The organism is Verruconatronum alginivorum, assembly GCF_056590205.1.
The window spans coordinates 3,688,447-3,746,117 of record NZ_JBWPVQ010000001.1; the positions used below are offsets into that span (position 1 = coordinate 3,688,447).

The 57,671-nt window shown below is 60.3% G+C and carries 46 protein-coding genes and 1 tRNA gene (2 of these 47 only partly in view); 27 read left to right on the forward strand and 20 right to left on the reverse strand.

The genetic code is table 11. The features are described from left to right. From ACWUI2_RS13120 to ACWUI2_RS13140, 5 genes are all read left to right on the forward strand, one after another. Positions 1-1,263 carry the 3' portion of a hypothetical protein gene (locus tag ACWUI2_RS13120; protein ID WP_486983305.1) on the forward strand. The gene continues 489 nt to the left of window position 1, outside the view, so the window shows 1,263 of its 1,752 coding nt (coding positions 490-1,752); the start codon falls outside the window, past its left edge; its stop codon occupies positions 1,261-1,263. 695 nt (positions 1,264-1,958) lie between these two features. Then, entirely contained in the window at positions 1,959-2,786 is an 828-nt protein-coding gene (locus ACWUI2_RS13125) for a UbiA prenyltransferase family protein (protein WP_486983306.1), read from the forward strand. A gap of 120 nt (positions 2,787-2,906) precedes the next feature. Continuing rightward, positions 2,907-4,118 carry an efflux RND transporter periplasmic adaptor subunit gene (locus tag ACWUI2_RS13130; protein WP_486983307.1) on the forward strand — a complete coding sequence of 404 codons (1,212 nt, stop codon included), beginning with the start codon at positions 2,907-2,909 and terminating at the stop codon, positions 4,116-4,118. After that, positions 4,115-7,183 (forward strand): efflux RND transporter permease subunit, encoded by a 3,069-nt coding sequence (locus tag ACWUI2_RS13135; RefSeq protein WP_486983308.1) that lies wholly within the window; start codon positions 4,115-4,117, stop codon positions 7,181-7,183. Before ACWUI2_RS13130 ends, ACWUI2_RS13135 begins: the two co-directional genes overlap by 4 nt. A 77-nt stretch (positions 7,184-7,260) precedes the next feature. Continuing rightward, positions 7,261-8,709 (forward strand): TolC family protein, encoded by a 1,449-nt coding sequence (locus ACWUI2_RS13140; protein ID WP_486983309.1) that lies wholly within the window; start codon positions 7,261-7,263, stop codon positions 8,707-8,709. An 86-nt stretch (positions 8,710-8,795) separates the two neighbouring features. Here ACWUI2_RS13140 and ACWUI2_RS13145 read toward each other — a convergent pair whose 3' ends face one another. After that, complete coding sequence (locus ACWUI2_RS13145) at positions 8,796-9,905, reverse strand: AEC family transporter (protein WP_486983310.1); 1,110 nt, start codon at positions 9,903-9,905, stop codon at positions 8,796-8,798. Positions 9,906-10,096: 191 nt separating this feature from the next. Between ACWUI2_RS13145 and ACWUI2_RS13150 the strand changes: the two genes are divergently transcribed. Next, complete coding sequence (locus ACWUI2_RS13150) at positions 10,097-10,864, forward strand: TVP38/TMEM64 family protein (RefSeq protein ID WP_486983311.1); 768 nt, start codon at positions 10,097-10,099, stop codon at positions 10,862-10,864. Here ACWUI2_RS13150 and ACWUI2_RS13155 read toward each other — a convergent pair. Continuing rightward, on the reverse strand, positions 10,861-11,868 hold the full coding sequence (locus ACWUI2_RS13155) for a hypothetical protein (RefSeq protein ID WP_486983312.1): 1,008 nt from the start codon (positions 11,866-11,868) through the stop codon (positions 10,861-10,863). The genes ACWUI2_RS13150 and ACWUI2_RS13155 overlap by 4 nt on opposite strands. Before the next feature lie 356 nt (positions 11,869-12,224). Then, the gene (locus tag ACWUI2_RS13160) at positions 12,225-13,838 is read right to left on the reverse strand and encodes an NAD(P)/FAD-dependent oxidoreductase (protein WP_486983313.1); all 1,614 of its coding nucleotides are present in this window, start codon (positions 13,836-13,838) and stop codon (positions 12,225-12,227) included. A 139-nt stretch (positions 13,839-13,977) separates the two neighbouring features. On the opposite strand from ACWUI2_RS13160, the gene ACWUI2_RS13165 reads away from it, so the two are divergent. Further along, on the forward strand, positions 13,978-14,790 hold the full coding sequence (locus ACWUI2_RS13165; RefSeq protein WP_486983314.1) for a PRC-barrel domain-containing protein: 813 nt from the start codon (positions 13,978-13,980) through the stop codon (positions 14,788-14,790). 97 nt (positions 14,791-14,887) lie between these two features. Beyond that, positions 14,888-15,799 carry an aldo/keto reductase gene (locus ACWUI2_RS13170; RefSeq protein ID WP_486983315.1) on the forward strand — a complete coding sequence of 304 codons (912 nt, stop codon included), beginning with the start codon at positions 14,888-14,890 and terminating at the stop codon, positions 15,797-15,799. Here ACWUI2_RS13170 and folK read toward each other — a convergent pair. After that, the gene (folK, locus tag ACWUI2_RS13175; RefSeq protein WP_486983316.1) at positions 15,777-16,286 is read right to left on the reverse strand and encodes a 2-amino-4-hydroxy-6-hydroxymethyldihydropteridine diphosphokinase; all 510 of its coding nucleotides are present in this window, start codon (positions 16,284-16,286) and stop codon (positions 15,777-15,779) included. The genes ACWUI2_RS13170 and folK overlap by 23 nt on opposite strands. Continuing rightward, positions 16,283-16,657 carry a dihydroneopterin aldolase gene (folB, locus tag ACWUI2_RS13180; RefSeq protein ID WP_486983317.1) on the reverse strand — a complete coding sequence of 125 codons (375 nt, stop codon included), beginning with the start codon at positions 16,655-16,657 and terminating at the stop codon, positions 16,283-16,285. The genes folK and folB overlap by 4 nt, the downstream gene beginning before the upstream one ends. On the opposite strand from folB, the gene ACWUI2_RS13185 reads away from it, so the two are divergent. Next, complete coding sequence (locus ACWUI2_RS13185; RefSeq protein ID WP_486983318.1) at positions 16,643-16,897, forward strand: hypothetical protein; 255 nt, start codon at positions 16,643-16,645, stop codon at positions 16,895-16,897. The two genes, folB and ACWUI2_RS13185, sit on opposite strands and share 15 nt — an antisense overlap. 360 nt (positions 16,898-17,257) lie before the next feature. Here ACWUI2_RS13185 and ACWUI2_RS13190 read toward each other — a convergent pair whose 3' ends face one another. From ACWUI2_RS13190 to ACWUI2_RS13200, 3 genes are all read right to left on the reverse strand, one after another. Next, positions 17,258-20,443, reverse strand: a complete 3,186-nt coding sequence (locus tag ACWUI2_RS13190) for a hypothetical protein (RefSeq protein ID WP_486983319.1) — start codon at positions 20,441-20,443, stop codon at positions 17,258-17,260. A 134-nt stretch (positions 20,444-20,577) separates the two neighbouring features. After that, positions 20,578-21,501, reverse strand: a complete 924-nt coding sequence (locus tag ACWUI2_RS13195; RefSeq protein ID WP_486983320.1) for a dihydropteroate synthase — start codon at positions 21,499-21,501, stop codon at positions 20,578-20,580. 116 nt (positions 21,502-21,617) lie between these two features. Then, positions 21,618-22,856, reverse strand: a complete 1,239-nt coding sequence (locus ACWUI2_RS13200; protein WP_486983321.1) for a M20 family metallopeptidase — start codon at positions 22,854-22,856, stop codon at positions 21,618-21,620. Between the two features lie 110 nt (positions 22,857-22,966). On the opposite strand from ACWUI2_RS13200, the gene ACWUI2_RS13205 reads away from it, so the two are divergent. Beyond that, positions 22,967-23,815: a bifunctional nuclease family protein gene (locus tag ACWUI2_RS13205; protein WP_486983322.1), complete on the forward strand. Its 849-nt coding sequence runs from the start codon at positions 22,967-22,969 to the stop codon at positions 23,813-23,815. A 130-nt stretch (positions 23,816-23,945) separates the two neighbouring features. Here the strand turns inward: ACWUI2_RS13205 and dnaE are convergent, their stop codons facing one another. Continuing rightward, entirely contained in the window at positions 23,946-27,548 is a 3,603-nt protein-coding gene (gene dnaE / locus ACWUI2_RS13210; protein ID WP_486983323.1) for a DNA polymerase III subunit alpha, read from the reverse strand. Positions 27,549-27,674: 126 nt separating this feature from the next. On the opposite strand from dnaE, the gene rpsU reads away from it, so the two are divergent. The 4 genes from rpsU (at position 27,675) to ACWUI2_RS13230 (ending at position 30,845) form a co-directional block, all read left to right on the forward strand. Next, positions 27,675-27,872, forward strand: a complete 198-nt coding sequence (gene rpsU / locus ACWUI2_RS13215; RefSeq protein ID WP_486983324.1) for a 30S ribosomal protein S21 — start codon at positions 27,675-27,677, stop codon at positions 27,870-27,872. Positions 27,873-27,969: 97 nt separating this feature from the next. Next, complete coding sequence (locus ACWUI2_RS13220; RefSeq protein WP_486983325.1) at positions 27,970-28,959, forward strand: sugar phosphate isomerase/epimerase family protein; 990 nt, start codon at positions 27,970-27,972, stop codon at positions 28,957-28,959. Beyond that, positions 28,956-29,690 (forward strand): uracil-DNA glycosylase family protein, encoded by a 735-nt coding sequence (locus ACWUI2_RS13225; RefSeq protein WP_486983326.1) that lies wholly within the window; start codon positions 28,956-28,958, stop codon positions 29,688-29,690. The genes ACWUI2_RS13220 and ACWUI2_RS13225 overlap by 4 nt, the downstream gene beginning before the upstream one ends. Positions 29,691-30,047: 357 nt before the next feature. Continuing rightward, positions 30,048-30,845, forward strand: a complete 798-nt coding sequence (locus ACWUI2_RS13230; RefSeq protein WP_486983327.1) for an FRG domain-containing protein — start codon at positions 30,048-30,050, stop codon at positions 30,843-30,845. On the opposite strand, the gene ACWUI2_RS13235 is transcribed toward ACWUI2_RS13230, so the two are convergent. Then, complete coding sequence (locus tag ACWUI2_RS13235) at positions 30,814-31,911, reverse strand: A/G-specific adenine glycosylase (protein WP_486983328.1); 1,098 nt, start codon at positions 31,909-31,911, stop codon at positions 30,814-30,816. The genes ACWUI2_RS13230 and ACWUI2_RS13235 overlap by 32 nt on opposite strands. A 458-nt stretch (positions 31,912-32,369) precedes the next feature. Between ACWUI2_RS13235 and ACWUI2_RS13240 the strand changes: the two genes are divergently transcribed. Beyond that, positions 32,370-33,881: a sialate O-acetylesterase gene (locus ACWUI2_RS13240; RefSeq protein ID WP_486983329.1), complete on the forward strand. Its 1,512-nt coding sequence runs from the start codon at positions 32,370-32,372 to the stop codon at positions 33,879-33,881. Between the two features lie 31 nt (positions 33,882-33,912). On the opposite strand, the gene ACWUI2_RS13245 is transcribed toward ACWUI2_RS13240, so the two are convergent. Both ACWUI2_RS13245 and ACWUI2_RS13250 read right to left on the reverse strand, forming a co-directional pair. Further along, positions 33,913-35,550: an ATP-dependent DNA ligase gene (locus ACWUI2_RS13245; RefSeq protein ID WP_486983330.1), complete on the reverse strand. Its 1,638-nt coding sequence runs from the start codon at positions 35,548-35,550 to the stop codon at positions 33,913-33,915. After that, positions 35,547-36,581, reverse strand: a complete 1,035-nt coding sequence (locus tag ACWUI2_RS13250; RefSeq protein ID WP_486983331.1) for a ligase-associated DNA damage response exonuclease — start codon at positions 36,579-36,581, stop codon at positions 35,547-35,549. The genes ACWUI2_RS13245 and ACWUI2_RS13250 overlap by 4 nt, the downstream gene beginning before the upstream one ends. 449 nt (positions 36,582-37,030) lie before the next feature. Here ACWUI2_RS13250 and ACWUI2_RS13255 point away from each other — a divergent pair, with 449 nt between their 5' ends. Both ACWUI2_RS13255 and ACWUI2_RS13260 read left to right on the forward strand, forming a co-directional pair. After that, complete coding sequence (locus ACWUI2_RS13255; RefSeq protein WP_486983332.1) at positions 37,031-39,076, forward strand: beta-galactosidase; 2,046 nt, start codon at positions 37,031-37,033, stop codon at positions 39,074-39,076. Between the two features lie 33 nt (positions 39,077-39,109). After that, on the forward strand, positions 39,110-40,078 hold the full coding sequence (locus ACWUI2_RS13260) for a formylglycine-generating enzyme family protein (protein ID WP_486983333.1): 969 nt from the start codon (positions 39,110-39,112) through the stop codon (positions 40,076-40,078). A 257-nt stretch (positions 40,079-40,335) separates the two neighbouring features. Here ACWUI2_RS13260 and ACWUI2_RS13265 read toward each other — a convergent pair whose 3' ends face one another. The 4 genes from ACWUI2_RS13265 to rplU form a co-directional block, all read right to left on the reverse strand. Beyond that, complete coding sequence (locus tag ACWUI2_RS13265; protein WP_486983334.1) at positions 40,336-41,058, reverse strand: SDR family NAD(P)-dependent oxidoreductase; 723 nt, start codon at positions 41,056-41,058, stop codon at positions 40,336-40,338. Positions 41,059-41,132: 74 nt separating this feature from the next. Further along, positions 41,133-43,679, reverse strand: a complete 2,547-nt coding sequence (leuS, locus tag ACWUI2_RS13270) for a leucine--tRNA ligase (RefSeq protein WP_486983335.1) — start codon at positions 43,677-43,679, stop codon at positions 41,133-41,135. Between the two features lie 123 nt (positions 43,680-43,802). Then, positions 43,803-44,054, reverse strand: a complete 252-nt coding sequence (rpmA, locus tag ACWUI2_RS13275) for a 50S ribosomal protein L27 (RefSeq protein WP_486983336.1) — start codon at positions 44,052-44,054, stop codon at positions 43,803-43,805. A gap of 6 nt (positions 44,055-44,060) precedes the next feature. Then, positions 44,061-44,375 carry a 50S ribosomal protein L21 gene (gene rplU / locus ACWUI2_RS13280; RefSeq protein ID WP_486983337.1) on the reverse strand — a complete coding sequence of 105 codons (315 nt, stop codon included), beginning with the start codon at positions 44,373-44,375 and terminating at the stop codon, positions 44,061-44,063. Between the two features lie 62 nt (positions 44,376-44,437). Between rplU and ACWUI2_RS13285 the strand changes: the two genes are divergently transcribed. The 6 genes from ACWUI2_RS13285 (at position 44,438) to ACWUI2_RS13310 (ending at position 49,130) form a co-directional block, all read left to right on the forward strand. Next, the gene (locus tag ACWUI2_RS13285) at positions 44,438-45,223 is read left to right on the forward strand and encodes a class I SAM-dependent methyltransferase (RefSeq protein WP_486983338.1); all 786 of its coding nucleotides are present in this window, start codon (positions 44,438-44,440) and stop codon (positions 45,221-45,223) included. Between the two features lie 15 nt (positions 45,224-45,238). Further along, positions 45,239-45,649 (forward strand): hypothetical protein, encoded by a 411-nt coding sequence (locus ACWUI2_RS13290; protein WP_486983339.1) that lies wholly within the window; start codon positions 45,239-45,241, stop codon positions 45,647-45,649. 121 nt (positions 45,650-45,770) lie between these two features. Continuing rightward, on the forward strand, positions 45,771-46,715 hold the full coding sequence (gene hflK, locus ACWUI2_RS13295) for an FtsH protease activity modulator HflK (protein ID WP_486983340.1): 945 nt from the start codon (positions 45,771-45,773) through the stop codon (positions 46,713-46,715). Positions 46,716-46,717: 2 nt separating this feature from the next. Further along, on the forward strand, positions 46,718-47,818 hold the full coding sequence (hflC, locus tag ACWUI2_RS13300; protein WP_486983341.1) for a protease modulator HflC: 1,101 nt from the start codon (positions 46,718-46,720) through the stop codon (positions 47,816-47,818). Positions 47,819-47,909: 91 nt separating this feature from the next. Continuing rightward, complete coding sequence (locus ACWUI2_RS13305; protein WP_486983342.1) at positions 47,910-48,071, forward strand: hypothetical protein; 162 nt, start codon at positions 47,910-47,912, stop codon at positions 48,069-48,071. 303 nt (positions 48,072-48,374) lie between these two features. Then, positions 48,375-49,130, forward strand: a complete 756-nt coding sequence (locus ACWUI2_RS13310) for a HEAT repeat domain-containing protein (RefSeq protein WP_486983343.1) — start codon at positions 48,375-48,377, stop codon at positions 49,128-49,130. 157 nt (positions 49,131-49,287) lie between these two features. Here the strand turns inward: ACWUI2_RS13310 and ACWUI2_RS13315 are convergent. The 3 genes from ACWUI2_RS13315 to ACWUI2_RS13325 form a co-directional block, all read right to left on the reverse strand. Continuing rightward, a tRNA-Thr gene (locus ACWUI2_RS13315) sits at positions 49,288-49,363 on the reverse strand. 170 nt (positions 49,364-49,533) lie between these two features. Next, on the reverse strand, positions 49,534-50,214 hold the full coding sequence (locus tag ACWUI2_RS13320; RefSeq protein WP_486983344.1) for an LON peptidase substrate-binding domain-containing protein: 681 nt from the start codon (positions 50,212-50,214) through the stop codon (positions 49,534-49,536). A 76-nt stretch (positions 50,215-50,290) separates the two neighbouring features. After that, on the reverse strand, positions 50,291-50,572 hold the full coding sequence (locus ACWUI2_RS13325) for a helix-hairpin-helix domain-containing protein (protein ID WP_486983345.1): 282 nt from the start codon (positions 50,570-50,572) through the stop codon (positions 50,291-50,293). Between the two features lie 270 nt (positions 50,573-50,842). Here ACWUI2_RS13325 and dnaK point away from each other — a divergent pair, with 270 nt between their 5' ends. From dnaK to groL, 3 genes are all read left to right on the forward strand, one after another. Continuing rightward, positions 50,843-52,795: a molecular chaperone DnaK gene (dnaK, locus tag ACWUI2_RS13330; protein ID WP_486983346.1), complete on the forward strand. Its 1,953-nt coding sequence runs from the start codon at positions 50,843-50,845 to the stop codon at positions 52,793-52,795. 95 nt (positions 52,796-52,890) lie between these two features. Next, entirely contained in the window at positions 52,891-53,202 is a 312-nt protein-coding gene (groES, locus tag ACWUI2_RS13335) for a co-chaperone GroES (RefSeq protein WP_486983347.1), read from the forward strand. Between the two features lie 32 nt (positions 53,203-53,234). Then, a complete protein-coding gene (gene groL / locus ACWUI2_RS13340) occupies positions 53,235-54,881 on the forward strand; it encodes a chaperonin GroEL (RefSeq protein WP_486983348.1) in 1,647 nt (548 codons plus the stop codon). A 482-nt stretch (positions 54,882-55,363) separates the two neighbouring features. Here groL and mnmA read toward each other — a convergent pair whose 3' ends face one another. Further along, positions 55,364-56,611, reverse strand: a complete 1,248-nt coding sequence (gene mnmA, locus ACWUI2_RS13345; protein WP_486985063.1) for a tRNA 2-thiouridine(34) synthase MnmA — start codon at positions 56,609-56,611, stop codon at positions 55,364-55,366. Between mnmA and ACWUI2_RS13350 the strand changes: the two genes are divergently transcribed. After that, positions 56,583-57,671, forward strand: partial view of a PAS domain S-box protein gene (locus ACWUI2_RS13350; RefSeq protein ID WP_486983349.1) — the 5' portion only. Its footprint extends 336 nt past the window's final position; 1,089 of the gene's 1,425 nt are visible here — the first part of the coding sequence; the start codon lies at positions 56,583-56,585; the stop codon falls past the right edge of the window. The genes mnmA and ACWUI2_RS13350 overlap by 29 nt on opposite strands.

The window sequence follows — 57,671 nt, forward strand, 5'->3', positions numbered from 1 at the left end:
GGACTCAAATTCCGGGGCGACCGGGAGCGCGGAAGTCAATTTTTCCAATCGGTTCCGGATGGCGTGCCGTTTCTGTCGGAGGAAGCGGCGATCGACCATGTCTACCGGAATCACCTCGATCGGTTTTTCACCGTGGAGGAAGTCGAAGTGGAGGCGCCGAAAGGGAATTTCCAGTTTGTCGCCCGTTGCAATCTGACCGGCGACGTGTTGGGGCCCCCGAATTACCATCGTTACCAGGCGATCCTTTTGGAATACCACCAGGAACGATTCTCCGACATGCCGTTTGACCGGTTCCGGTCCCACATTGAAACCGTGAAGGATGAAGAAGCGGTGCAGAAGTGGTTGGAGAGCATGACCAAACAAACCCGTTACAAGATTGTCGGCGGGGGTGAAGGCGAGGAGAAGGTTTTAGAAACGCCGGAGGAAGCGCGTTCCTACCTGATTCGGCAGGTCAAAGACAAGGTGGTGCATCCCGTCAAGACGGTCCGGTTCCCCGGGGGATTGGTGGAAAAGTTGCCGAGTGATGTCCGTCCGTATGCGGTCGCCTACGTCGAACTGCAAAAACGCTTCCCCCTCGACACGGCCAATACCTTGCGCGGTCGTCTCCGTCGCCAACATTTCTTTATCTACAAGAAGGGATCGAAAGGAGTTTCGCTGGTTTGTGCGGTGAAACGGAAATTCCGGCAGCCGAATCAGGTTTTTTCGGATTCGGTGCAGCGCCTGATCGAGTTTTTGGAGAAAAACGATCAAATTCATGCGAGTGAGTTGTCGGAGAAACTGTTAGGCATTCCGACCCCGCAGGAAGGGGAAAGCGCTCCCGCTCCCGATGCGGAATCCCAGGAAAAGGTGAAGCGCCTCGGGCTCGACCTCCGGTGGTTGCTTTCGGAAGGCTACGTGACTGAGTATTCGGACGGCCGTTTGTCGATGCATCCGATCGCCGAACCGGGTCGCGAGGAACCGGCTCCCAAGCCGGAAGCCGGGGCGGACAAGAAACCGGAGGAGAAGGCGGAAGAGCCGGTGGCGGACACCGAACAATCCGAAGCCAAAGCCGAGGAACCGGTCGATGGCGTGGAGGCCCCGGCGTCGCCGGAGGTCGCATCGGAGAGTCCTTCGGCCGCCGAGCCAATTGCGGAAGAAACGCCGGAGGCTGCCGCGAGCCCGGCCGCTCCACCTCAGGAGGATCAATCCGCGGAGGCGACATCGGAAGAAGCACAGCCGCCGAAGGCGTCCGCCGAGGAGTCGTCCGAGCAAAAACCTTCCTGAACTAACGGAATCGGGGACGGAGCGCCGGACGAGACTCGGCTAGCTTGGGCCCATCCGAAAAGGGGTGTGACTGCGGGAATTCGCATAGTCAGCGGCGCGGACGAGCCCGTAAGAGGTTTCAGGTGTCGGGTTTCAGGTTTCAGGACCGAGATTTCTTTTATCCTGACACCCGAAAATCTGACACATGAAACCCAAAGAAGCGACCATACGGCCCGTGACCGAACGGGCTTCGGCAAACGAACCCCTTTTCGGACAGGGCCTAGCTTGAGATGCGGCCCTTTTGAGACACTCGACCTCAAGGTCTACCGCTGTCGGTTCTTTGGGGCGCGGCGCAGGGCGATTTCATCGGCCTGATTGGTTGGAGTCCCGCCTTCAGGCGGTCTTTCGGCAATGTAACGGCCGCATGAATGCGGAACTCCAACCTAAGCCGGGACTTGTACAACAGGGGCGGCCGGATTGACAGTGGCTCGTGGATCGTGGCAGGATTTTGAGATGCGCGAAGGATACCATCAGTTTATCTGCCACGGCGTCGTTGTTCACGTCGCGGGGAAGGAGCGGACCGGAGCGTTCCGGGGCGCTGGTCGGATGAACCGGCAGTGAGATCGGTGCGGGCATGGGCGGCGGTTGTTCGACCGTCGTTTTTTCTTTCGGTCCCGGGGGATCCGTTGGCGGGGTTTCTTTTGGCCGGCGGTTCCATGGTTTTGGGGCTGCGCCCGTTGGCGGCGATCGGGGTCGTTGTGGTGCTGCATCTGGCGGGACGTCTCTTGGGGGTGTTTCGCGGGGCTGTTTCCGGGCGGGTCGACCACCCGGGCCGTTTGATTGGGGGCGGGCGGATGGTCGGGATGATGGTGGTGCTGGTGACGGTATTTTTGGCGGCTGCGGGGCTCGGGGTTTCGTTTCGACTCGGGTGGGAGACGGGTTGGGTGGCGGTTGGCTTGGGGCTGGCGGTGGTGAATTACCGATTGGTGACGCGAAATGTGGGCGGAGTCGGTGCGTTGAACGCGGGGATTTGCCGCGGATTGGCCGTTCTCCTGGGCGCGATGGCGGCGACCGGAGGGGAAGTTCCGCCGCTGGCCTGGTGGGGGAGCGGGATGGTTTTCGGGTATGCTGTCGCCGTGATGCATTTGAAGGATCGGAGCGATATCGGACGATTGTTTTGGGTGGAGCGAGCGTTGCCGGCGTTGGTGGTGATGGTCGCTTTTTTCGTTTACCTTCCGTGGTCGCCGTTGATCGATTGGCCAGCTCAAGTGGCGGTGGCGGTATTGTTGGTTTTCGTGACGGTGGTGGCTCTGCGGGTGATTCCGCGGTTGCCCGACCGACGGGGACGGACGCCGGAGGGCGGTGATTTACCGCCGGTGGTTGTGTCGCAGTCGATCTTGCGGTTGAGTGGATTGCTGTTTCCGCTGCAGGCGGCGATGATCGTTGGATCGGGCGATGGAGCGGATCGGATGCTGCTCGCGACGGTGATTATCGCTTTTTGGCCGTTGACCCGGGCATTTGAGCGGTTGTCTTATTCGGGATGATTTGGAGGGATCGGGGGAACCCGCAGGTTTTTTCGGGGTTAAAACCGAGATGAGCGATGCTTTTTGGGCCGGGCGGTGTTCACTACTGGTGTTAAGACGATTTACAGCAGAAATTTTGACGTGAAAAAAACGATTGGAAAGGTAGTCGGGGGCGTTTTGTTGATCGCCGTCATCGGATTGGTGTTTTGGCGATTGTCGACTGGAGAGGAAACTCCGGCGCAGGCCGAGCGGGGCGGGGGATCGAGGGGAGGAACCGTGGCGGTGGAAGTGACGCCGGTGGAGCGCCGGGATCTGCAGGAGACCCGTGGATTCACCGGGTCGTTGGAGGCGAGGGCTCGTTTCGATGTGGTGGCCCGGGTGCCGGGACAAATCCTGGAGTTGAAGTTTGACATCGGCGACCGGGTGGAGCGGGGGCAAGTCGTTTCCCGACTCGATACGGATGAGTTCGTCGAACAACTGCGGCAAACAGAAGCGGAGCGCGAAGTGGCGGAAGCCAATGTGGCGGAGGCGGAAAGCGAACTTCGGCTCGCCGACCGGGAACTGGAGCGGATCCGGGTGTTGCGGGGACGCGAGATCGCGGCGGAGGCCGATTTGGAAACGGCGGAGGCCCGTTTGAACGCGGCGGAAGCCAGGTTGCGGGTGGCTCGAGGAACGTTGGCTCAACGGGAGGCGGGGGTGGCGATGGCTCGTTTGCGGCTATCGCAGGCGGAAGTGCGCGCCAACTGGGAGGCGGACGACGAGCATCTGGCGGTGGCCGAGCGCTATGTCAGCGAAGGAGGATTCGTATCCGCCAACGAACGGCTCCTATCCTTGGTGAGTTTGCGGACCTTGCGGGCGGTGATCTTCGTGACTGAGCGCGATTTCGGATTGCTCCGGCGCGGGCAGGAGGCGGAAGTGGTGGTGGATGCGTTCCCCGGAGAACGGTTCACCGGAACGGTGGCCCGGGTGGCCCCGGTGTTTGAGGCCGGGTCCCGGCAAGCTCGGGTGGAAATTGATGTGGAGAATCCCGACGAACGGCTCGCGCCGGGGATGTTTGCCCGGGTCCGGCTCGGACTTCGCGAAGCTCCCGGATCGATGGCGGTGCCGAGGGATTCCATCGTGCGCCGGAACGGTCGCGAAGGAGTGTTCCAAGTCGGCGGGGAAGGCGACGTCGCCCGCTTCATTCCGGTGGATGCCGGTATCCGTGATGGACGATACGTTGAAATTCGGGCGCCCGAGTTGTCCGGAAGGATCGTGACCTTGGGGCAAGGCCAATTGACGGATGGAGCGACGGTGCGGGTGATCGAACGGGAAGGGGTGTCGCCATCGGTCAACGGGAGGATGGATCGATGAGGATTTCCGGATTCACGGTCCGGCGTCCGGTCTTCACGTCGATGGTGACCCTGATCGTGGTCACGCTCGGGGTGGTTTCGGTGGCCCGGTTGCCGATCGATTTGATGCCTGAAGTGACGCTGCCGCGCCTGACGGTTTCAACCACCTATGAGAACGCCAGCCCGAATGAAGTGGAGGAGTTGCTGACCCGTCCGATCGAGCGGGCGATCGCGGCCGTGCCGGGGGTGGAGGAAATGACCTCGACCTCGGCTGAAGGGGTGAGCAGCGTCAGCGTCGGTTTCCGCTGGGGGACGAATCTCGATGTCGCGGCCAATGACGTGCGTGACCGATTGGACCGGGTGATTCCGAGCCTGCCGGACGAAGCCGACCGTCCGCGTATCCGGATGTTTGATGCGACCTCGTTTCCGATTCTTTTTCTGGGGGTGGCGAGTTCGATGGATCCGATCGAGTTGCGGACCTTTATCGACGAACACGTCCAGCACCGCCTTGAACGGGTGGCTGGGGTGGCGGCGGTGGAGACCTGGGGAGGACTGGAGCGGGAAATCCGGATCGAAGTCGATCCGGATCGTTTGAGGGCGTTTGATTTGGCATTGGACGATTTGACCGAGGCGCTGCGGGAAGGAAATATCACTCTCCCGGCCGGTGACATCGACGACGGAATGTATCAAGTCACGCTGCGGGCGCCAGGGCTTTTCACGGATTTGAACCAGGTATCCCGGACGGTGGTGGCGTACCGGGAACGCGCTCCGGTCTATCTGGAGCAAGTGGCGACGGTGATACCAACCCACCGGGAAGTGACCCGGATCATCCGGATCAACGGTGAGCCCGGGGTCCGTCTGGCGGTGCGAAAGCAGTCCGGTACCAATACGGTGGAAGTGGCGCGCGGCGTGCATGAGGAAGTCCGGCGGATCAATGCCGATTTCGCCCAGGCGCAGTTGATCGTCGTGTCGGACACCTCCGAATACATCACCCGATCGATTCGGAATCTGATCGGGTCGATCGCTGCCGGGGGATGTTTGGCGGTGTTGATCCTGCTTTTCTTTTTGCGGAGTTTTCTGAGTTCGCTGGTGATCGCCACCGCCATTCCGATCTCGATCGTCGCGACCTTCGCCCTGATTTATTTCAACGGATTGACGTTGAATTTGATGACCCTTGGCGGATTGGCGTTGGGGGTCGGGATGATGGTCGACAGTTCGATCGTGGTCCTGGAAAACATCTTTCGGCTGCGGCAGAGGGAAAAGAAAGCGGCGATGGAAGCGGCGGTGAATGGGGCGGGCGAAGTGACGGCGGCGATCATTGCCAGCACGTTGACCACATTGGTGATTTTCCTGCCGATGGTATTTTTGGAAGGAACGACGGGCATCATCTTCCGCCAGCTGGCCTTCGTGGTCGCCTTCTCGCTGGTCTGTTCGTTGCTGGTGGCGTTGACGGTGGTGCCGATGCTCGCGGCCCGGTTGCCCGAAGGAACCGGACGGGGAGAGGGAGGAACGGGAGCTGGCGCCCGGATGGCCTATTTGGCGAGGGAAGGATTCCATCGCTTGGAGGAAGGCTACGGACGGGTCCTGGATGCGGCGCTCGGCCATCGGGTGGTGGTCGTGTTGGGGGCGTTCTTGTTACTGGGCGGAAGCCTCCTTTTAATCCCGCACATCGGCCAGGAGTTCATGCCGGAAGCGGACGAAGGGGAAGTTCGGATCAATGCGGAGATGGCGGTGGGTACTCGTCTCGAAGTGATGGATGAAAAGATGCGGGAGATCGAGGCGATCGTCATGCCGTTGGTTCCCGAGATCCAGAATAGTCAGACCAGCGTCGGTTCGTCGGCGTTTCGTCCGGGGGCGGCGGCGAGCGGCGAGTTGCGGTTGTCCTTGGTCCCGTTGTCGCAGCGCACCCGTTCGAGCGCACAAGTGGCCGATGCGGTGCGGCGCGAATTGACCGGCTTACCCGGGGTGACGATCCGGGTCCGGGAAGGACAAGGCCTTTTCGTGATGCGGATACTGGCCGGGGGCGACGAACGGCTCAGCGTGGAAGTGCGCGGCCATGATTTGCCGACGCTCGACGCCTTGGCGGCCCGGGCGCGGGATGTGATGGAAGAGATCCCGGGAATTACCGACGTCCGGGTGAGTCGTGAAGCGGGCGTACCCCAACAAATGATACGAATCGACCGTGATCGGGCGGCGGATTTCGGGATCAGTGTCGCCCGGATCGCCCGGACCCTGCGGACAGCGGTCGGCGGGACCACCGCCGGACAATTCCGCGAAGGCGGGGACGAAATTCGGATGCAAGTCCGCCTGCGCGACGCGGAGCGGATGACTCTGGAAGATGTATTGGATGTGACAATACCGTCGGCCAACGGGGCGGTGGCTCTCCGAAGTTTGGCCACCCTGGAATTCGAAGCCGGACCGATTCAGATCGAGCGCAAGGAACAGCAACGGGTGGCTTATGTGAACGCGAACGTCGCCGGGCGCGACCTTGGTTCGATCGCGCGGGACGTGCGGGCGGCTTTGGAGGAAATTCCGTTGCCGGCCTATCACGGATATTTCCTCGGCGGCGATTACGAAGAGCAGCAGGAAGCGTTTCTTCAATTGGTGATCAGTCTAGTTTTGGCCATTTCGCTGGTCTTTATGGTGATGGCTTGTTTGTACGAAGGTTTCCGGGATCCGGTCATCGTGATGTTTTCCGTCCCTTTGGCGGCGATCGGGGCGTTGTTGATTTTGTTTGTGACCGGGACCACGCTGAACGTGCAGTCGTTTATCGGATTGATCATGCTGGGGGGAATCGTGGTGAACAACGCGATCCTGATCGTCGACCAGGCGACCCGGCTCAGGCGGGAAAACTGGTTGGTGGTCGATGCGGTGAAGGAGGCGGGACGGCGGCGGTTGCGTCCGGTGTTGATGACCTCGCTCACCACGATCTTCGCCCTGACTCCGCTGGCGATCGGGATGGGGGAGGGAGGCGAAGCCCAGGCGCCGTTGGCTCGGACGGTCATCGGAGGGCTCTTCAGTTCCTCGTTGATCACGCTGTTGGTTATCCCGGCGGTTTATACATTTTTTCATCGGGACCGGAAATGATGGTGGATTGGAGCAGTATGAAGTCGGAGTCGAAAGGGCCCATACGGTCGCATCGGACGTTCACCGGGAAGGCGTTTTTGGCCGCGGCTATTCTGTGGACGGGGAGCGTGGGAGCGGTGTCGGCGGAGGAGGCGATTCGGCTTTCGTTGGAGGAAGCGGTGGTGATCGCCCTGGAAAACAATCGGGCGTTGCAGGCGCAACGGCTCGGGCCGTTGATCGCCGGAACGTTCGAAGAACGGGAACGGGCGGTGTTCGATCCGTATGTTTTCGGGGAAATTTCCCATACGAGGGAACGGGCGGAGCAGGTGTCCCGGGCGACCGGCGATACCTTTTCGGTGGAAGGGGAGGACACCCGTGGGCAGATCGGAGGCGGCGTCCGATTGCCAAGTGGAACCGATGTGGAAGTCGGGTTGAATCACTTGCGGACCGAATCGGACCGGACGCCCGAACAACAGGCGGTTCGAATGGGGGTCTCGGTGACTCAGGCCTTGTTGCGGGGGCGGGGGCCGGAGACTAATCTGGTGGGGATTCGTCAGGCGAGAATGGATACGTTGGCCTCGGAATTTGAGTTGCGCGGGTTCACCGAAGCATTCGTGGCGGAAGTGGAGGAGGCGTACTGGGGGTTACTGCTGGCTCAGCGGGAGGAAGAGATTTTCGAGCGATCCCTGGGGTTGGCCCAACGGCAGCGGGAGATCGCGGAAGAGCGGATTGAGATCGGGCAGATACCCGGCACGGAGCGGGCCGTGGTGGAAGCGGAAGTGGCGTTGCGGCGGCAGGCCTTTATCGAGGCGCGCAGCCGACGGCAGCAATTCCGCTTGCGGTTGTTGAGTTTGATGATGCCGGGGCCGGCGATGGCCTCTTGGGAGAGCGAGCTGCTGTTGGCCGATTTGCCGAGTCTGCCGGAGTGGGAGTTGGAGACTCCGGAGACGCATGTGAGCCTCGCCCGGCGGTGGCGACCGGAATTGGAGGAAGCGCGGCTCCGGGTGGAACGGCAGGAATTGGAAGTAGTCCGCACTCGCAACGGTTTGTTGCCACGGCTCGACTTGTTCGTGACTTTGGGAAAATCCGGATACTCCGATTCGTTCGGCGGGGCCTACCGGAATCTCGACGGCCCCGGATACGATGCGACCGCCGGCCTGCGATTCGAGCAGGCATGGGGGAATCGCGAAGGGCGTTCGACCGACCGTCGGGCTCGTTTCGTTCGGCAGCAGGCGGAGGAAAGCTTACGCAATTTGGAGCATTTGGTGGAGCTCGATGTCCGGCAAGCCCTGCTGGAAGTCGAACGGGCGATGCAGCAGGTGGAAGCGAGCGCGGCGACCCGGCGGTTGCAGGCGGAAGTGTTGCGCGGTGAGGAGGAGAAATTTCGGGTCGGGCGTTCGACCGTTTTGCAGGTCGCCCAGGTGCAGCGGGATTTGTTGACCAGCGAAGTGGCCGAAGTGGAAGCCCTGATCGATGTGCGGCGGGCTCTGGTGCGCCTTTATCGGTTGGAAGGCACTTTATTGCAACGGCGCGGAATCGGATCGTGACCGAGCGGGCGGGCGTCGAGGTCTCAAAACACGAATATTTGCTCATATGGGTGCTCATCGGGAATGATGGGCAGTCCATGGGTTTACTACGGCTGGATCAAGGCGAGGCCGAGGCGGAGCCAGAGGGGCATCGTCAAGAGGCCGATGAACGAGGTCCAGAAGACGACTCGAAGCGCGGTGGCGACGTGGCCACCGAAGTGTTTGACCATCATCAAAGGGAACACCCCGACTGGCATGGCGGCTTGGAGGACCATCACCTGTTTCAATTCGTTGGAAATCGGCAGGGTATAAGCCAAGGCGAGGAAGGCGGCGGCGAGGAGACCGAGGCGGAGGACACAGGCACCGAGGACGGTCGCGGCTCCTCGGGTCGGATCGAATTCCCCGAGGTTGTCCGCCATGGTCGCTCCGATGAGGAGCAGTGCCAGAGGGATGGCCGAGGCTCCGAGCATTTGGATGACGGTCAGGAAGAATTGGGGAATGTAGGGGTAAAGACCGGCGTGGTGGACGATCAATCCGGTCAAGACCGCCAGGATCGGAGGGTTACGAAGAATACGGGTGATGCTCCCTGCGCTGCCGCGCAGGACGGTCAAGGCGACCGTCCAAATCGCGATTTCGACGCCGACGTTGTGGAGGAAGAGGACCCCGAGAGTCTCCCGGTCGAAGAAAAGAACCGCCAGGGGAATCGGAATGTAGCCGTAGTTGTAGATGCCGGTGCTGAAGGCGAAAGTCCTGCGCCGGAGCGGCTCGGTGAGGCCGAACAATGGTGCGGCGAGATAAGCGACCGCGAGGCCCCCGCTCAGGGTCAGAAATCCGATCAAGGGGGCCACCGCGATGTTGCGGGTATCATCGAGGGCGGGGTTGCCCAGCAAGGCGTCGAGGATAAGCGCGGGGACCAACAGATTCACCGTGATCCGCATCAAGCTGTGGTCGGCCTCTTCGGTCAGCCAATTGGCCCGGCGGATGACCCCGCCAACGAAAATCACGAGGAATAGCGGTAAAACCGCCGCGAGAACTGTCCAATATTGTGTCACGAAACCGACCGTTATGCGGGAGCAGCGAAGGGTTGGCAAGCGTAGGGGGGCGCTTCGCGAATAGACGATAGCAGGCGAAGACGCATAGACGATAGCTGATAGACGATGGACGATCCCGGGCGGCATAAGTAACCCGGGTGTAATCAGAGGTGGTGGGATTACCATCGTGTCATTGCGAGGAGGCTCCGCCGACGAAGCAATCCACGAAACAGCGATCCGTGCCCCCTTTCCCGGAACGTGGATTGCCGCGTCAGTCGTTCCTCCTTCCTCGCAATGACAGATGGTTGCCTGGTTTCCCACCACTTTCAATCACCTGGCGATTCCGGTGAGGCCAGAAGTTCCTGATTGTGGTGGGGATGGTTTTGGTTAGAATCGGGGGAGTGATGGGTGGATTGAATTGGAAGGAGTTTGGCTTTTTGGTCGGGATCCTGGGGTTAGGAGGGATCGTGTTGGCGGTCTTCACCTTTTCGGAATCGGCCCAGGAAGGGGCGTTGTCGGTTTTGGAGTGGTTCGAGGAGCAAGGGAAATGGGGGATGCTCCTTTATGTCGGTCTCTACGTGGTGACCGTGTTGTTCATGGTGCCCGCGGTGATTTTTACGTTGGGGGCGGGATTCGTCTTCGGCTTTTGGCCGGGATTGCTGGTGGTGTTGTCGGCGATGGCGATCAGTGCTCCGATCGCGTTTCTCATTGCCCGGCATTGTTTGGGGGAGAAGGTCGCCGCTCGTTTGAGGGAACACCCCCGGCTGCGGATCCTGAACAAGGGATTGGAGAAGGAAGGTTGGAAAGTGGTTTTCTTGAGTCGGCTCGTCCCGGGGTTTCCATTCAAACTATCCAACTACTTTTTCGGCCTGACCAAGATTCGGCTGCGTGATTTTTTCGGCGCGAGCATCCTCGGGTTGATCCCATTCACGGTGGTGAACGTTTATGTCGGATCGTTGGTGGGACGACTGTCGCAAATCGTGAACCGTGACCCCGAAGGGTGGGAGTGGGGGCTTTATGGGATCGGGTTGGTGGCCATGATCGGATTGCTGTATTACATCGTCCGGCTTGCGCGAAACGCGATGAGCAAGGCGACGGAATCAGAAGAGCGTGAGCGCAACAGTGAACCGGCCCCGGCCGATTAACCGGGGGTGCCCGGTTCACCCAGCGGCGGCGGTTCGGGGGAGGCCGGGTCGGTGGCGGCGTCTGCCGGGGTCCAACTGGCGGCCTTGCTTTTCAGTTCTCCGAATTTCCGGGAGACGCCGGAGAGCTTGGCGTCCCATTCCGGGTTCGGTTCCTGTCCTTCGGTGACGGTGAAAAAGACCTGCATCAACGCGGTCATGCCGAACGGTTCAATGATCGCCTGTTTCATGCCCCAGGCGAAGACCACCGCGATCATCAAGGTAAGGATCCCGGCGGCGCCCGGGAAAACGGCGACGATCGCGGCTGCCGGGGCGAGGGCGATCAGGAAGACGACGAAAGTCAGCACCCAAATGGCGAGGGTGAGAAAAAGGGCGTTTTTGAGGAATGCTTTGTAGTTTTGGGCGTAAAGAATCAAGGCGTCCTGGCTCGACCTCCATGGATTGGTGGCCTCGGTCCGGAGGTTGTGGGCGAGAATAACTTCGTCGAGGAACGTCAAGGAATTGTTGATGACGGTGTTGGCGAATTTGACCACCCCCTGGCTGCCGGGCAGCGGAATGAACGAGGCGATTGAGAAAAAGACTCGGTTGAATCGTCGCAGGATTCCCTTGATCAGTTGGTCGACGCCGAAAAGGACGGAGGATTGGACAAAGCGTTCGCGGACCCGCTGTTGGGCGTAATCGATCTGGCTCCGGCCTCCGGGGATTTCCTTGCCTTGCATCAACTCCACCAATACGGCGATGTGGCCGGCTTTCACCAGATAGAGAATGTATTCGCGCATGAAATACAGTATGGCGCTGGTGACCCCGAAACCGGCGATGCCGCCCCATACGCTGAAGGCGCCTGGATTGCCGCCGATCCGTCCGATGAAGTAACCGACCCCGGCCCCGGCTCCGGTGGCGAGGACGTAGGCGAGGGTGATGCCGAAATACACGAGAAAACGGAACACGAGGAAGGGGGCGGTGCGGGCGAGCAGGGAAAGGATTTTGCTGATTTCGAAGTCTTTCATGTCACAAGGTTTCCTGATGGGTGGTTGGATCGATCGCGCTGTGCGGGTGTTAATCGAGCCGATGATCTTCATTTGTACCAGCGATGCGGGCGGGTCGCAACCCGGGAGAGATGGGGGAATCACGGAACGGGGTATCGGGCGGAGCCGGGATTAGGATAGGGAAATTTTAACCACGGAAGAGGAAACAGGACAGAGGAAACAGGGGGATTTTAACCACGGAAAACACGGAAGACACGGAAAGGGGACGTGAATCCAAATACACCGTTGTTCAACCCAGGAATGGACACGAACGGGGGGGGCTGAAACTGCTTTTTTCGTTCCGTGTATTCGGTGTATTCCGTTGTGCCCCTTGACTCTTATTGTTTCCTGGTGGCTGCGGCTTCGGCGCAACGGATGCCGTCGAGGGCGGCGCTGACGATGCCGCCGGCGAATCCCGCCCCCTCGCCGCATGGGTAGAGACCGGCGATCTCGGGATGTTCGAGGGTGGTCTCGTTTCGGGGAATGCGGACCGGCGAGCTGGTCCGGCTTTCGAAGCCGAGCAGATTTGCTTCGTGGGTGATGTATCCGCGCATTTGCCGACCGAATAGGTCGAGGCCGCGGCGGAGGCGGTCGACCATCCATTGGGGCAGAATCTCGTCGAGACGGGCCGGGTCGATTCCGGGGAAATAACTGGTTTCCGCCAGATCGCGGGAAGGGCGTCCGCGGAGAAAATCGGGCACTCGCTGAGCGGGAGCGCGTTGGCCGCCGCCGGCCGCCGCCTTCGCCTGTTGTTCGAGCTGTTTCTGGAAGGCGATGCCGGCCAGAACTCCGTGTTCCCGCTGGAACGGGGCGGTGTCTTCGGGTTCGACCGTGACGACCATTCCGCTGTTGGCGAAGGGCGAATCCCGGCGGGCGAGACTCATTCCGTTGACCACCACTTCGTCGTTTTCGGTCGCGGCTGGGACGATGAAACCGCCCGGGCACATGCAGAAGGAGTGAACACCCCGGCCATCGATCTTGGTCGCCAGGCGGTAGCTGGCGGCCGGTAGGAGAAGCGGGCGTTCCTGGCCGCGGGGATAGTGGTATTGCAGGCTGTCGATCAGCGGTTGGGGATGTTCGATCCGGACGCCGAGGGCGAAGGCCTTTTGCTCGAGGCGGATGTTTTGCCGGTGGAGCAACGTGTAAATGTCGCGGGCGGAATGACCGGTGGCGAGGATCACTCCCTCTCCGGCGAACTCGCGACCGTCGGTGGTGCGCACCCCGCGCATCCGGTTGTTTTCGAGGATGAATTCGGAAACTTTCGATTGGAAATGGACCTCGCCGCCGGCGGCCCGGATGGTTTCGCGGATGGCCATCACGACCTTTGGAAGCAGGTTGGAGCCGATGTGCGGATGGGCGTCGACGAGAATCCGCTCGGGAGCGCCGTGGGCGACGAAGGTCTCGTAGATGGAGCGGACCGGTCCCCGTTTGGTGGCGCGGGTGTAAAGTTTGCCGTCGGAGAATGTGCCGGCTCCTCCCTCGCCGAAACAGTAGTTGGAATCTTCGATCACTGTTCCTTTGCGCAGGATCGGAGCGAGATCGAAGCGGCGGGCGGAGGCGTCTTTGCCTCGTTCGAGGACGACCGGCTTTTTTCCCAGTTCGAGACAGCGCAGCGCGGCGAACATTCCGGCAGGACCACAGCCGACGATGATGACGCGGGGGGCGTCCGGGGCAACGGATGGATAGCGGGCGACCGGCTTCGGGTCATCCGGAAGCGGGGCGTCGATTCCGACGTCGAGGCGGAGTTGGACTTTGATTTGGCGTTGCCGGGCGTCGATTGAATGTTTGCGCAGGCGGGTTTCGACGATCCGGCCGGCGGAGAGGCCGAGGGAGGCCGCGGCGGCTTGCCGGCGCGCTTCCGGATCTTCGGACGATTCGAGCGGAAGAACGACGTCGACCGACTCGACCCGCGGAAGGTTCGGTTCATTCTCGGACTGGGAGGAGGAATCCATGTTCAAGCGAAAGGAAAGGGACTTCCGCGCGAGGTCAATCTGGAATCCGGACCGGGCGGTTTCAATTCCCCGCTTCGTGGATAAAGTAGAGTTTGAATAATCGAGAGGAACCGAACGAAAGGAGGGAAGGATGGAACGTTTGAAGAAGATATTGGCAGCCGGTGGCTTGTGTTGGGGAATCGGGATTGGCGCCCCGGCCATTTTCGCCCAGGATGATGCCGTCGACGGAACACCTCCGCGGGAACATCCGCTCTATGGAGAAGCGGAGCCAGGGCCGTTGCCGGGGGATGCGGGGGTTCCGGCTGCGTTGGATATGGCGGAGCCGGCGAGGGAGTCGATGCAAATGGTCGGAGAGCTGACCGGCATGGAAGTTTTTCCCGAGGATGGGATGGCCTTGGGAACGGTGGAAGATATCGTGATCAACCTTGAGGAAGGGCGGATCGAGTTGATTTGGGTGCGTCCCCAGACTGATCTGGCCGCGCCTCCGGGGTATCAATACGCCATCCATCCCGAGGTGGTCACCTTGGCGGAGGAAGGGTTACGACTTGCGCTTTCGGAACAGGAAATCCTGGAGGCGCGCGTAATTCCGGAGGATGAATTCGGGGGGCGGATGGAGGCATTGTTGAATGAGGCGCCCGTTTACCGTGTTGGAAGTCTGGATACGGACGCCGTGGCTCCCTATGTCGAGCAGGAGCAAACACCGATCGATCAGTTCATGCCGCGCCCACCGCTTTATGCCGAACCGGGACCCGTTCCCGACCTCGGGCCGAGTTATCCGCCCGAATACCGCGGCGGTTACCCGCCGGAATACCGGGAGGGCCGTCCGCCGGAGCAGCGTGAGGATCCGCGGGACGGGGAGGTGTCGCCGGTGTTCGGTGGTCGGGAGGAAGGCGCGGAAGAGGCGCCGGTTTATGGCGAGGAGTTTCGCGGGAACCATCCGGTGGAACCTTGACCTTGCCCCATTCGGCCCGCAGGCTGACCGGATGCAATACCGGCACCTTGGAGCAAGCGACGTAACCGTATCGGAGATCTCCCTTGGTTGTTGGACCATGGGTGGTCTCAATTGGGTCGACGGGATTCCGAACGGATGGGCCAACGTGGACGAGGATGAAGTCGTCCGGGCGGTCAAGTTGGCGGTCGATTCGGGGGTTAATCATTTTGATAACGCCGATGTCTATGGCAACGGCCGGGCTGAGCGGATGCTGGCCCGGGTGTTCGAGCGAATTGGTTTGAAATCGACTGATTTCGTGATCGCGACAAAGGTCGGGCATTTTCGCGGCACCGCCGCCCATGCTTTTGAACCGGCTCATATCCGGCATCAGTGCGAGCAATCGTTGATCAATCTGCGGAGGGATTACCTTGACCTTTATTACTTCCACCATGGGGATTTTGGGCCGGGGAATTGTTATTTGGAAGAGGCGGCGGCCACGATGGAGGCATTGGTGAAGGAAGGGAAGGTCCGTTTGAAAGGGCAATCGGCTTACAGCGCGGCTGATTTCGAGAAGACGATTCCGGTGGTTCGCCCTGCGGTCTTGCAGAGTTGGGCGCATGCTCTGGACGACCAGTTTGTTCGGCCGGGATCGCCGGTGTCCCGCTTGATGGAGGAATACGAACTCTCGTTTGTCGCCTTCAGTCCGTTGGCCCAGGCGCGGTTGCTCGACAAATATGATCCGGCGCATCCCCCCTCCTTCGAACCGGGGGATCATCGCCGGGATAAAGCGGCGTTTTCCGGGGAAGCTTTGGGTGAGCTCAAAGAAAAGTTGGCCAAGTTGAAAAAGCGATTCGGCGATCGGACCGAAGATCTGGCGGGAGTCGCCTTGCGTTACGTGCTCAATCAGCCGCGAGTCGCGTGTGTCATTCCTGGGTTTCGCAACGAAAACCAAGTCCGGTGTAATTTGGCCGGGGTTGCGCGGGACTTGAACGAGGCTGATCTGGCGTTTATTCGGGAGACGCTGGCGTAGCCAGTTTTTGCCGGATATCCGTCCAGGCGGGGCGGTTGGCGAACGGGGGGAGTGCCAGCAATTCTCTTAAGGGAATGGTGACGAAGCTTCGTTCCGCCCAGCGGGGGTGCGGCAGGGTCAAATCGGGCGAGTCGCGGGTCTCGTTTTCGAAGAAAATCAGGTCGAGATCGATGATCCGCGGTCCCCAGCGGGTGGTGCGGATCCGGCCCATCCGTTGTTCAGTGTCGAGGAGAAGGCGCATAAGCTCCTCCGGGGAAAGGTCGGTTTCGACGCCGGCGACCATGTTGAGGAAGGGAGGTTGGTCGACGATGCCGACGGGGGCGGTCTCGTGAATCGGGGAGGAGATCACGGAATGGACCCCGGGGGATTCGCGCAACAGATCGAGCGCCTGTTTCAAGCGGGCGGCTCGGTCACCGAGGTTGGACCCCAAGGCGATGATCGCCTGCCGGTTGGACACGGACGGACGGTTCTCCGGATGATCGCTCACGATCGGCTGCCGTCGCGTGTTCGGCGGATCTCGACCGCCACGCCCGGAATCTCCATGCCGACCGGTGGATGCGGTTTGGTCACTCGCACGGTGACGGCTGCCGCGAGCGGAAACTCTTGCAGGAGTTGATCGGCGATTCGTTCGGCGATGGTTTCGATCAACCGGATGGAAGGCCCGGTGATCACTTGGCGGACCAACTCGATCGCCTGCCGGTAATCGATGGTTTTGGTCAAGTCGTCGTCAACGGCGGACGGGCGGGTATCGAGTTCGAAGCTCAAGGAGACCTCGTAGGTCTGCCCCAGCACATTCTCCTCGGGCAGCGCTCCATGGCGCCCGAAGAAACGAAGATTATTGAGATGAATTTTGTCCATGACGTCCGTGTGTGGAACGGATTCAAGAAAGCCATTTACCTTCCGCGCTTCGGAGAGCGGCCGCAAGGAGAAAGCGGAGTCATTCCCCGGCGCTCTCATTTGAGCGCTTGGTTGGAGTTCCGCATTTATGCGGTCTTCTTCGGTTCGGGAGGGGGCCGGCTCCGTCTGGTCCGCGGCGGCGCGTTGGTGCTCGGCGCGGAGCCGGGACGGCGGCCCCGGCCTCCATGCGATGGTGGATAACACGGGGGCGGAACCGCGTTGCGGTTCGAGGCATCGGGGATCGGCCCCCAGGGTAGGCCTCATTTCCCTCGGCTCAACCCTGGGCTGGAGGACGTAAGCCCGTTGGGCTATGGAAAAACCGAAGCACGCCGCATTCTGGAGCTTCGTGCTTCAGCCGAAGACCACCGGGCACAGCTGACGACGGCAGCTGAAGGGCGCCGCTCCTTTTTGGGGAAGGCCAGCTCCGTAGTAGCATCGAGTTTTCACTCGATGACTCCCGTCGGGTCCGCCTGGGCTTGGTGCTTGGCACGGAGCCGGGACGGCCCCGCCACTTTGTTGGAGTTCCGCGGAAAGCCTTTCTGAAGCCGGGACCCCAACGGCTCAGGGAAGCGCCGCGTCGCACGACATTTCCACTTTGAACCTGATGAAATGATGTCTTTGGTTGCTCGGGAGGTCGATGGAGACGTGTCGATTACCGAGGGGATCTTCGGTGATGACCGCAAATGGATAGTTTTCCACGCGATAGGATTTCCACGAACGAAGATCCTCGGAGTCTTCAATCCAATACATCAAGTTTTCGGTCGATCCGGGAAGGACGATTTCCAGATCCGAACGGGTGATACTCCAAGGTAATCGATGGTCGTGACGATGAAGGTTGAAGGCGTAGCGAAGCAGATTGGGGATGCCGCGATGATCGGGATCGTCGAGCGGGTCCTGGAGGCCATGGTGTTCCGCCCATTGCTGGTAGGATTCGGTCACCCGGATGATCGCCGTGGCGCTGCGGGTGGTACCAAAACGATTGGTTGCGGTCAAATGATACTGGCCGGTATCTCCGATCCCGACGGTTTTCAATTGTAGGATCGGGGCATCTTGATTCAGGAGGGGAGTGCCGTTTTTCCACCATTGCAGGCTGATCGGACCGTTGTCGTGCAGAACGGCGAAGAGATCCTTGGATTCGCCGATTCGAAGCTGTTGGGACTCTGGGTTGCTTGTGAAAACCGGGGGCTGTCCGTCTGGCGATTCGAAAGAAAGACGGATAACCCCGTGTCTTTTTTCCGTGTTGGTGAATGAGGCGTGACCAGCGATATAGACATGGTGTCGAGCGTTCCCAATGAGGTTCGCGGTGGAAATGGGGCCTCGGGGAAATTCGAATTCAGTAAGCAAATTCGCATTGGCGGATAGCAAAGTCACCTTGTTGTCATGAGTGACCAGAATTCTGCCGTCTTTCATTCTGGCGATTGTGGCGGTGGCGGGAGAAAGCGTGGGGGGCGTATAGGTTTGATCCCAATCCAGTTTGGAGGTGAGACGGAGGAGCTGGCGGCTTGTTGTCGAGCCTGACTCCTGGAAACTACCTGATAACAAAACTCCGCCTCCCTGTAAGAACGCGGCGTGCCGGGGCCAGAAGGAGGAAAAGGATGTTCCGGGTTCGAATTGTTCGAGGAGTTCGCCTTGGGGCGAAAGCAGGAGGATCCGTTCCCTCAGACCGCTGGGCGTGGAGAATCGCCCGGCGACCAGAATCTGTCCCGCAGGGCCGACGGTTACGGTCTGCAAAGTTTGGATATTATAAAGGGGAGGAGCGAAATCGGTGTCGACTACCCCGGAGTCGATCATGGGCCATGGAAGCGTCAAAGTGGCGTTTTCCAAGACCCGAGCGTTGAAGACGCCGGCCGAGTTTCGATACCGGACCATGAGGATGCGGGGGGAGCCCGCCGGAGGATTCGCAATGTCTAGCTCCAGTGGGGACGCCCGGATCGACAGCGTATCTCCGCTCACCGCATCTTGAACTCGGGCGGTAACATCCGCGCGATTTGATTCCGTGCCAAACCATGCTTCAACGACCTCCAAACCGGTGGGGGAAACGCTCTCGTTGGTGCGTCGCGTCGGGTCCAGAATCAACAACCGGGGAGCGGCGTAGTTGTTGAACCGGGTGGGGCCGGCAACCAGGACCCGACCATCTGGCAGCTCGTGCAAAAACACATTCGGGATCAACGACGATGGGGTTGGGGACATTGAGCCGCCAATGGAGAAACCGGGGATCGGATAACCGTCCGGGTCGAGAAGAGTCGCGATCTGCCATTGGTCGTCGGTCCACGTCGGGCCGATTATCAAGGTATCTCCATTCTTCAAGGGGGTGGCCTCGATTGAACTGATTCTGAAATCGGGGAAATCTGGCCTTGGGAACTCCGGTGCAAGATCTCCATCCGCGTTCAAGAGCGCGAGTCCGCCTATAGGTTGTCGGTTGACCCGGTTCAGGAAGGTCTCCCAAACGAGCAGAGAGCCATCCGGCCGCACCGCGATCCTCACCCGGTCCGCCCGGCGGGAGAGGTTGGCATGAAAGCCGTCATCGGAGGTGCCGTCCTCATTGATTCGGATGAGTCCAAGGGGAAGAATCCCTCCAACGCTCGATCCACTGCTTCTGGCCAGCAGTTTCCCGTCCTCTTGCAAGATCGGAGCGCTTGAATAAGAGGGGATGATGAAACTCGAATCGAGTTCTCCCGTCGGAGAAAGTTGGACGGTTTGACTGGTCATCTGGCTCGTTCCTTGATTGGGGCGGCTGAACACTCCGGACACGATGACCCGTCCGTCTGGACGCACGGCGACACCGCTGACGACCATGGAATTCATTCCCTGCGAAAATAAGTGGGAGGTGAAAATGGGATCGAGATTGCCTGCCAAATCGATCCGAGCCACCCCCGGCGTTGCTCTGCCGTTTACTCGCTCGAAGTTTCCTCCAATGACAAGTTGGTTGTTTGGAGCGATCGTAATCGAGTTCACCCTGGGCGGCGGAGCAAAAGAGTCATGTTCAATCGTCACGGCGAATTCGTCAATAACGCTGCCGGTCCGCGAGAGTGCCGCGAGTCCCGATCTGGGGGTGCCGTTTACGGTGTGGAAGTCTCCACCGATGAAAACTTTGCCGGTCGGGTGAATGTGAATGGAAGCGATCGCTTGTGATGTTCCTGACGGGGATTGGATTGACACGTCGAAGTCGGGATCGAGGATGCCGTCGGCCGAGACGCGGTATAAGCGAAACCATCGGCTACTATGTCCTTCAAGGCCGGAACTGGAGAAGACAACCGAACCATCCAAGGGGCAGAGAGCCAAAATCGAATGGTTGTTGGGCGGAAATTGGTGAAACACCGGACCAGAAAAATCGGGATCCGTTTCTCCATTTGGCAGAAGCCTGGTGATCGACGAATGAGCAACGGCGATGATTCCTCCGCCTTCATGCACCACGAAAGGCCCGTCGCCCGAGATGGTGGACTCGAACGTGGGGTCGAGTCGGCCGTTGGAAAGGAGTCGAACCATTGACGGAACGTCGGTATTGTCGACGCTGGTGAAGCCCTCGCGAATCAAGATGCCTCGTCCCGGTTGTTCCGCCAGGTGTTGGGCGGTCCCTTCGGTTTCCAGCAATGGGGCGAAGGAAGGGTCGTCCGCAAACTGACCGTTGGCAGACACAAGGAATGCGGTCGTCGTGCAGGCGAGAACCGAGAGAAGCCGGAACCAGCCGAGCGCCGTCGGCAATATCCGGGTGCGAACCCTCCCTTGGCTGGAAAATGGAAAACACATGTTTTTTAAGTTTCTCGGGCTTTCGGATGCCGAGGCTTGAGGGGACTTGGATGGACATCAAGCCATTTGAGCTCAATGGCTCGAATCGGGGCCGAAAGAAAAATTGGACGTGGTGCCGAATGCCTGGTCCACGTTCATGAAGGTGGGTTGGGTGTTTTGTCAGTCGATCCGGTGCGGATGGCGTCGGCCATGCGGGTGTGGAGGCGGATGGGGGCGATGTCGTGGACGCGGACCATGTGGCAGCCCTTGGCAATGCCCCAGACGACGGTGGCGGCGGTGCCTTCGAGGCGTTGGTCGACGGGACGGTCGAGGACGAGGCCGATGGTCGATTTGCGGGAGGTGCCGAGCAGGACGGGGTAACCGAGGGCGGCGACGCGGTCGAGGTGTTTGAGGGATTCGAGGTTGTGTTCGGGGCTTTTGCCGAAGCCGAAGCCGGGGTCGAGCCAGATTTGGCGGTCGGGGATGTCGGCGGCGCGGGCGAGGTGGAGACTGGTTTGGAGATCGGCGAGGAATTCGGGCCAGAAGTCGGCGTAGTCGCGGTTGGGACGATTGTGCATCAGAAAGACCGGGCAATTGCGGGAGGCGGCGACGGCGGCCATCGGGCTCGGGGGAAGGGGGCCGGGAGTTTCGCCGCGGACCAAGGCGGCGGAGTGTTCGGCGACGGCGGCGGGGTCGAGACCGTGTTTGAACCCCCAGACGTCGTTGATCATATCGGCTCCGGCGTCGACGGCCGCGGCGGCGACTTCGGCCTTGTAGGTGTCGATCGAGATCGGGAGGCGGGACATCCTTTCGCGGAGGAGCCGGATGACCGGAAGGACGCGGTCGGCCTCTTCGTCGGCGGAGACGACGGTGGAACCGGGGCGGGTCGATTCACCCCCGATGTCGATGACGTCGGCCCCTGCGGCGACCATCTGTTCGGCGGCCGCCACGGCGGAGGCGGGGGCGATCCAAGAGCCGCCGTCGGAGAAGGAATCCGGAGTGACGTTGAGGATCCCCATGATGAGGGTCCGTCGGCCGATCGGCGGGAGCGGTGTGCTGTGCGGGCTGGTCCAGGACATAGGGAGATAGACGATAGACGATAGCTGATAGACGATGGGAGGCGCGAGAGAGGAAGATAGACGATGGACGATCTAGCTGGCGATGGATCCTCAGGCAATCGTCTATTGTCTATCTGCTATCGTCTATGCGTCTTCGCCTCATTAATCAGGCGGGCGTAGATCTTGGCGGTGGTGAGGAGGTCGGTGATGTCGACGGATTCGTTGACGCCGTGGGTGTTTTCGCCGGCGACGCCGTAGCCGATGGTCGGGAGGCGGGCTTGGTTGGCGTAGAAGGCCATGTCGGTGAAACCGGAGGTGATGCCGAAGGCGATTTCGGGCCGGTAGGCTCGGGCGGCTTCTTGAAAGGTTTGGGGGAGGGAATCCGTTTCCGAGATCAGACTCGGTGGGCGGGAAGAGATTTTCCGGATCCGGAGGGTGAGGTCGGGGATCTTGCGGGTGCAGGCGTCGAGGAAGTCGCGAAGCTCACGTTCGGCGGCATCCATATCTTCGTTGGGGAGGATGCGGCGGTCGATGGTAAAACTGAAGGTTTCCGGGAGGGTGTTGATCTTGCCGCCGGCGCCGGTGGCCGATTCGCCGCCGATGGCGATGGTGGGGGAAAAGGTGTCGCCGCCGGGAGCGGTGAAGACCCGCTGCCGGAGGTCCGTTTTGTAGGATTCGAATTCGAGAATGAGCGCGGCGGCCTTTTCGAGGGCGTTGATGCCGAGGTGGGGACGGGCGGCGTGGGAGGATTTGCCTTGCACGGTGACTTCCATCCAGAGGACGCCATTGTGACCGCAACCGATCAGGTTGTGGCGTCCCCCTTCGCAGACGACCACCCAGTCGGCGTCGATCAGTTTTTCCTCCACCAGGAAGCCGGTGCCGAGGAGGCTGTTGGTTTCCTCGTCGGGGACGAAGGCGACCTCGATATTGTGGGCGGGCGGGATGCCCAATTCCTTGACGGCGCGGAGGGCTCCGATCAGGGCGGCGATCGAGCCTTTCATGTCGTTGGCGCCTCGGCCGAAGATCTTGCCGTCGCGGATATGCGGTTCGAATGGCGGGGAGGTCCAGCCGTCGCCGGCGGGAACAACGTCGTAATGGGCGTTGAAATGGAGCGTGCGGGGGGCGCCGACGTCCCAGCGGCCGACCACGCAGGCGCGGGGGTAGATGTCGCAATCGGGGACGGTGAGGCGGAGCAATTCGTTGGGGACCGGATGGATCCGGGTGGTGAATCCGAGGGAGCGCAATTCGGCGTCGAGGAAGTGGACGCAATCGGTGAAATTCCGTCCGGGGGGATTGGAGGTGTCGATTCGGAGCAGTCTTTGGAGAAAGTCGCAAAGGTCGTCAACATGTTGATCGAGAAACGAATCGGTGGTCATGGCGGAAGATCATGACGAACGTATCGTCAAAGACAAGGGGCGGGTGACGCGGGTCGGCAAATATTGGATTCGGGCTTTCCATCGGAGCGCGGGAAGCTTATCGTTGCTTCATGCGAACAACTCCTCCGTTTTCCTTCCTGGCTCTCTTCGTTCTCTGTTTTGGATTGATGTTTGTCCCCCGTGGGGCGGCCGAAGAGCCGGAGGAGGAGGCGGAGCGGGACGGTTTGCGGACGGTGGAGATAGCCACGGTCGGGATGGATCACATCACCGGGGCTCCAATGGTTTTGTTGCGGGAGAAGGACGAAGGGCGGCCGATTCCGATCTGGATCGGCTTTGCCGAAGCCCAGGCGATCTTGCAGGCGTTGCATGAAATCGAGACGCCGCGGCCGATGACCCATGAGTTGGCGATCAATTTGCTTCACGCGTTGGGAGCGGAGATCGAGGAGTTGGTGGTGCGCGACATGCGGGGCGGGATTTACTACGGATCCCTCTTTTTGCGGGTACCGGGTCAGGAGGAGCGGATCGAAGTCGATTGCCGACCGAGCGACGGATTGGCGTTGGCGTTGCGGGCGGGAGCGACGATCCGAGTGGCTGAAAGTATTTTCCAGGCGCCCGCCGAATTCGAGTTCGTGCCGCCGGCCGATTCGGAGCAGGTGGTCCAGGTGTTGGGGCTGTCAGTGGTGACGATCACGCCGGCGCTGCGGGAGGAGTTCGATTTGCCCGACCGTCAGGGGTTGATGGTCAATGCGGTGCAGGACCAAGCGGCGGAACGCGGTTTCCGGCGGGGGGATATGATCATCAAGATCAACGACATCGTGCCGGTGACTCCGATGGATTTTCTGGACGAAGTGATGGATACCGCTCCCGGCCGCGAAGCGGAAGTCCGGATCTGGCGGGCGGGCGAAGAGGAGACGATCAGACTCCCGGCCAGCCGCACCCGCCGCGGAACGGCTATTTGAGGGGAAACACACCCCACCATGCTCGCGCATGGTCCCCCCCTCTCAAGAGGGGAAATTCGGTGGGGCAGGCGATAGGCGATACTGTTTTATCTCGTCTATTGTCTATCTGCTATCGTCTATGCGTCTTCGCTTATGCGCGGGAAGCGCGGCCTCCCCAGGTGCGTTCGCGGACGGGCATGGGGGCGGTTTCGATGCGGGCGCCGATGACGGCGGGGTGGGCGCGGAGTTGCTGGAAGTCGATTGGTTGGACGCTCCAGCTCATCGAGCGGCCGGTTTCGGCGATGACGGCGTGGTTGCAGTCGGCCAAAAAACCGATTTGGACCACGGTGTCGCCGTAACTCCGATCAAGGGTTTCCCGGAGGATTTCGAGGAAACCGGCGCAATCTTTCTTCGGATCGAGAATCCAACAGATTCGTTTGATTAGTCCTGGGAGGGCGGCGTGGAGGGGGGTGGCGGTGGTGCCGACCAGGCGGGCGTCGTCGCGTTTCATCACCGAACCTTGCACCAGGAACGGTTTCTCCTCTTCGAGGAGGTGGCCGCACTCGGCGTAGGAGTCGGCGTAGTAATTGATCTGCAAGGTGGAGTCGCGGGTGACGACGTTGAAAAACGCCCAGGGACGGTTGTCACGGCGGGAGAGTTTCCGGGTGATGCCGGAGACGATGCCGCAAAGGCGGAATTCGGTTCGGTCGGGCTGTTGGAGGATCGCCTCCTCCGGAAAGGTGTTGATCGCCTGGGCGAGGCCGTTGAAGTCGTTCATCGGGTGGCCGGAGACGTAGAAACCGAGCAACTCCTTTTCATGGCGCAACATGTCGGCCTTGGAGAACGCGCTCTCCTCGAAATGGCTCGGTTCGAAACCGAGACGGTTGCCGCCGCCGTTCCCGTTGCCGTTTCCGTTGGCCGGGGCGGAGGAGGTGTCCAGCATGTCGAAGAACGATTCCTGGCCGACGTCGCGGTCGCGTTGGAGGGAGGCGGCCTGGCTCATGACGCCGTCGAGACCGGCGAGGAGGATGCCGCGGTTGATGCCGGTGAACTCGAAGGCGCCGGAACGTATCAGGCATTCGATGACGCGCCGGTTGACCGCGCGGGAATCGACCCGGATGATGAAGTCTTCGAAATCCTGATACGGACCGTTCTCCTTCCTCTCCTCGATGATCCGGGCGGCGGCGGCGTCGCCGACCCCCTTGATCGCGGCCAGACCGAAACGGATGCTGCCGCCGGGGCCTTTGTCAGAATCGCCGTTGGAACGGTGGAGGACCGGGGTGAAGTTTTGGCGGGAGTGGTTGATGTCCGGACCGAGGACCTCGATTCCCATCGCGCCGCACTCGTCGATGAAGTGGCGGAGTTTGTCGGCGTTGCCGAGCTCGTTGGAGAGGATCGCCGCCATGAACTGGACCGGGTAGTTGGCTTTCAAATACCCGGTTTGGTAACTGAGGAACGCGTAGGCGGCGGAGTGGGATTTGTTGAAACCGTAGCCGGCGAATTTCTCGAGGATGGCGAAGATTTCGAGGGCTTTGTCGCGGGGAATGTTGTGTTGTTCCTTGGCTCCCTTGACGAAGATGTCGCGCTGTTCGGCCATGACGGCCGGGTTCTTTTTGCCCATGGCGCGCCGGAGAATATCGGCGCCGCCGAGGGAGTAGCCGGCGATGATCTTGGCGGCCTCCATGACCTGTTCCTGATAGACCATGACCCCGTAGGTCTCGCGGCAGACATCCTCGAGAAGGGGATGGGGGAACTTGACGGTGGATGGGTCGTTCTTGCCGCGGATGTAGTCGGGAATCCATTCCATCGGGCCCGGACGGTAGAGGGCGATCAAGGCGATGATCTCGTCGATCTGGGAAAGGTTGAACTGCCGGCAAAGGCTTTGCATGCCGGGAGACTCCATTTGGAAGACGCCGATGGTTTTTCCCTCGTTCAGCAGTTGAAAGGTCTTCTCGTCTTCGAAACTGATCGCGTTGATGTCGAAACCCGGTTCCGTGGCGCGGATGTTTTGGACCGCGTCATCGATGACGGTCAAGGTCTTCAGTCCGAGGAAGTCCATCTTCAGCAACCCGAGATCCTCCACCGGACCTTTGGGAAACTGGGTGGTGATGGCGCCGTCCTGGACCACCAGCGGGACGAAATCGCTGAGCGGGCGGTCGGCGATGATGACGCCGGCGGCGTGAGTGCCGACGTTGCGGACCATTCCCTCGATGATCCGACCATGTTCGAGAATTTTTTTAGCGATCGGGTTGGTCTCGCTCTCCCGGCGGAATTCGGCGCTCTTTTCGAGGGCGTCCTCCAAGGTGATGTTGAGGTCGTCCGGCACCATTTTGGCGATTTTGTCGGCCTCGGCGTAGGGAAGGTTCAGGACCCGGGCGACGTCGCGGACGACCATTTTGGCGCCGAATTTGCCGAAGGTGGCGATGTTAGCGACGCAGTTTTTGCCGTATTTGTCGCGGACGTAGTCGATGACCAATCCGCGCCGGCGCATGCAGAAATCGATGTCGAAGTCGGGCGGGGAGACACGTTCCGGGTTGAGGAACCGCTCGAAAAGCAATTTGAAGCGGATCGGGTCGATGTCGGTGATTCCGAGCAGGTAGGCGACCAGACAGCCTGCGCCGGAACCGCGGCCCGGACCGACTGGAATACCCTGGCGGCGGGCCCAGTCGATGAAGTCCCAGACGATGAGGAAGTAGTCGAGGAAGCCGGTTTTGGCGATGATGCCGAGCTCGTAGTCGATTCGCTCCATCAGCAGTTTCGCCCGGTCGGGATCCTTCCATTCGTCGGGTTTGGCGGGGTCGATCCCGTAGCGCTGTTTCAGCCCCTCGTTGCAGAGATGGCGGAGGTAGTCGGGCCGTTCGAGTTTGATCTCCGGAGGCATCTGGAAAACCGGGTAATGGTTTTCGTCGAATGGTATCTGCAGATCGCACATCTCGGCGACGGCGGAGGTGTTGATGATCGACTCCGGGATCTCGCGGAACTTGCGTTCCATCTCCTCGCGCGACTTCAGGTAAAACTCCTGGGTCGGGTAGCGCATCCGCTTCTCGTCGTCGACCTTGGAGCCGGTTTGGATGCAGAGAAGGGCGTCGTGGGTGGTGCAATCCTCGTCGTGGACGTAGTGGACGTCGTTGCTGCAAACCACTTTCAGGTTGAAATCGGTGGCGATCTTGAGGAGCGGCTTGATCAAGCTGAGCTGCTCCGGGATCCCGTGGTCCATGATCTCGACGAAATAATTCTCCCGGCCGAAAATATCGATGAATTGCCCGACCATCTTTCGGGCCTCCTCCTCTTTCCCTTGAAGGAGAAGCTGGGGGACGATCCCCTGGAGGCAGCCGGTGAAACCGATCAGACCCTCGGCGTGGGCGGCGAGGAAGGCGAGGTCGGTGCGCGGTTTGTAGTAGAAGCCGAGGATGTTGGCGTCGGAAATGATCTTCATCAGGTTCTGGTAACCCTTGAAGTTCTTGGCCAGCAGCCCCATGTGGTAATATTTGGCCTGGCTCTTGTCCTGTTTCTCCTCCCGGGAACCCGGAACCAGGTAGACCTCGCAACCGACGAGCGGCTTGATCTCGTGCTTCTTGGCGGTCCGGTAGAAGTCGATGGCGCCGAACAAGTTGCCGTGGTCGGTCAAGGCGAGGGCCTTCATGCCGAGCTCTTTGGCCCGCTTCATGAGACGGTCGATCCGGCAGGCTCCGTCGAGGAGACTGTAATCGGTGTGGACGTGAAGGTGGACGAATTCCCGGTCGGCGCCAGACATGCCTTTATACCCAAGAAGCGGCGGGAAAATCTTCAACTTCAATTTTCATTTTCAAAAAACATTTGACGAACGCCTCGTTTGGTGGCCTTGTTTTCTGTTTCCGATTGATTCTTTGTTAAGCAACGTATGTCTATTGAAATTAAAATCCGCAAAGGTGAGCCCATGGACCGCGCGATCCGCCGGTTGAAGAAAAAGCTGGATCGCGAAGGCGTGATCCGTGACGTGCGGGCCAAACGCTACTTTGAAAAGCCGTGCGAAGTCCGCCGCCGCAAACGGAAAGTGGCCGCTTTCACCAACATGTTGCGGAACCGCTACAACCAGTAGCCAGCCGTCGAACGTCCAACCGTTCGCGATTTGATTTTCCCAGTGGCTGCTCTTGCCCGGTTCCCGGCAGGGGCAGCTTCTTTTTTGGGCTCTGGAGATGAAGGCTGAAAAGACCCCGGTCATTGCGCTCTCCTCCTGTTGGTGTTCCGGTCGCCACCAGGACGGCTACGAAATGCTCAAGGAGATGGCCGATCTCGGTTTCGAGTATGTCGAATTGAGCCACGGGATCCGGATCACCCTGGTGCCGGGCATCCTTAAAGCGGTGGAGGAGGGATTGGTCAAAATCTCCTCGACCCACAATTTCTGCCCGCTCCCGACCGGTGTCAATCAACCGGCCCCCAACCTCTATTCCCCGTCGAGTCCCGATCCCCGGGAGCATCAGCAATGGCTCCGCCACACCCGGCGGACCTTGGAATTCTCCAAACAAGTCGGCGCTCCTTACATGGTGACCCACATGGGGAACGTCCGTTTCTTCTGGGGGCGTCCGAGCTCGAAGCTGAAAACCTTGCTTGAGAAAAACCCCGGGGCAGGCGCCGACGACGAAAAATACCGGAAGGCCGCCGAAAAAATGATCCAGAAGGTCCGCAAGAAGATGCCCCCGTTTTGGGAGCAATTGCGGACCAGCCTCGAGGAGATCCTCGCCGACGCCGAGCGTTGCGGGGTGATCATCGGGGCCGAAAACCGGGAAGGGTGCGAGGAACTCCCACTCGATCCCGATTTTCCCGATTTCTTCACCCAGGCCCGCGATCACAAGAATCTGGCCTGGTGGCACGACGCCGGTCATGCCAGGATCAAGGAGCGGCTCGGGTTGTTGAACCACCGGCAGTTTTTGGAGGAGAACAAAACCAAACTGGGTGGTTGGCATTTGCACGACGTATCGGCGGAGGGCCGCGATCACCAGGTCTTGGGAAGCGGCACGGTCGATTTTGAAATGCTCGGCGAGTTCTTCCGCCCGGAGCACGTTTACGTTCTGGAGCTGAGTCCGCGTCTCACCGTGGAGCAGATCCTGGAGTCCCGCGAATATCTCGAAAAGCTCCTGGCCCGGGCTCCCGGAATGAAAGTTTCGTCGGATCCCGGAGTGAAATGAACCCGGGCGAACTTCTGGTCGAAGCGGCGATCCGCCTGCGGGACGAACTCGTGGGACTGCGCTTCGCGGAGCCGGTGACATGTGTGTATCATCCGCTCGAATACGCGGCCGACATCCACCATGAATACTTGCGCCGGTATGGGGCCGGCCGTAAACGGGTCATTTTCCTGGGAATGAACCCGGGACCGTGGGGGATGGTCCAGACCGGGGTGCCGTTCGGCGAAGTGACGGCGGTGCGGGATTGGCTCGGGTTGCAAGGAACGGTCCGACGCCCGGCCTGCGAACATCCGAAGCGGCCGGTGACCGGCTTCGAATGTCACCGGACGGAGATCAGCGGGAAGCGGGTATGGGGGCTTTTCGCGGAACGTTTCGGCACGGCGGAAGTTTTTTTCCGCGAACACTTCGTGGCGAACTATTGTCCCTTGGCGTTCGTCGAGGAAAGCGGGCGCAACCGGACGCCCGACAAGTTGCCGGCGGGGGAAGTCGCTCCCTTGTTCGCGGCCTGCGACCGTCATTTGCGAAGCGTGATCGAGGCGCTCGATCCGGAGTGGGTGATCGGAATCGGTCGATTCGCCGAAGAACGGATCGAGAAGGTCTGTCCGGAAGGAACGGTGCGGATCGGTCGGATTCTGCATCCGAGTCCCGCGAGCCCGGTCGCCAACCGCGACTGGGCCGGCGCCGCCACGCGCCAGTTGCGGGATCTTGGCGTCTGGGGTCCATCTGAAGGATAACGACACACCCCACCCACAACATGGAATGAAACTTCCTCGCCACTGGGAGGGATGGCATCCTGCCGTCCGCCGTCGGCGTCGTTTCAAGATAAGGTCGGCTGGCAGCCAACCCGCCGATTTAGCACTGCGACCCGCATGAACAGGGAACACGCCCCACCGCTCTGGCGAGCGGTCCCCCCCTCTCAAGAGGGGATCAGCGTAAAAGAAGTTCCCCTCTTGAGAGGGGGGGACCATGCGCCAGCATGGTGGGGTGTGTCGGTTCCCCAGCAAGCTCCTCTTTCTCTCTCGCTCTCCGGGGGGAGACGAAAATCGGGATCTTTCTTTCGCCGGGAGGAAATTTGCCGCATACTGAATTGTATGGCGGTCAGGGAAATCGAGGTGAAGAGTTTGCATGAGTTGATTGAAAAACTCACGCCGGTCTCGCCGGACCCGCGGATCGGGCGGCGGCGGGATAGCGGGATTTACCGGGGATTGCCACGGAAACATGGATCGCTGTTGAGTAGCCTTGACCGCTTGGGCGGGATCAACCCGCCCCGGACCAAACATCCGTTGGAAGAACATATTCTGCGGAATTTCATCCGTTATTCCCGGCCTTACTTCACCCATGCCCCGGTCAACGATTGGGAATTTCTGGTGGTGGCCCAACATCATGGGTTGCCGACGAGGTTGCTGGATTGGACTTACTCTCCGTTGGTGGCGGCCTATTTCGCCACGCTCGATGTGGGAGGGCCCGTCGAACCGGTCATTTGGCGGCTCGATTGGAAGGCGGTCCACCGGCATTTCAAGATCCCGGAGCTGGCTTTGCTGACGGAGAATCTCGGGGAATTGTGCGGGCGGGACGGCCGGTTCAGTCCGTGGGATTTGTTTCGGGGCGATTTTTCGGACCGCAATTTCGCCTGCATGGTGGAACCTCCGTCGCTCGACGCACGGATCGTGGCGCAGTCGGCGGTCTTCACCCTTTGCTCGGACAAGACCCGGTCGCTCGACGAGTTTCTGGTGCATCATGGTCTGGAGGATGCGCTGACCCGTTACGTGGTGCCGGCCTCGGACGCGGCCGCTTTCAGGGATCAACTTGATTTGGCGAGCGTGGATGAACGCCGCCTGTTTCCCGGTTTGGACGGTGTCACCGCTTACATGCGGCGGTATTATGGGTGACGGGCGAGGCGAGAAGGGAATCGATCCAGCGGCGATGCGGACCGGAGAAGGTCAGTCGGTCGAGAGAATCGAGAGAGAACCAGGATAGACCGTTGCCGAGTTGAGTTGGAAGGAAGTTCGCGTCGACGGCGAAGATGCTTTCGGTGATCGTGAAACGAGTGATGCTGCGGGTCTTCTTGAGGAGCAATTTTCCGGTTCGGGCGGCGTCTGTCGAAGAAAGGCCGACCTGTTCGAAGGAAGGGAGTTCGTAGAGATCGGCGAGTCGGCGCGAGTCCCCGGAGGTCTTGGAGAGGAGGAGGTTTCCGTCGCGCTCGGCCCAGATTCGGCTGACCGATCGTTTTTCCATCGCCCGGGGCGGAAAATGGGGAATGGCGGCGGCGGTGCCGTCCCGGTGGGCTTGGCAATGGACGGCGACCGGACATCGGCCGCAGACCGGGTTTGGTTGGCAAACGGTGGCGCCGAGTTCCATCATCGCCTGGTTGTGGGAACCCGGGTCGGAAGGGTTCACGAGCTCCTGGGCGAGAGGTTGGAAGAGGCGGGCGGCGGAGGAGGTGTCCTTCAGGGGAGCCGCGTGACCGATGAGCCGGGCGAGGACTCGGACGACGTTTCCATCGACGCAAGCGGCGGGAGCGTGGAAAGCGATGCTGGTGATGGCGGCGGCGGAATACGGTCCGATACCGGGAAACGTTTGCCATGCTTCGGGAGTTTCGGGGATCTTCTCGATCGCGACGATCTCGCGGGCCAACCGGTGGAGGTTTCGCACCCGGCGATAGTAACCGAGCCCCTCCCAGAGTTTGAGAACTTCATCCTCCGAGGCGGCCGCCAGGGTTTCGAAATCGGGAAGGGCCTTCATCCAGCGGTCGAAGTAAGGGAGAGCCGTGTCGATCCGGGTTTGCTGCAGCATCATCTCGGAGACGACGGTCCGGTAGAGCGATTGGGTTTCCCGCCATGGAAGGCGCCGATGGTGTCGGCGATACCAATCCAGCAACGCCGTCCGGAATTCGGAGGAGTTTTTCAGGAGGAGACTGCTGCCGGGCAGCGGCGAAGTGGCGCGAGGACGAGTCATGATCGAGTGGTGGGGGAAATGAACAGGAATTGGCGGGAAATCGAAAGGGAAAAACGGACGCCGGTTGCGCGAAGATGGGAGCTCGTGAGCCCCCGCAGTCTTGAAGTGAATCGTTGCAAAGTGGCGGAGGCGCCTCCGTGTCTGGTGTGTTGGTGCGGTGCTGGCGCTGTGGATCGAATGCCGGGCGGAACCGCGTTGCGGTTCGGTGGCGTCGGGTATCGGTCCCCAGGGTAGGCCTCGTTTCCCTCGGCTCAACCCTGGGCTGGAGGGCGTAAGCCCGTAGGGCTATGGATGCGTGGAAGGTGCGGCGTCCTGCCCGCCGTATTCCATAATAACCCTTGGCCTGCCGGACCCTCACATGCTGGACATGAATGAAGAAGCGTCCTGAAATGACCGACGGATCCAAGGGACGATTTTTCCGCTTTCCATTTTGTAGCTGCAACGTTAAACCCAAATCCATGATTATTCGTCTCTTTCGTTTATCTTTCCTTCTTTCGTGCTTTTGGGGCGTTTCGGTGGCGGGTGCGGTTTCGCCGGCTGGGATCTTCCAGGAGGGGGCGGTCTTGCAGCATGGGAAACCGGTGCCGGTTTGGGGGACCGCCTCGCCGGGCGAGAACGTAACCGTCGCGTTCGCCGGTCAGTCGGTGAGCGCCCAGGCCGATTCCGAGGGGCGCTGGACGGTGACCTTGGACGCATTGGAACCGACCTCGGAGCCGCGGGAAATGGTGATTTCCGGCGGGGAAACGGTGACTTTGAGCGACGTCGTGGTCGGGGAAGTTTGGCTGGCTTCGGGGCAATCGAACATGGAGTGGAGGCTTAATCGCTCCTATGAGTTGGACATCGAAGTGGCGACCGCGAGTTGGCCGTTGATCCGGGAGTTCAAGTTTCCGCGGACGACGGCCGAGGAACCGTCGTCGGACGTCCTGGGGAGTTGGACCGCCGCCACCCCGGAGACGGTGGGGGAGTTCAGTGCAGTCGGCTATTTTTTCGCCCAGGACATTCATCGAGCGAAAGGAATGCCGGTCGGAATTATTTTGAGTGCCTGGGGCGGAACGCGGGTTGAACCGTGGACTAGCGCGGAGACATTGGGGGAGGAGCGTTTTGAGTTTGTTCATGATCGCCACCGGGAGGCCGTGGCTAATTACGAGAGCGCTTTGGTTCGACATGAAACGGCGACCGCCCGGTGGGAGCAGCAACGCGAGGAGGCGACCGCCGCGGGACGGGAGTTTACCAGGAATGCGCCGACGGCTCCGCGAGAGGTGGAGGCTCGCCACATTCCTTCCTATCTTTACAACGGCATGATCCATCCGCTCGTCCCATACGCGATTCGTGGGGCCATTTGGTATCAGGGAGAGAGCAACGCCGCCCGGCACGACGAATATCATGAGCTGTTCGGCGCGATGATCGACGATTGGCGGAAGCAATTCCAGCAGGGCGATTTTCCGTTCTATTGGGTGCAACTTTCCGAATTCCGGGCGGACGGAGTGGATGAGACTCGATGGGCTTTCCTGCGGGAGGCGCAGACTCAAACGTTGAACCGTCCGGCGACCGGGCAGGTGGTCACTCTCGATATCGGGGATGTCCACGACATCCATCCGCGGGACAAGAAACGGGTCGGCCGGCGTTTGGCCCGTCTCGCCCTCAACCGCACTTACGGATTCGATGTGATCGACAGCGGCCCGGTATTTTCCCGCGCGGAATTCAATGGGCCCGAGGCGCAGGTCTATTTCGACCACGTGGCCGACGGCTTACGGACAACGGCGGTCGAAGTCCGGGGCTTCGAACTGGCCGGGGAGGACCAGGTGTTTCATCCGGCCCGGGCGACCGTCGCCCGCGATACGGTGACATTGGTTTCGGATGAAGTTCCGTCGCCCGTCGCGATTCGTTACGCCTGGCGCAACGCCCCGGAGGCGACCCTTTCGAACGGCGCGGGTCTCCCAGCGGTTCCGTTCCGGACGGATTCCTGGTAGATGCTTCAGTAAAGCGGCGGGGGCATCCCACTCAAAACAACTCCAGTTGCTCCCGGCGGGGACGGCGGATGGACTCGGGGAGTTGGATCAAGGTTTTCAAGTGTTCGAGAGTGTCGGCGTCCCGGGCGGGTTTGTCTTGGCGCCAGCGGAGGATGCGGGGAAAACGGACCGCGACCCCGGACCGGTGGCGTTTCGAGTGGGCGACATCGACGAATCCGATTTCGAAAACCAAGTCCGGTTGGACGATTCGAACGGGGCCCTTCTTTGCCAAGGTATGGCGTTTGACAAATGTATCCACATGTTGGATTTCTTTTTCGGTCAGACCGGAGTAGGCCTTGGCGAACGGAGCCAGTTCGTCGCCGTCCCAGACGCCGAAGGTGTAGTCGGTGAACAAACCGGAGCGGCGGCCGTGGCCCGGTTGGGCGTAAACCAGGACCGCGTCGACCGAAAGCGGATCGATTTTCCATTTCCACCAAATCCCTTTCGGTCGCCCGGTTGGGTAAGGCGCGGTCCGCTTCTTGACCATGAGACCCTCCGCGAAGTGGTCGCGCGCGCTGAGGCGCCTGGCTTGGGCTTCCTCCCAAGTGGAAACGGACAATTCCTCCGAGAGCAAAATCAACGGGGTGCCGGAGCGCGGCGGCAGGGTGGCGAAAAAGTCGGCGAGTTTTTCGCGGCGGAGCTGAAGCGGCGCCTCCCGGAGGTCGTTGCCCTCCCATTCGAGAAGGTCGTAAACCACGAAAACGACCGGAACTTCCCGGAGGAGCTTGCGGGTGACGTGGGTGCGGCCGATCCGGGTTTGGAGTTGGTTGAATCCGAGCGGACGGCCATGGAAGGGGAGGATTTCACCGTCGAAAACGGTTCCGGGGGGGATGAGGCCGCTCAACTGGCCGAGTTCGGGAAAACGCTCCGTGACCAATTCTTCGCCGCGCGACCAGAGAAAAAGATCATCCCCTCGCCGGATCAGTTGTCCCCGGATTCCGTCCCATTTCCATTCGATCAACCAATCGTCGACCGGCCCGAGTGACGTCGGTTCCTCTTCGAGCGGGTGGGCTAGGCAAAACGGGTAGGGACGGGAGAGGTCGTGGGGACTGCCGTCGGCGGAAAACAATTCGTCGAAACGGATGTCGCGCGGATTCCACCGGCCCATGAGATGGTGGGCGATCAGACTTCGGTCGAGGCCGGTCGCTTCGGCGAGCGCGCGGGTGACCAACCCCTGGGAAACCCCGACGCGGAATTCGCCCGTGATCAACTTATTGAATACAAGGCGCTCCGATGCGGAAAGGCATTTCCAGGCGTCGACCAAGAGCCGCCGCTGTTCGCTTTCGCCGTATTGCTTCAAGTCGCCGAGAAGTTCGATCCATTCGCCGGTCGGGCGGTCCCGCTCTCCCTCGGGGGCGGGAAGGAGCAGGGCAATGGTTTCGGCGAGATCGCCGGTTTGCGCGTAACACTCGTCAAAGAGCCAGGCGGGAATCTCCGCTTCTTCGGCGGCCCAGGTGCGGAGTAACGTCGTGCTGACCTGACGGCGGGGGCGGCGACCCGTGAGGAGGGCGAGCGCCCATATTTTTTCGTCGGGCGGCGCCTCGCGGAAGAACGCGGTCAGCACCCCGGTTTTCTCCTGGGTCTTATTGGTCCGGTCGAGCGCGAAGTAGAGATCGGTGAGAATCCTCATCGGGCGTCCTCCGGGGGCGTGGCGGGTTCGTCGGCCGTTTCGCCGACGAACCGGGTTTGGACCGGATGGGCGTCCCGGCCCTGTTCGCGGAGCCACCGGACGAACGGATCGATTTGCCCGTGGGTGACGAAGATCCGCTCCGCACCGGTGGCGCGGACCGCCAGGTTGAGTTCGGTCCAGTCGGCGTGGTCGGAAACGACGAAACCACGGTCGAGGGCGAGGCGCCGTTTGTTGCCCCGGACCGCCATCCAGCCGGAGGCATGGGCGAAGGAGGCGGAGGCGAAGATGCCGCTTCGTTTTTCGCCGACGGCGGCCGGGGGCATGACCAGCATCGCCCCTCGTAGCCGTTCCTTGGATACGCCGTGCCAAGACGGAAAGTCGCGAAATTGGAGTCCGGCGTCGCGGTAGGCGGAGTTAACCGCAGCGATGGACGGATGGACGAAAATCTCATCGGCCACCGGACCGAGCATGTGGAGGATTCGTTGCGCTTTTCCAAGGGAATAGGCGGTGACCACGCTCGTGCGATCGGTTTCGCGGTTGGATTGCCACCATTTCCGGATTTCGTCGGCCACGGAGGTGGGGTCGGGCCATTTGTAAATCGGCAGTCCGAACGTCGACTCCGTGATGAAGGCGTGGCATTGGACCGGTTCCCACGGGGTGGAAAGGCCGTCGGAACGGGTCTTGTAATCGCCGCCGGCGACCCAGCGTTCGCCCCCGCGTTCGATCAGGACCTGGGCGGAGCCGGGCACGTGTCCCGCGGGAAACAAGGTGACGGTGACTCGACCGACCCGGAGCGGAACGCCGTATTCGAGGGATTCGATGCTGAGATGTTGGCCGAGGCGGAGCCGTAGGATCGGGGCGGTCAAACGGTGGGCGAGATAGTGGTCGTGCCCGCTCCGGGCATGGTCGGAATGCCCGTGAGTGATGACGGCGCGCGCGACCGGTTTCCATGGATCGATATGGAAATCGCCGTCCGGGCAATAGATGCCTCGGTCGGTGAATTGCAATAACTCGTCGGTGCGTTGGCTCATCGCTTGAGTCGAATAAACCACAAAATGCGGTTGGAGAAAAACCGCAACCGGACTCTCATCGGTCGCTCGTATGCAAAGGCGTTTTTGTTTCGAAAGCATTCGCCTTTGGCTACCGGCCTCTTCCGTCCGTCGAAGGATACCGCAAAGACTGGCGAAAGTCGCACGTTAAAGCCTAGGGCGCTGCATGAATCCGCCCAACCCCCCGCGACATTCCCTGACGCGATCGGGTCAGGGAATGTCGCGGGATTACGGTGGCTATTTCATCTGGCTGATCACTCTCCCGAGGTGAAGCGTCTCCCGGGTGGAGCCAGCTTCAGCCGGAATTTGAATCAAAGTGGGGACCGGCTGAAGCTTGGGCTCTTGGCCAGATGAAATAGCCCTGCTCGAATGCGGGAGGGGGAGGAATGATCTTGCTCCGGTGGCGGGGTATTCTTATCCCGGTTGTCCTTATGAGCGAACCTTGCCACAAGCGACCTGCGGCGTTGGGCCGATTTTATTTCGGTTCGGCTTATTATCCGGAACAATGGGACGCGGCGACCTGCGTCGATGATGTGGGCCGGATGCGGGAGGCCGGGTGGAATTGCGTTCATTTGGCCGAGTTCGCCTGGGACCGGATCGAACCGAGCGAAGGGGTGTTCGACTTTTCGCTGTTCGATGAATGGATTGAGCGGCTCGGCGAGCAAGAGATCGTCAGTATTCTTTGCACTCCGACCGCCGCGCCGCCCCGGTGGTTGACGGTCCGTCATCCGGAGGTATTGCGGGTGGACGAACACGGCGTTCCGTTGCAGCACGGATCCCGGCAACACGCCAGCCATGCGAGCCCGGTGTTCCGGGAATATTCCCGGAAAATCACCCGGGCCATGGCGGAGCATTACCGCGACAATCCTCATGTCATTGGCTGGCAGACCGACAACGAGTTTCATTGCCATTTTTCGGAAGATCATTCGGAGAACGCCCGGGAAGGATTCATTCGGTCTCTCCGGGGAAAGTTCGCGGATGACATCGACGCCTTGAACGCGGCGTGGGGAACGGCGTTCTGGGCGCAGACCTATCGGGATTTCGAAGAGGTTCCGACACCCCGCTTGTCCAAGCCGACACATCCGAATCCGGCTCATCAGCTCGATTATTTCCGATTTCTCTCCCACGCGGTAACGCTCTTCCAGCGGGACCAGGTGGAGATTCTCCGGAAGATGCAACCGAAGTGGTTTGTGACTCACAACGGCTGTTTCGGCCATATCGACTACCGGGACGAGTTCGGGCGGGACTTGGATTTCCTTGGCTACGATTCGTATCCGTTTTTTGAATTCGACCCGGAGGCGCGGGCGGCGGGTCATGCCTTCAATCTCGACCGGGCGAGGGCCTGGAGCGGCAATTTCATGCTTTTGGAGCAGCAATCCGGTCCGGGCGGGCAAGCCCCATATTTTCACGACAACCCGGAGCCCGGTGAGATGCGCCGGATGGCTTACACCTCGATCGCCCGGGGAGCCGACAGCTTGCTTTTCTTCCGTTGGCGGACCGCCCGGCACGGGGCCGAGCAATACTGGTGTGGAATCCTGGATCACGACAACATTCCTCGCCGTCGATTCCGGGAAGCGACTCAGCTGGGAGAAGAGTTGAAACGGATTGGACCGGAGGTGATCGGAACCTCCGTGCAGGTGGACGTCGGGATTGCCGGGAGCGACATGGACAACGTTGATGCCGATCGGATTTATTCGCTCGGCTTGCCGGGTTCTTCGAAAAGCGGGGAGGCGGCGCACCGCTGGTTTTTCGAACGAGGATTCGCGGTCGGCTGCGTTCATCCGTCGGACGACCTCGGGGGACTCGGGCTTTACGTCATTCCGCACTGGACGGTCTTCGATCCGGCGTGGGTGCCGAATCTGGAGGAATTTGTCGAGGGTGGGGGGACGCTGGTGATCGGCGCCCGGACCGCGACGCGCGACGTAAACAACAACATCGTCGCCGATCCGTTGCCCGGGGTTCTACGGAAGCTGGCGGGAGTTACCGTGGAAGAATACGGCAAACGGAATGCTCCGGGAAAGAGACCGCTCGGATTGCGGTTCGAGAATGGAATTGTGAATACGGCGACCGTTTGGTATGAAGTGTTGCGGCCGGATGATGGGACGGAAACGTTGGCGAAGTGGGAAGGCCGCCATTTGACCGGGGAGGCCGCGATCACGGTGCGCGAGCAGGGGCGTGGACGGGTGGTGTACGTGGGCGCCTATTTCACGGAGGAACTGTCGGAGGAATTGCTTCCGGGCGTCGTGGCTTTGAGTGAGACTCAGCCCATCCTTCCCAAGGTACCGGCCGGGATCGAGATCGTTCGGCGGGAAGGAAACGGGAAGCGCCTCTGGTTTTTGATCAACCACGGGGAGGCGGCGGTGCGGTTGGCTGGGGTGCCGGAAGGAAGGGATCTGGTGAGCGATGCAGCGATTAAAGATGCTTTGACGTTGGAACCGAACGGGGTCGCGGTCGTGCGATGCCTAACGGGGCGTTGACTTTCGGCGGCGATCTCTGGGAGATTGACGGAGGTGAAAAAGAATGGTCAATCATCGTGTTGTGTGCCGTCGGCTCCGGAACGGGAGGAACGGGGGCTCGCGACGGGTTCGATCAAACCGGTCACGGGGGAGGGTCAACGCGACGATGCGGGGATGGTGGCATTGGACGGCGGAACCTTTTTAATGGGGACCGAGAGTCCGGAGGCCTGGGTCTCCGACGGGGAGGGACCGGTCCGGGAGGTGACGTTGAGGCCGTTCCTGGTGGATCGATGCGCGGTGAGCAATGCCGAGTTTGCCGAGTTCGTGGAGACGACCGGTTACCGGACGGATGCGGAGCGGTTTGGTTGGTCGTATGTTTTTCATTTGTTGGTTCCGAAGTCGGTGCTGAAGAAAGGGCGTTTGCGCCCTCTGGAAGGGCTCGATTGGTGGATGGGGGTTGAAGGCGCCTGCTGGCTGCGACCGGAAGGTCCGGGAACCAATGTGAGGAAGCGGATGAATCATCCGGCGGTGCATATATCCTGGAACGACGCCGCCGCATACTGCGAGTGGGCGGGGAAGCGTTTGTTGACCGAAGCCGAGTGGGAGTTCGCGGCCCGGGGCGGATTGGTGCAGAAGCAATATCCATGGGGAGACGAGCTGACTCCGGAAGGACGGCATCGATGCAATATCTGGCAGGGAGAGTTCCCGGTGCGGAATTCGGCCGCGGACGGATATGTCGGGACAGCGCCGGTACGGTCGTATCGGGCCAACGGGTACGGGCTATATAACGTGTCGGGAAACGTATGGGAATGGTGCGCCGATTGGTTTAGCCCGGACTTTCATCGAACCGCTTCGCGGGAGAATCCGAAGGGGCCGCCGGAGGGTGACAGCAGGGTGATGAAAGGCGGTTCGTATCTCTGTCACCATTCGTATTGCAACCGTTACCGGGTGGCGGCCCGGACGGCGAACACACCGGATACGTCGACCGGCAATTGCGGTTTCCGATGCGGCCGGGATGTTTGAAAGAAGCCGGGGAAGCGCAATTGTTCATACAAACTGGAGGGCGATCAGGTTTTCGCGCGAAGCGCTTTGGAGTGCTGGTGCGTCCCCGCACCGCTTTTGAATGGTCGGCGATTGCCGTACGCTCGATGGTCGTTCGACGGACGAAGCTCTTCCGCACGCTCGAAAGCTCCGCGGGGACGCGGAGCACTCCAAAGAGGCTCCGCCTCGAAAACCAAGGACAGACACCAGTGGGCGCGCCTGCCTTTGTTTGGTGATTTTCAGGCGAGGGTGCGGCCGTTGTCGGCGAGGAGGATTTGACCGGTGATGGAGTTGGCCTGGGGGGAGGCGAGGAAAAGGACGACGTTGGCGATGTCGGCGGGGGTTGAGTAGCGGTTCAACAACGAGGCGGCGCCTTCGGCGGCGAGGCGGTCTTTGTTGCCGGCGTGCATGTCGGTGTCGGTGAAGCCGGGGGCGACGGCGTTGACCCGGATTCGCGGGGCGAGGGCTTTCGCCAGGGAGACGGTCAAGTTGTGGAGGGCCGCTTTCGAGGCGGCATATTGGGGACTGGTGGGGGCGAAGACCCGCATTGAGCCGATGTTGACCACGGCTCCAGGTTGATTGTCGAGCGCCTGGGCGAAGGCGCGGGTCACCAGGTAGGGGCCGACGACGTTAACATTCAGTTGTTGGAGGAAGACGTCGGCTCCGGCATCGGGGAACTTTGCGCGGTCCACGATGCCGGCGTTGTTGACCAAGATGTCGGGAACGCCGCATCGGTCGGTCGCCTGTTGGAAGAGTCGGTCGATGTCGGATTCATCGGACATGTCGCCTTGGATCGGGAAGACCATTCCGGGGAAACGTCCGGCGATTTCTTCGGCTTCGTCGCGGGAGGAGCGGTAGTTCAGGATGACCCGGGCTCCGGCGGTGGCGAAGGCTTCGACGCAGGCGCGGCCGATGCCCCGGGCGCCGCCGGTGACGAGGACGATGTGATCGTGGAAGGTCATGCGGGGGAGAGAGACGACAAAATAATTGGCTGGCAGAATTATTTTTGCTTCTGCTCCAGCTGGTTGGATTTTCCTCAGCCGACGACGAGGTTGAGGATCTTGCCGGGCACATAGATCACTTTGCGGATCTGGGTGTCGCGCAGGAACGGGGAGACCCGGTCGTGGGATTCGGCGATCTTCACCACGTCGTCTTTGGAGGCGTCCTTGGCCACCATGGCGTCGCCGCGGTACTTGCCGTTGACCTGGAAAATGACTTTTACGGCGGCGGTCTCCAACAGTTTTTCGTCCACCTCCGGCCATGGGGCGTCGACGATCGATGGCGTTTCCCCGATCCGTTGCCAGAGCTCCTCGGCGATGTGGGGAGCGAATGGTGCGAGGAGTTGGAGGAAGGCGCGGGCGGTCGGCAGGGAGAATGTATCCACCTTTTGGAGATGGTTGACGAAGATCATCATTTGCGAAATCGCGGTGTTGAGCCGGAGATTCTCGATGTCCTCGCCGACCTTCTTGATCGTTTCGGTCAGGAGCCGGGCGGTTTCGGGATCGGCCTCTTTTTCCTCGGAGATCTTCGGGTTGCGGTTGCCGTCGCGGTCGATGTATTCGCGCCAAGTCTTGCGGAGGAAACGGAACACCCCTTCGATCCCCTTGGTGTTCCACGGCTTCATCGCTTCGAGCGGTCCGAGGAACATTTCGTAGAGGCGGAGGGAGTCGGCGCCGTATTCGGCGATGACGGAGTCGGGATTGACCACGTTGCCGAGGCTCTTCGACATCTTTTGTCCGTCCTCGCCGAGGATGATCCCCTGGTGGAAAAGTCTCGGGAACGGTTCCCTGCTGCGGACGACGCCGATGTCGTAAAGGAACTTGTGCCAGAACCGGGCGTAGAAGAGGTGGAGGACGGCGTGTTCGGCGCCGCCGATGTAGAGGTCGGGGGTTTGCCAATATTCCTCCTTCTTCGGATCGATCAGTTGGTCGTCGTTTCGCGGATCCATGTAGCGGAGATAATACCAACAGGAGCCGGCCCATTGGGGCATGGTGTTGGTCTCGCGGCGGCCGCGGAGCCATGCGTCGCCTTCGGGCTTCGGCTGGCTGGCCGGAACCGATTCGCCGGTCTTCCAGTTGAACCAGATCTCGAGCCATTCGGGGATGGCGGCGAGCGGGCTCTCGCCGGTGCCGGAGAGTTTGTAGGACTCCACCTGCGGCAGTTCGAGCGGGAGGGAATCCTCCGGCAGGGCGACGGCGTAGCGGGTGGCGCCGTCGGCCCGGAAGGCGACCGGGGAGGGCGGTTTGCGTTCGTCGCCGACCTTGGCGTAATCCTCTTCGCTCAGCCAGACGATCGGGAACGGTTCGCCCCAGAAACGTTGGCGGGAGAAGAGCCAGTCGCGCAGTTTGTATTGGATCTTGGCCTCGCCGATCCCTTGGGCGGCGAGGTCGGCGGTGATCCGCTCTTTGGCGGTGTCGGAGTCGAGGCCGTCATAGGATCCGGAGTTGACCAGCTTGCCCTTGCCGGGGAACGGCAGATCGGTGGAACCGTCGGGGTCCTCGATCACCCGCGGAATTGGCAGACCGTATTTGTCGGCGAACTCGTAGTCGCGTTCGTCGTGGGCCGGGACGGCCATGATGGCGCCGGTGCCGTAGCTCATCAGGACGTAGTCGGCGATCCAGACCGGGATGCGTTCGCCGTTGACCGGATTGATGGCGTAGGAACCGGTGAAAACGCCGCTCTTGTCCTTGGCGAGATCGGTCCGGTCGAGGTCGCTCTTGCGGGCAGCCTGTTCGATGTAGGCGCCGACGGCGGCCTGCTTGTCCGGCACGGTCAATTTGTCGACCAGCGGATGTTCGGGGGCAATCACCATGTAGGTGGCGCCGAACAAGGTGTCGGGGCGGGTGGTGAAAATCCGGAGTTTGTCGCCCGATTCGAGGGCGAACTCGACCTCGGCCCCCTCGGAACGGCCGATCCAGGCCTCCTGTTGACGTTTGGTCGAGTCGGGCCAGTCGAGATCCTTGAGGTCTTCGAGCAACCGTTCGGCGTAGGCGGTGATTTTGAGGACCCACTGGCGGAGGTTGCGGCGTTCCACCGGGTGCTTGCCCCGTTCGGACCGACCGTCAATCACCTCCTCGTTGGCGAGGACGGTGCGGAGTTCCGGGCACCACCATACCGGTTTTTCATCGACGTAGGCGAGCCCCTTTTTGAAGAGCTGGGCGAAAATCCATTGGGTCCAGCGGTAGTATTTCGGATCGGTGGTGTCGATCTCGCGGGACCAATCGTAGAAGAAACCGAGCCGTTCGATCTGGCCGCGGAAGTTTTCGATGTTCCGCTGGTTGGTGATGGTCGGGTGGGTGCCGGTCTTGATGGCGTATTGTTCGGTGGGGAGACCGAAAGCGTCCCAACCCATCGGGTGGAGAACGTTGAACCCCTTGGAACGCTTGTAGCGGGCGACGATGTCGGTGGCGGTCCAACCCTCCGGGTGTCCGATGTGGAGACCCGCGCCGGACGGGTAGGGGAACATGTCGAGGAGGTAGTATTTCGGACGGGAGGAAGAGTCCTCGGCCCTGGCGGTCTGGTTTTCCTTCCAGAACTTTTGCCAGGTCGGCTCGATCACGGAGAAATCGTAGTCTTTGGTCACGGGGAAGAAAATGATGAATTATGAATTAGGAATGATGAAAAGGGACGGGGGTGGGGGAACGCCAAAAAAAAGGCCCCGTCCAAGCGTTTGTTGAACGGGGCTGAAATTTTGGCTGTGGGCCGATCAGGCGTTGGCCGGTTCCACGTGGACCCGGCGGCGGGCCTTTTCGAACTTCACGTGCCCGTCGGAGAGGGCGAAGATGGTGAAGTCGCGGCCGAGGCCGACGTTGCGGCCCGGGTGGAATTTGGTGCCGCGTTGCCGGATGATGATGTTGCCGGCGAGAACGCGTTCTCCTTCGTACTTCTTGACGCCGAGCCGTTTGCTATGGCTATCGCGTCCGTTCTTGGAAGTTCCTTGTCCTTTCTTGTGAGCCATGGCTGCTTATCCTTGAATGCTGTCGATTTTAATGACGGAGATTTCCTGGCGGTGCCCCCGTTTGCGCTCGTAGCCTTTGCGCTTTTTCTTTTTGTAGATGATCACCTTTTTGTCGCGCTTGTTCTCGAGGATGGTCGCGGTGACGGAAGCTCCTTCCACCAAGGGGGCGCCGATTTTGGCGTCAGCGCCTTCGCCGAGGGCCAGCACTTCGTTGATTTCGACCTTGGCGCCCGCTTCGGTGTTCTTGTAACGGTCGACGAAGAAGATGTCGCCTTCGGAAACAGCTAATTGCTTCCCTTGAGTCTTGATGATCGCTTTCATAGAAAAGGAAGAAACAAAACGAGCAAATCGGGGCAAATCAAGTTTTTTTTATGACACCGGAGATGGTTAAGGGACATTTTCGCGATCCGCGGGCGGTCGAGCATTACGGCCGGGCGGCTTCGGGGCTGGGGTTGTGGCTGTCGGAGGAGAAGATTTTTCAACAGGTTTTCCGACGGGAAGAATCGTTGCTCGACCTCGGATGTGGGGCGGGCCGGATCGCGATCGGGTTGTGGGAACTCGGATTCCGGCGGCTGACCGGGATCGATTTTGCTCCGGAAATGGTGGTTCGGGCGCGGCATTTGGCGCGTTTGTTGGAGTATGGGATTTCGTTCCGGACGGGTGACGCCACCGATTTGGAAGTGGGCGACGGGCAGTTCGACGGTGTGATTTTCGGATTCAACGGCCTGATGCAGATCCCGCGCCGGGAGCGGCGGCGACGGGCAATGGGGGAAGTGCTTCGGGTGGTGCGGCCGGGCGGGTTTTTCGTCTTCACGACCCACGACCGGGCCAACCGGCGGTTCCGGAGCTTCTGGGAGGAGGAAGCCGGACGCTGGGCGAGGGGGGAGCAGGACCCGCGGTTGGAGGAATTGGGCGACCGATATTACGAGGCGCCGGTCGGTTGCACCTTCATGCATATTCCGACCCGGGAGGAAGTGTTGGAGGACATGGCTTTGGCGGGATGGGAACACCAATGGGATTTGTTGCGTTGCGAAGTGGCCCGGGAACCGGCGGACGTCCGGGAGTTTTCGGACGAGTGCCGGTTTTGGATCGCTCGGAAGCCGGAGACTGGCGGAAACGGCGGTGCTGACGCCGATCGACCGAGGAATGGAGAGGGATTGCTCAACTAAGGGAGGTATTTCTGTATGGAGTGGGATTGGTTGGGAATGATGTGGCTGCACGGCGGTCTGGCGCTGGGGGCGGGAGTGGTGATTTTGCTCTTTCCGAAAGTGTTTTTCCTGTTGATCGGGACTTTCATCGTGTTGAACGGCGCCGCCATGTTTATGCACGGGGCCGATCGGTTGGTGGCCGGGGCGGTGATTGTTGGAGGGATTTTGATCTTCGTGTCGCCGAAGCTCGTTGCCTGGTTCATCGCGTTTTATCTATTGATTTTCGCGGGATTCATCGTGTTGACGGGAGTGGCGTGGGCGTTGGCGATTCCGGTGCTGGTATTGGCGGTGGTCGTGTTGCTGGCCCCGAAACTCCTGCCGTTTCTGGTCGGGGGATTCTTGATTCTGGCAGGGGGATTGGGCCTTGCCGCTTCCTTCTTGTCGTAGTCGGGCGGTGACGGAGCGCCGTTGGCGTGGCGAATTTTTCTAAAAGATTTGCTCCCGGGCCCCGGGATGGGAGATGATGGTAGCGCCAGTGCCGGAGTGTCTCCCGGTCGGTGACGATATCATGAAAATAGATCTTCCCAACAATCAGGAACTCGAGTTTCCGGCGGCCACTCTGGTTTGGCTGGCCGGAGCGGTTTTCGTGTTGGCGGCCGTGTTGACCACGTTCTACCAAATCGACAACCAGCAGGAAGGGGTGGTGTTGAGGCTTGGCAAATACGTGGAAACTTCGCCGCCGGGCTTGCACACCAAGCTGCCGTTCGGCATCGACCGGGTTTACAAGGTGCCGACCGGAGTCTCCTCGACCGAGGAGTTCGGTTATCGGAGCGGGCATCAGGGCGATTTCAGTGACGAGAACCTGATGTTGACCGGCGATCTCAACATCGTGCGGGCGGCATGGTCGGTGCAGTTCACCCGGCTCGACCCGGAGGATTATTTGTTCAACGTTGAGGATCCGGTCGATACCTTGCGGGATATTTCCCAATCGGTCATGCGGGAGGTGATGGGGGACCGGGCCAGCATTCCGGTGTTGACCGTTGGTCGGAGCGAAATTCAGCAGCGGGTGCGGGAGATGATCCAGGAATACAGCGATCAATTCCGGATGGGAGTGAACATCGACGTGGTTAATTTGCAGTTCGTGAGTCCCCCGCAAGAAGTCGTTCCGGCATTCGACGATCTGAATAAAGCCGAGCAGGACGCGTCACGCATTTTCGAAGAAGCGGCGAGGGAATACCAGGAACGGGTTCCGGTGGCCGCGGGGCGAGCCCAGCGGACGATCCTCGAAGCGGAAGGTTTCGCGCAACGGCGGGTCAATCTGGCCCGCGGGGAGGCGAACCGCTTTGTTTCGATGCTGGAAGCTTACGAATTGGCCCGTGACGTCACCCGCAGCCGGCTTTACCTGGAAGCGATGGAAGACGTCCTTCCCCGCATGCAGAAAATCACGATAATCGATGGCGAGATTGATTCGCTTTTGCCCCACCTCAATTTGTCAGAAAGGGAGACCCGATGAACATGGTATTCACATCCAGGAACCGGGGCGCTTCGGCCTCCTCTTTGATTATCGGCGGGGCGGTGACGGTCGGCCTGCTGGTTTTTCTTGCCTTCAATTCGCTCTTCATCGTCCGTGAATGGGAACAAGTTGTGATTACCCAATTCGGCGACATCCAGGGGGAGCCGATTCGGGAAGCGGGACTTCATTTCAAGAAACCGTTTATCCAGGATCTCCATCGCTTTGAGCGACGCCTGGTCCGTTGGGACGGTGCTCCATTTACCCTCTACACCAGCGATCGGCGGACCATCCACGTCAACGTGACCGCCCGTTGGCGGATCGAGGACGCGGCGGCATTCCTGCCTCGGGTCCGGAGTGTGGAGCGAGCCAACGAACGGTTGTCCCAATTGATCGAAGGGGCGCTCCGCGACGAGATCGGTCGATTCGATCTTTATGAAGTGGTCCGGAGCTCCAACCGGATATTGGTCGAAGACCGGGATATCGGGTTGACCCTGGACGGCGAGGAAGCCGATCTCGATTTGGAGATGGAAGACATCGCGACCCTCGGACGGGAAATCCGGGAACTCCGTCGCGACGCCCAAGGCAATTACCTGGCCGGCCGACCGGTGGTGACCGATGGGATTCTTCGCCTGGCTCGCCAGCGGATCGACGAGGCGCGTTTGGGAATTCACCTGGAAGATATTCTGATCAAGCAATTGAATTACACCCGGGACATCGAATCGAACGTCTATGCCCAGATGAACGCGGAGCTGCAGAAGATTTCGGCCGGCTTCCGGAGTCACGGCCATAAGAATGCCGAACGGAAACTGGGGGAAATGGAACGGGAGCTGGCCCGCATCGAAAGCGCGGCGATGGAAGAATCCCGGCGGATCCGGGGGCGGGCGGAAGCGGAAGCGATCGAGATCTTCGCGGCCGCCTATAACCGCGATCCTGATTTCTACCGGTTTCTGCGAACTTTGGAAACGTATCAAGTTTCCCTGCGGGAAAACGTTTCGGTGATCCTTTCGACGGATTCGGCGATGTTTGATCTCTTGAAAGGACCGGAGGAACCGGGGCAACGAAACTCGGCCCGGGCCTGGCAAAACGGCGGGGGCGACGAATAGGCCGATCGCTAAACGCGGCGGAAAATTGCGAATTTCCCCACCGCCCTGTATACTTCGTGGAGAGAAGAAAGGTTCAAGAAGGGAGCGAAGTATGAAGAGAAAAACCGAATGGCTCTGGCGGATCGGGCGGAGCGGATTGCTGACATTGGGAGCGGCGGCGGCGCTGATCGTGTTCACCGGTTGTCCTCCCGCGGAAGACAGCGAGCCGGGAATTCCTCCGGTGCCCCGGGACGAACCGATTGACACGCCATAAGCGGGGACGATTCGAACTTCGTGGGAACCGGCCCTTGGCCAAAAGGTCAAGAGGGATGGAGGTTTTTCGTTGATGCGAGTGGTGGCGAAGTGGTATAAGGAACAAATTGAATCAGAGAATCACCCCCGGGAGGCGCTTACAGCGCGAGGGGGGATTTCGATTCGAAGGGCTTCGCGATGCGACGCGAGGCCTGGCGCCGATTCGGGCAGCTTCGCCCTGCGGTGAACGTCGAAGAGGTATTTGACAGTATGAATTTCTACGAAACGGGAGATACGAGGGGTTGACAGACTTATGATCGGCAGAATGCGCGTGATTGGACTGGTCGGAGCTGGAGCTATTACCTCGGCAGCTTTCTGTTCGCTTTATCTGGCTTATACTTTGGAGCCTCAGGAGGAGGCTCAGATCCTTGAACCGACCCCCGTGACCACTGGAGAGCGGGTTGCAGTCGCTTCGACGGAAAACGGAGTTTCGGAAACGGTTGGGAGCGATCCGGAAGCGACACCGAGGGCGGTCGCTTCCGCCGAACGCGAGAGAAAGCCGAAAGCCGAACAAGCTTTTTTGGTCGCGTTCCTGGCCGATGCCAATCCGCAGGTTCGCACCTTGGCGGCATGGGGATTGGTGAGTTCGGCCGAAGGGGAGGAAGGGCAGCGGGAAATTCTGGAATTTGTTCGGCATGAACGGGATCCGGAGGTTCGGATGGCGCTCTACCGTTATCTACAAGGGCAGCGTTCGCTCGAATGCAGCACGTTGGTTGAGTTGGTGAGGCAGGAAGAAGAGGACCAGACTTGGCTGGCGAGCAGCGATCTGTTGGCCGGAGTGGTGCAAAACGGGAGTTCTCCGAGGACCGAGGCTTATTTCAATGAAACCGTGGTGCCGCAATTGATGACCCGGGCATTGACCAGCGCCGATCTGCACAATCGGATTGCCGCGATTATCGCCCTGCGCCGGGCGGGCACGGCTGAATCGCTTGAAGCTTTGCGACAGATCACTAAAAGCTCCACCGACCCCCAAGTGGTGCAAGCCGCCGCCGCCGCCGTGCCTTTTGCGGTGATGGATTAGACTAGGACCTCCCCCCGGGAATCCCGGGAAAAAAGTTGCCTGAAAATTGCTCATTATTTGGGACTTTCCGGCGACTTCGTTTGAACTTCGCGGGGCGGTCCGAATGGGGGCCAGTCGCGGAATCGGCTTAACCGTGCGGGATTCCGCTTGTTTCCAATGGAGCCGGGAATCGGACTCGAACCGACGACCTACGGTTTACGAAACCGTTGCTCTACCAACTGAGCTATCCCGGCGAAGGAGGTGTTCTAAGTTACATTTTTAACGAGCCTTGAGGCCGCCTCTTAATGAGTCCACAGAACGAAAGGCGAACAATCTCGCAGAGGCCTTTTCGCGTCAAGGCCAAAGAGGAGATAACTTTGGGACTTTCTCTTCCTGTCTTGGGTTGAGCCAGGGCAGGTTCCTTTTAATTCATCCAAACGTCGTCGTCGTCGAGGGTTCCCTGGAGTTTGCGCCGGGTGCGGATGTCGTCGATGTCACGGTAGAGACTCTCGATGAAGAGTTCGAGGCGTTCGCTGGTGTCGACTGTTTCCAGGAGTCGCTGTTTTAAGGTATGGTCTTCGCACAGGGCGAAAGCCGCCAGGTCGACTACGACGTCCGGCTCCTCGATGCTTTTCAGGAATTTGAGCACTTCGGAAGGAACCGTGCCACCCAGGCGTCGCTTCACTCCGATACATCCGAGGAGACGGCCTTTTAAGCGGAGCAGGGTTTCCTGATTCTTTCCGGGCACGGAGGGAAGAAGTTCGATCTCGGCCGAGCGGTAAGGGGATGGACTCAGGATCTGGTTACACTGCACGCGGCAGAGGCCTTGGAGGACGAGGTTGGCGGTGCCGTCGGGATTCTCGCGGCACGCGCGGATGATTCCGGCGGTGGCGATTCGCTGGGGATTTTCGAATGAAGGCGCCGCTTCCCCGGGGGGGATTCCCGCGCTGATCGCGAACATGCGATGATCAAGCAAGACATCCTGCAGCATGCGGGTGTAGGCGTCTTCGAATATATGGAGCGGCAACATCGCTTGGGGAAAGAAGACCGTGTCCGGCAGGGTCATTACCGGGATGAGTTTGGGGATTTCGAGTTCGACAGTCATTGATCAGGGGAGCGAGCGGGCACTCCGTTCTTGGATTGGAGTCTCTTGTATCACGGTAGCGCGGTTGCGCGAAAGATCAATCTTTCCAAGCCCATGGGTTCATCCGATGCCCTTCCGGGTCGGGAGTTTCCGCGAAATAAACCGCCATGCGGAAATAAAAAAGCCGCGTTTCCGGCGTCTTCGGACGACGCCGCCGGATCTCATCGAACAGGACTTCGGGAGAGCGGCCGGATAATTCGTCCGGGTAAGTGAACCCGAGGTCGATCAGGTCCCGGACCGAGGCGACGTCGATCTTCGGGATCCTCATCAAGGGCGAGTCCAGCGCCCCGTAGTCCGCTTCTTCCTTTTTTTCCTTCATCTTTATAAACCTGCCGACCGTGCCATTCATTTCCAACAAAAAGCGAGGATTTTCGACCGACCCTTGGAACGGGCCGAACGACGCGCCCGTTTCGCTGCGACACACATGTCCCACTTTCGGGAGCCAACGGGGTCATTCTGTGTCATCCTGTCTCATTCGTCGGAGGGGAAATGGCCGGCAGAGGACGCATTTAATTTTTTAAATTGTTGTTTGGGAATAATTTAATTGGGTTATGACACCGCTTGGCACATGCTTTGCTTAGAAAGCGGCGTGAGCAAAGTATTAGGAATAGATTTAGGGACCACGAATTCGTGTATGGCCGTTTTGGAGGGAGGCGAGCCAGTTGTCATCCCCAACGCCGAAGGCGGGCGCACCACTCCTTCGGTGGTCGCGTTCACCAAGAGCGGGGAGCGCCTGGTCGGCCAAGCCGCCAAGCGCCAAGCCGTCACCAATTCGCAAAACACCATTTTCTCCGCGAAGCGCCTGATCGGCCGAAAGTTCGAGGAGATCAAGGCGGAGGCGCAAAAGCTTCCTTACAAGGTGATCGCGGGCAAGAACGGCGACGCCGCTATCGAGGTGAAGGTCGGCGACAAGACCGAAGTTTTCGCCCCCGAACAAATCGCTTCGTTCGTCCTGGCCAAGATGAAGGCCGATGCCGAAGCCTATCTCGGCGAGAAGATCACCCAGGCGGTGGTCACCGTCCCGGCTTACTTCAACGACTCGCAACGTCAAGCGACCAAGGACGCCGGCGCGATCGCGGGCTTGGAGGTGCTCCGGATCATCAACGAGCCGACCGCTGCTTCGCTGGCCTACGGTCTCGATAAGAAGAAGGACGAGAAGATCGCCGTTTACGACTTGGGCGGCGGCACCTTCGACGTTTCGATCCTCGAAATCGGCGACGGCGTTTTCGAAGTGAAAGCGACCAACGGCGACACCCATCTCGGGGGCGACAATTGGGACGACGCCGTCATCGATTGGTTGGTCGAGGAATTCAAGAAGGAGCAGGGGATCGACCTCCGCAAAGACCCGATGGCGTTGCAGCGTTTGAAGGAAGAAGCGGAAAAATCCAAAATCGCGCTCTCCTCCGCGCAGACCGTCGACATCAATCTGCCGTTTATCACCGCCGACGCCAGCGGGCCGAAGCACCTCAACGTCCAGTTGACCCGCTCGAAATTCGAACAGATTTGCGACAGCCTTTTCCAGCGGACCATTCCCCCGTTCAAGAATTGCATGAAGGATGCCGGCCTGAGCGCCAGCGAGATCGACGAACTGGTGTTGGTCGGCGGCATGACCCGCGTGCCGAAGGTGGTTTCGCTGGTCCGCGACCTCGGAGGCAAAGAGCCGCACAAGGGGGTCAATCCCGACGAAGTGGTGGCGATCGGCGCCGCGATCCAAGGGGCGGTCCTCAAGGGCGAAGTGCGCGACGTGCTTCTCCTCGACGTGACGCCGTTGACTCTCGGCATCGAGACCGCCGGCGGCGTATCGACTCCGATGATACCGCGGAACACCACCATTCCGACCAAGAAGACCCAAACCTTCTCGACCTTCGCCGACAACCAGCCGTCGGTCGAGATCAAGGTCTTGCAAGGGGAGCGGCCGATGGCCCAGGACAACAAAGTCCTCGGCACTTTCCATCTCGACGGAATTCCTCCCGCCCCCCGCGGCGTGCCGCAGATCGAAGTCACGTTCGACATCGACGCCAACGGCATCCTTCACGTTTCCGCGAAGGACGTCGGCACCGGCAAGGATCAGAAGATCACCATCACCGGATCGTCGGGTCTTTCCTCGGAAGAAGTCGATCGCCTCACCAAGGAAGCGGAGCTTCACGCTGAAGAAGACCGCAAACGGAAGGAATCGGTCGAAACCCGCAACCAACTCGACAGCATCGTTTATCAGGTTGACAAGCAGCTCAAGGAGTTGGGTGACAAGATCCCGGCCGAGAAAAAAGGCGGCTTGGAATCGAAGCTCGACGAAGCCCGCAAGGCTCTGGAGTCGAACGACACCGAGCAGATGAAGGGCGCCTTGGAAAACCTGAACAAGGCGATGGGCGATATCGCGGCCGACATCTACAGCCAAGCCGGCGCGGCGCAAGGCGCTCCGGGCGGCGAAGGCGGACCGCAGGACGGTCCTGCCGGCGCGGAGTCCGCCGGTGGTGGCAAGGAGAAGGAAGACGTCGTCGACGCCGACTTCGAAGTCGTGGAGGACGAAAAGAAGAAAGACTAAATCGTCGCTCCGATGAATTTACCCGGTCCGGGCGGCATCGACAGTCCGCCGTCCGGCCGGTCGTTCCCTAACAGTAAAAACAGCAATACTGAAATATGACCACAACAGCAGCGAATAGCAAAATTAAGCCTCTCGGGGACCGCGTTCTCGTGAAGCACGTTGAAGAAAGCGAGCAGGTTCGCGGCGGGATCATCATTCCCGACTCGGCCAAGGAAAAACCGCAGGAGGCCGAAGTGATCGCTCTCGGCACCGGCAAGAAAGACGAAAGCGGCAAAGCTCAGGGCTTTGAGGTCAAGGTTGGCGACCGCGTGCTGATCAGCAAATACGGCGGCACCGATGTGAACATCGACGGCCAGAAGTATCTGCTTCTCCGCGAAGACGACATCCTCGGCATCATCCAAGCCTGATTTTTCAACCAGCAAACTAGGAATTATAGAATATGGCTAAACAATTGTTATTCGACGAGTCCGCTCGCGCCAAATTGCTCAAGGGGGTCGAAGCCCTCTCCCGCGCCGTCAAGGTAACGCTCGGACCGAAAGGCCGCAACGTTGTCATCGACAAGAAATTCGGTTCGCCGACCGTCACCAAGGACGGCGTCACCGTCGCCAAGGAAATCGAGCTGAGCGATCCCTATGAAAACATGGGTGCCCAGATGGTCCGCGAAGTCGCTTCCCGCACTTCCGACAACGCGGGCGACGGCACCACCACCGCCACCGTTCTCGCCGAAGCGATCTACCGCGAAGGCCTCAAGAACGTGACCTCCGGTTGCAACCCGGTCTATCTCCAACGCGGCATCGAAAAAGCGGTCGCCGCCGCGGTCGCCGAGTTGGGCAAGATCAGCAAGAAGGTCGAAAGCCGCGAGGAGGTCCGTCAGGTCGCCACCGTTTCCGCCAACTGGGACACCACCATCGGCGAGATCATCGCCGACGCGATGGACAAGGTCGGCAAGGACGGCACCATCACGGTTGAAGAAGCGAAGTCGATCGAAACCACCCTCGACGTGGTCGAAGGGATGCAGTTCGACAAGGGCTATCTCAGCCCCTACTTCTGCACCAACACCGAGACCATGGAAGTGGTTCTCGAAGACGCTTACGTGCTGATCCACGAGAAGAAAATCGGCAATTTGCAGGAGCTCCTCCCGCTCCTCCAGAATGTCGCCAAGCAGGGCAAGCCCCTCCTGGTGATCGCCGAGGACGTGGAAGGCGAAGCCTTGGCCGCCCTGGTGGTCAACAAGCTGCGCGGCACGCTTAACGTCTGCGCCGTGAAGGCTCCCGGTTTCGGCGACCGCCGCAAAGCGATGCTCGAAGACATCGCGGTGCTCACCGGCGGACGCTGCTTGACCGAAGACCTCGGCATCAAGTTGGAGAACGTCCAGGTCAGCGACCTCGGCCGCACCAAGCGCGCCACCGTGACCAAGGAAAACACCACCATCGTCGAAGGTGCTGGCTCCACCGCCGACATCCAAGGCCGGGTGAAGCAGATCCGTCGTCAGATCGAAGAAACCACCTCCGACTACGATCGCGAAAAGCTCCAGGAGCGTCTCGCGAAGTTGGCTGGCGGAATCGCGGTCATCAACGTTGGAGCCGCCACCGAGCCGGAGATGAAGGAAAAGAAGGCCCGCGTGGAAGATGCGTTGCACGCCACCCGCGCCGCGGTCGAGGAAGGGATTGCCGCCGGCGGTAGCGTCGCGCTCCTCCGCACCGTGAAAGCCTTGGAATCGTTGAAGATGGAAGGCGACGAAAAGGTCGGTGCCCAGATCGTGCGCCGCGCCGTGGAAGCTCCGTTGCGCCAGCTCTGCACCAACGCCGGCGTCGAAGGATCGCTGGTCGTCCAGGAAGTGCTGAAGCGCTCCGGCAACGAAGGTTACAACGTGGCCACCGGCCAATACGAAGACCTGGTGAAAGCCGGGGTGGTCGACCCGACCAAGGTCACCCGCACCGCGCTGCAGAACGCCGCTTCGGTGGCCGGCCTGCTCCTCACCACCGAGTGCATGATCACCGACATTCCTGAAAAGGAAAAGTCCGGTGGTGGCGCCCCTGACATGGGCGGCATGGGTGGAATGGGCGGCATGGGCGGCATGATGTAATCAGCCGTCGGCCGAAACGACACCGTTTCACGAGCGTCTCTCCCGCAAGGGGGAGGCGCTTTTTTGTTGGTGCGCCGGGCATGGCGCAGCGCCATGGCGGCGGGTTGATCGAATTGCAGCCCTTCAGGCCGCCTCTTCTGATAATAGGTCAACCCGGCCCTGCGGACCGGGCTGTAGGATGCCGCGCCTTCGGCACTCCGGAGAATGAACCTAAACTTCCGCAGTTGGAATAGCCGCAAAGAAGCGCAAACTACGCAAGAAACATGGTAGCTCCTGAGAGGTTGATTTTAGACTAAGACTAAGCAGTAACCCGTTGGGTGAATCGGCCCTACCGCTTAAGGTCTTATTTTTGCGCCTTTTGTGCCTTTTCGCGGCTAAACACTGCTGTTTTAGGAATGAATAGGTAGGCGGAAGTCAGGCGGGTTTTCCAGACGTTTGTGCTTTGACGCTTCGGAGAGGACGCGTTGTTCCGGGGGCCTGCTTCACACGTAAATTCCGCCGCCCAGGATCACTTCATCTTGGTGGAGGGCGATCACTTGGCCGGCGGTGAGGGCGCGTTGGGGTTCGTCGAATGTGATCCGAGCGGTTCCGGGACCGGTCGGGAGGAAGGTTATTGGTTGGAGCGGGTCGAGGTAGCGGGGACGGGCCAGGAGGCGGGTTTCGGATTCGATGGGGCGGTTGATCCAGGAAAGCGCGTGGACGTCGATGCTTTGGCGGAAGAGCCCGGGGGATTCGGGGCGGTCGAACGCGACGATCAGGTGGTTTTTTTCCAAGTCCTTGCCGACCACCACGAAATGTTCGTTGTCGGTGTTGGAGGGCACCCCGATGCCGCGCCGTTGGCCGATCGTGTAGAGATGGAGGCCTTGGTGTTTGCCGACAATCCGTCCGTCGGCGGTGACGATCTCTCCGGGCGAATCCTGGATGAAATGACGGAGGAAGTCGCCCATCCGGATATTTCCGATGAAGCAGATTCCCTGGCTGTCTTTCTTGGTGGCATTCGGGAGCTTGTGTCGGACCGCCAGTTCGCGGACTTCGGCCTTGTTGAGATGGCCGATCGGAAACTCGGCGCGGGCGAGTTGTTCCTGGCGGAGCATCGCGAGGAAATAACCTTGTTGCTTCTTCGGGTCGACCCCTTCGGCGAGGTCGACGGTGCCGTCAGGCAGGTTGACCTTGCGGGTGTAATGGCCGGTGGCCACGGCGGAAAAGCCTTGGTCGAGCGCGTAATCGAGCAGAACCCCGAACTTCATTTCGCGGTTGCACATCACGTCGGGGTTCGGGGTGATCCCCCGCTTGTATCCGTCGAGCAGGTACTCGACGATCCGTTCCCGGTAGGCGTCGATGAAGTTGACCACGCGGAATTCAATGCCGAGGGTGTCGGCAACGGCCCGGGCGTCCTCGATATCCTGTTGCCACGGGCAATCCCCGAGGATGTTTTCCTCGTTGATCCAGTTTTTCATGTAGGCGCCGACGACTTCCGCTCCCTGTTGTTTGAGAAGAAGCGCGGCGACGCTGCTGTCGACGCCGCCCGACATGGCCATGAGAATTTTCGGCATGGAATATTTGTTAAGGGAGTTCGCGACTGGGTCAATCCGGCTACCGGGGAAAAGAGTGTTGCGAGGACTAAGGTGCGCGAACGAAATCGCCCCGGCAAACTTGCGCGGAAATCGGCCGGATGTAACATTCCGCCAATCAAGGGGAATCGTGAAACGGGAATTTCCAGTGCATCGGATGGTGGTCGGTCCATTGGCCGTCTGTTTGGCCTTGGCCGTTTTGGAAGGGGTGGCGCTGTTGGGTTGGCGTCTGCCAAATCCGAGTGTGGTTTTGCTCCCGCTGACGGTCGCGGCGACGATCATGGGGGGACTCGGTCCCGGTTTGATCGCGGCTATCTTGAGCGACATTTATTTCGTTCAGGTTAACCGCATTCCCGAAGAAGAATGGTATGTCCGGATCGCTCCGCAGGGTTGGACGTCTATCATCGCGACAACGATGGCCGTTCCGTTGACGGAAATCGTTCGTCGCCGTTTCGTCAGGAGGAGTGACGAGCGTTTCGCCACTTTAGCCAACAATATTGCGGAAATCGTTTGGATGGCTGACGAGGCGGGACGAGTGTTTTGGTTGAACCACCGTTGGTTCGAGTTTTCGGGGATGGTTCAGGAATTAACCAGTGATATGGATTGGAAACGTTTTGTACGAGCGGATCATCACGAAAGGGTAAGCCGCAATTGGGCACAATGCTTAGCGGAGGGGAGGGTTTGGGAGGAATCGTTCCCCATCCGGGCGAAAGACGGGAGTTATCATTGGTTTTTGACCCGAGCGGTGCCAGTTAGGGATGGGAAGGGACGGGTGATTCGTTGGTTTGGGACGAGCGCGGATATCACCAGTCAGTTGGAAGTGGAGCAGGAGTTAATGCGTTTGAAAGAGCGGTTGGAAGTCCGTGTGGTGGAGACGACAGCCGTGGCGGAGAGCCGAGCGATGGAACTGCGTCGCTTGGCCAAAGAGCTTACGGAAGTGGAGCGTAGGGAGAGAACCCGTTTGGCGCAGGTTCTCCACGACGATCTTCAGCAATTACTGGTCGCGGCAAAGATTCAGCTGGCTATTGCGTGTCGTCCGGGTAGCGGTCCGGAGAAAGTGGCGGCCGTGGAGAATTTGCTCTCCCAGGCGATCTCGACTTCGCGTTCGTTGAGCAAGGAACTCGCTCCACCGGTGTTGCTGGAGGAGGGGTTTGAGGCGGGGCTGCGATGGCTGGCGGAGTGGGCGCGCGAGCGTTATAATCTCCACGTTGACCTGCGC

Excerpts from the sequence above, each read along its gene's own strand:
- ACWUI2_RS13240 (WP_486983329.1), top strand. The coding sequence starts at position 32,370 with ATGATTATTCGTCTCTTTCGTTTATCTTTCCTTCTTTCGTGCTTTTGG.
- rpsU (WP_486983324.1), top strand. The coding sequence starts at position 27,675 with ATGTCTATTGAAATTAAAATCCGCAAAGGTGAGCCCATGGACCGCGCG.
- groL (WP_486983348.1), top strand. The coding sequence starts at position 53,235 with ATGGCTAAACAATTGTTATTCGACGAGTCCGCTCGCGCCAAATTGCTC.
- rpmA (WP_486983336.1), bottom strand. The coding sequence starts at position 44,054 with ATGGCTCACAAGAAAGGACAAGGAACTTCCAAGAACGGACGCGATAGC.
- ACWUI2_RS13150 (WP_486983311.1), top strand. The coding sequence starts at position 10,097 with ATGGTTTTGGTTAGAATCGGGGGAGTGATGGGTGGATTGAATTGGAAG.
- ACWUI2_RS13255 (WP_486983332.1), top strand. The coding sequence starts at position 37,031 with ATGAGCGAACCTTGCCACAAGCGACCTGCGGCGTTGGGCCGATTTTAT.
- folB (WP_486983317.1), bottom strand. The coding sequence starts at position 16,657 with ATGGACAAAATTCATCTCAATAATCTTCGTTTCTTCGGGCGCCATGGA.
- ACWUI2_RS13325 (WP_486983345.1), bottom strand. The coding sequence starts at position 50,572 with ATGAAGGAAAAAAAGGAAGAAGCGGACTACGGGGCGCTGGACTCGCCC.
- ACWUI2_RS13305 (WP_486983342.1), top strand. The coding sequence starts at position 47,910 with ATGAAGAGAAAAACCGAATGGCTCTGGCGGATCGGGCGGAGCGGATTG.
- groES (WP_486983347.1), top strand. The coding sequence starts at position 52,891 with ATGACCACAACAGCAGCGAATAGCAAAATTAAGCCTCTCGGGGACCGC.
- ACWUI2_RS13265 (WP_486983334.1), bottom strand. The coding sequence starts at position 41,058 with ATGACCTTCCACGATCACATCGTCCTCGTCACCGGCGGCGCCCGGGGC.
- ACWUI2_RS13245 (WP_486983330.1), bottom strand. The coding sequence starts at position 35,550 with ATGAGGATTCTCACCGATCTCTACTTCGCGCTCGACCGGACCAATAAG.
- ACWUI2_RS13230 (WP_486983327.1), top strand. The coding sequence starts at position 30,048 with ATGGCGGTCAGGGAAATCGAGGTGAAGAGTTTGCATGAGTTGATTGAA.
- ACWUI2_RS13185 (WP_486983318.1), top strand. The coding sequence starts at position 16,643 with ATGAATTTTGTCCATGACGTCCGTGTGTGGAACGGATTCAAGAAAGCC.
- ACWUI2_RS13285 (WP_486983338.1), top strand. The coding sequence starts at position 44,438 with ATGGTTAAGGGACATTTTCGCGATCCGCGGGCGGTCGAGCATTACGGC.
- hflK (WP_486983340.1), top strand. The coding sequence starts at position 45,771 with ATGAAAATAGATCTTCCCAACAATCAGGAACTCGAGTTTCCGGCGGCC.
- ACWUI2_RS13135 (WP_486983308.1), top strand. The coding sequence starts at position 4,115 with ATGAGGATTTCCGGATTCACGGTCCGGCGTCCGGTCTTCACGTCGATG.
- ACWUI2_RS13160 (WP_486983313.1), bottom strand. The coding sequence starts at position 13,838 with ATGGATTCCTCCTCCCAGTCCGAGAATGAACCGAACCTTCCGCGGGTC.
- dnaE (WP_486983323.1), bottom strand. The coding sequence starts at position 27,548 with ATGTCTGGCGCCGACCGGGAATTCGTCCACCTTCACGTCCACACCGAT.
- ACWUI2_RS13195 (WP_486983320.1), bottom strand. The coding sequence starts at position 21,501 with ATGTCCTGGACCAGCCCGCACAGCACACCGCTCCCGCCGATCGGCCGA.
- ACWUI2_RS13205 (WP_486983322.1), top strand. The coding sequence starts at position 22,967 with ATGCGAACAACTCCTCCGTTTTCCTTCCTGGCTCTCTTCGTTCTCTGT.
- ACWUI2_RS13290 (WP_486983339.1), top strand. The coding sequence starts at position 45,239 with ATGGAGTGGGATTGGTTGGGAATGATGTGGCTGCACGGCGGTCTGGCG.
- ACWUI2_RS13250 (WP_486983331.1), bottom strand. The coding sequence starts at position 36,581 with ATGAGCCAACGCACCGACGAGTTATTGCAATTCACCGACCGAGGCATC.
- ACWUI2_RS13220 (WP_486983325.1), top strand. The coding sequence starts at position 27,970 with ATGAAGGCTGAAAAGACCCCGGTCATTGCGCTCTCCTCCTGTTGGTGT.
- ACWUI2_RS13310 (WP_486983343.1), top strand. The coding sequence starts at position 48,375 with ATGCGCGTGATTGGACTGGTCGGAGCTGGAGCTATTACCTCGGCAGCT.
- ACWUI2_RS13155 (WP_486983312.1), bottom strand. The coding sequence starts at position 11,868 with ATGAAAGACTTCGAAATCAGCAAAATCCTTTCCCTGCTCGCCCGCACC.
- ACWUI2_RS13225 (WP_486983326.1), top strand. The coding sequence starts at position 28,956 with ATGAACCCGGGCGAACTTCTGGTCGAAGCGGCGATCCGCCTGCGGGAC.
- ACWUI2_RS13320 (WP_486983344.1), bottom strand. The coding sequence starts at position 50,214 with ATGACTGTCGAACTCGAAATCCCCAAACTCATCCCGGTAATGACCCTG.
- ACWUI2_RS13190 (WP_486983319.1), bottom strand. The coding sequence starts at position 20,443 with ATGTGTTTTCCATTTTCCAGCCAAGGGAGGGTTCGCACCCGGATATTG.
- ACWUI2_RS13235 (WP_486983328.1), bottom strand. The coding sequence starts at position 31,911 with ATGACTCGTCCTCGCGCCACTTCGCCGCTGCCCGGCAGCAGTCTCCTC.
- rplU (WP_486983337.1), bottom strand. The coding sequence starts at position 44,375 with ATGAAAGCGATCATCAAGACTCAAGGGAAGCAATTAGCTGTTTCCGAA.
- ACWUI2_RS13145 (WP_486983310.1), bottom strand. The coding sequence starts at position 9,905 with ATGGTAATCCCACCACCTCTGATTACACCCGGGTTACTTATGCCGCCC.
- ACWUI2_RS13125 (WP_486983306.1), top strand. The coding sequence starts at position 1,959 with ATGGTTTTGGGGCTGCGCCCGTTGGCGGCGATCGGGGTCGTTGTGGTG.
- ACWUI2_RS13200 (WP_486983321.1), bottom strand. The coding sequence starts at position 22,856 with ATGACCACCGATTCGTTTCTCGATCAACATGTTGACGACCTTTGCGAC.
- ACWUI2_RS13170 (WP_486983315.1), top strand. The coding sequence starts at position 14,888 with ATGGGTGGTCTCAATTGGGTCGACGGGATTCCGAACGGATGGGCCAAC.
- hflC (WP_486983341.1), top strand. The coding sequence starts at position 46,718 with ATGGTATTCACATCCAGGAACCGGGGCGCTTCGGCCTCCTCTTTGATT.